Raw genomic sequence first — 57,671 nt, 5'->3', positions numbered from 1 at the left:
GCAAGCAGAAGATGATACTCCGAAGGCCAGATTACAATGGACGGAAAGTCACGACAGCCATGCAGCCGATGCAGGCCGAGTTAACCGGATCCTACATCGGCACATGACAATTTGGGCATCAGTCTTCGCTGGCGGCAACCTGTGCCAGCACCTGCCCCCTACCCCGCGCCCGAAGAATCATCGGGACAACCAGCGCAATGGCGGCGAGCGCCAGCAGGATTGCTGCGATCGGAGACGTGACCAGCACCGTCGGATCGCCCTGGCTGATCGACAAGGCGCGGCGCAGCTGCTGCTCGGCCATCGGGCCGAGGATCAGACCGACGATGACGGGCGCGATCGGATAACCGAAGACGCGCATGACATAGCCGAGCACACCGAAGGTCAGAAGCAGACCGAGTTCGAACACCGACGGATTGGCGCCGATCGTGCCAAGTGTCGCAAACACCAGAATGCCGGCATAGAGCCAGGGCTTGGGAACCGTCAGGAGGCGGACCCAGAGACCGATCAGCGGCAGGTTCAGGACCAGCAGCATGAAGTTGGCGATCAGCAGCGAGGCAATCAGACCCCAGACGAGTTGTGGATTTGTCGCGAACAGCAGCGGACCGGGCTGCAGGCCGAACTGCTGGAAACCCGCAAGCATGATCGCAGCAGTCGCCGTTGTCGGCAGGCCGAGCGTCAACAGCGGAACCAGCGTTCCGGCAGCAGAGGCATTGTTGGCCGCTTCTGGCCCGGCGACGCCCTCGATCGCACCCTTGCCGAACTCTTCCGGATGCTTCGAGAACTGCTTTTCCGCCGAATAGGACAGAAAGCTCGACACGTCCGCACCACCGGCAGGCATGGCGCCGATCGGGAAACCGATCGCCGTACCGCGAAGCCAGGGCTTCCAGGAGCGGCTCCAATCGGACTTGTTCATCCAGAGCGAGCCACGCACGGCTTCGACCTTTTCCGGAGCCCGGGCTCCCTGGGCAGCCACGTAGAGCGTCTCGCCGATGGCGAACATCGCAACCGCAAGCGTGGTGACTTCGAGCCCATCGAGCAGATCCGGCACGCCGAAACTCAGTCGTGTCTGGCCGGTCAGCTGATCGATGCCGACGATCGAGAAGGCGAGGCCGACAAAGAGGGCGGTCAGACCACGCAGCGTCGAGTCCCCGAAGGCTGCGGAGACGGTGACGAAAGCGAGCATCATCAGCGCGAAATACTCACGCGGACCGAAGGACAGGGCGAACTTCACGACATAGGGCGCAATGAAGGCAAGCGCGATGGTTGCCAGAAGGCCCGCAACGAAGGAGCCGATTGCGGCCGTGGCAAGGGCCGGCCCGCCACGCCCGGCACGGGCCATCTTGTTGCCTTCGAGTGCGGTCACGATCGATGCGCTCTCGCCTGGCGTGTTGAGCAGGATCGACGTCGTCGAGCCGCCATACATGCCGCCGTAATAGATGCCGGCAAACATGATCAGCGAACCGGCAGGATCGAGCTGGTAGGTCACCGGCAGCAGGAGTGCGACGGTGAGCGCGGGACCGATGCCCGGCAGGACGCCGACGAGCGTGCCGAGCGTGACACCGATCAGCGCGTAGAACAGGTTGATCGGCTGAGCGGCGATCGCCAGCCCCTGGAGAAGGAAATCAAACGTATTCACGGGGTTCCCCTCAGAAGAACAGCCGTTCGAGTGGACCCGCCGGCAAGGACAGTTGCAGGAAGCGCGCGAAGAGGATCCACACGACGAACGAGAGAGCTATGCCGGCCGGCAGCGAGATCCAGAACTGCCTTTTGCCGAAGCCGGCCGCGGTCAGAGCGAACAGGACACCTGTCGCAAGCGAGAAACCCAGCGTTTTCAGGAGCAGCATCTGCGCTGCGAGCCCGGCCACGATGAAAAGCACAGGCGGTAGCTCCTGATGCTCGCGCTCCGGAAAATCGCGGCGCATCGCAGCGAACACCGTCCAGATGCCAAGGCCGATCAAACCGATGGCAATGCCCTTCGGCACCGTCGCAGGACCGATACCGGAATAGCTGTTACCGCCTTGCAGACGGGCGACATCGTAGAAGATCAGGCCCGCCACGGCGACCAGCACCGCGGCGATGACCAGCGCCGCCCAATCTGGGCGACGCGTACGATGTCCGGAAGAACGATCTTCCGTGCTCATTTCACCAGACCGATGTCTTTGAGAATGGTCTCGGTGGCAGCGATGTCCTTGGCGAGCTGCTCTTCAAAGGCGGCGCCGGCAAGGTAGGTGTCCTGCCAGTTCTTGGTCTTCAGCGTTTCCTGCCAGCCAGCCGACTTCGCGAGCTTTTCGATATCAGCCGCGACGGCGGCCTTCTGCTCGTCGGTCAGGCCAGGAGCGGCCGCGACCATACGCCAGTTTTGCAGCACGACATCGAGACCGCTTTCCTTGAGCGTCGGAGCATCGGCACCTTCGATACGCTCCGCACTGGAAACAGCGAGCAGACGAAGCGTACCGGCCTCTACCTGCGCCTGGAATTCGCCATAGCTGGAGATGCCGACAGTCACCTGACTGCCGAGGATGGCAGCAAGCGCTTCACCGCCGCCAGAATAGGCGATGTAGTTGATCTTGGTCGGGTCGACGCCGGCAGCCTTGGCGATCAGGCCAGCACCGATGTGGTCGGTACCACCAGCCGAGCCGCCAGCCCAGGACACGGAACCTGGATCAGCCTTCAGCTTCTCAACGAGCTGGCCGATGTTCTCGATTTCCGAATTGGCGGGAACGACGATCGCTTCATACTCGCCCGTCAGGCGGGCGATCGGCGTAACATCCGCCAGCGTCACCGGCGACTGGTTGGTCAGGATCGCACCGACCATGACATAGCCACCGACGATCAGGGCGTTCGGATTGCCCTTCTGCTGGCTGGCGAATTGGGCAAGACCGATGGTGCCGCCGGCGCCCGGTACGTTCACAACCTGAACATTGCCGGAAATGCCTTCAGCCTGCATCACCTGCTGCAGCGAACGGGCCGTCTGGTCCCAGCCGCCGCCAGGCGCAGCCGGAGCGATGATCGTGTAGTCGGCAGCCGCGGCCGGAAGGGCGAGAGCGCCTGCAAGGAACGAAGCCAGGAAAAAGTGTTTCAAGATAGTCCTCCACCATCAATGCGGTCATTGCCGCTTGCGAATGATCTGTGGGGAGAGCGCGGTTGCGCAGCATGCGGACGACGCCGCTTCAGGCCGTGACCTGCTCCTCCCAGTCCCATCTGGTCCCGCCTCCACGGGAAGATGTGAAAATAGACCTAGCAGCGAAACCTGTCACGCACCTGTCATCGCGCTGGACCTTGACTGACGGCATCGAAGTGGTTGTCGGCGGGAAAATGCGTGAGGACTGACTTACACTCAGGATACGCGGGCCTGATCGTTGAGATCGCGAACGAGCCTTTGATGACCACGCAATTCGGTCAGCACTTCACCGAACCGTACCAGGCCGCGCCCGGCCAGCATGTCCTTCAGCTTGATGAAAACGTCAGCAGTCGCAATCGCATCGCCGAGTGCCGTGTGGCGATCTTTCTCGTCGATATGCACACCGAGCCTGTCGGCGAGCGCATCGAGCGTATGTGTTTCAGCGCGACCGAAGGCGGCGGCCGACACCAGGACCGTATCCAGGATCGGGTTCATGAAGCGCAGCCCGACTTCCTTCTCCCGTCGCGTGAGAAACTCCATATCGAACGGCGCATTGTGTGCCACGAGCACAGCCCCTTCCGCAAAGCGGTGAAACTGCCGCACGGCCTCCTGAACGCTCACCGCATCTGCGACCATCGCGTCCGTCAGGCCATGGATTGCAGATGCGGACAGCGGTATCGGCCGCCCCGGATTGACGAGCAAGTCGAACACCTCGTTCTTGACGCGCTTTCCATTGACGATGCGGACAGCCGCGATCTGGACGATCTCGTCGCCCTGTTCCGGCAGCAAGCCCGTCGTTTCCGTATCGAAGACCACATAGGTCAGGCCATCGAGCCGGGCGTCACTGAGCTTCTCGTAGTGCAGGCGCGACAGCAGATCGAAGTCGTAGACGACATGCCGCGACATGTCCGCTCCAACCGGTCGCAGCCGCTCGATTGGCCGCAGCCGGGTCGAGATCGACGGCGCGTCGTCATCGGCCCCAACGACCAGAACGATGCCGTGGGTCCTGAGTATCGTCTCACAGGTCACGCCGCCGTCGAAGACCGGCTCTTCCAACCAGTGATCCACGCTCTCGGGCGACACGGCGCCGCCCTTCCAGGACAAGGTCAGATCGGCAGCCCCTTGGGCTTCGCTGATTGTGAGATGAAACTGGGCAGCAGCAGTCGCCGTGCTAACACGGGAAACAAGGTGTCCAAGGAGACTGACGATATCGAAGGCATTGCAGCGGACGGCAATTTCGGCGACCTCGACGTCGAGCGTGAGCTTTTGGCCTTCGAGGTCGCGGCGGAGTTGGCCGGCGAGCTCCCGCACATCCGTCGGCGCCATTGGCCAACCATCGGACCGACAGCTTTCAAAGCGGGCCTCGAGATCCGCGAGCGTCGCATCCAACGCCTGCAGCTGCGCCGAAACAGGGGCATCGGCTCCCGTACCGGGGCCATCCGAGACAAGTGCATGGCGCAGATCCGAGACGATGGGCCGGACCTGCAGGAACACGTCACCAAGGAGAGCGTCACGCCGGGCATAGGCCGCAACTTCGGTCGTCACATCGCGCAGGGTCATGACATAGGCCGCCGGATCACCGCCATTGTCGCTGGCGAGCCTCATGCGCCCGGCAAGCCGGCGCCGACCGCAGGGGCTGAGACAGATGAACTCGACCACCGCATCTGGATCCGAGCTCTCCAGAAGCCGGTGATGCGCGTCGCGGATCGGCCCTTCACTCAGATAGTCGAAGATGTTGCGATCGAGGCAAACAGGGCGCTGCGAGCCCGCAAGCATCTGTTGCGCCACTCCGTTGTAGAAGACGAGATGATGTCTACCCGTACAGAGGAGAACGGCGGGTGGCACGTCGGCGAGCAGCTGTTCGAGCTTGTTCTTGTCGGACGACAGGCGCGTGGTTTCGCGCTGCACCTGTTCCGCGAGCGCGCCTCGCGTCTGTGCAAGGGTCGCCGCGGTTGCGGAGGCGGCATCGGCAAGATCACCGAGATAGCGTGCCTCTTCTGCCTGGAAGTCATTGGCCACATCGGCATGCGCCCGGGCACGCATGGCCGATGCGACCTTGTCGATCGGGCGGGCGAGATGCGTGTCGAAGAGAAACCAGACCCAGGTGATCAGAGCGAGGATCAGAAAGCCGGCAGCGATAGCACTCTGCATGAACGCGTTCAGCATGTCCGGGCTACCCTCGCGGTGGTAACCGAACCACAGACCGACAGCCAAGGCCGCCACGGCACCGGCAGCCAACGCCACGAAGAACAGCAGGATACGTCCGCGCAGGCTGATCCTGGTCATTTTTCCCTCACCCTGCCGAACACGCGATCTTCAACGCAGCATCATCAGGCGCGACCTTGCTCCACTCGGCACCCTGAAGGCTGCCGTCATCGGCAATATTGATATCCGGGGTAATCAGATCCGCCCGCTGTGCATTCTGGCAGTCATAGACCACCTTGACCGGCGTCACCGGTTGCCAGCGAGAGACGAGCAGGACGTCGACCATAACGAGGCCCGGCTGGTTCGGATGCCGCTTCGCCCCCCTCACATCAAGCGCGATGAATCGGGTGGTCACAGGCTCGATATAGGACCAGGGGCGCCAAAACGCCGTCTGCTCGTTTTTCCAGGAGACCGCGATGCCGGGCAAGGCAATGTTCATACGATCAAACCAGCTGTATTCGCTCCAGATCGAATAACTCAACATACCAAGGCCAGCCATGGCAGGGACGATCCACTTTGGCAGCAAGCCCCGGCTCATCCAGCGCAGCAGCATCGCCACACCGGCCAGAGCAACACCGGTCACCACCGCGGCGATCAACTCAAACAGCATTCTTCATTCCTTCAGACGGGCGCTCTTCCGCCATTGGCGAGCGCCGATTGCATGGTTCTGACGACGACGAAGGCATCACGAAGATGCGAGCGCTCGAAATCGCCGAAATCGTAGGGTGCCAGAAAGTTGTCGGGCTTGCGACCGTCGCGTACCTGCCGAACCTGATTGCGCAGGCGCATGTCGGCGATGAGATCGTAAGCTGCAATCAGATCCCGGGCTCCGGCACCGGAAATGATCCCTGCCTCCTCCGCTGCAAGCAATCGCGCCCGCGTATTCACGGGCGAGAGCCTGCCCATCAGAGCATAGACCCGCCCGAGATCGACAACCGGCACCACCCCGTTGTGCTTCATGTCGATCTGGTTGCGATGTTCACCGCTGCGGATCGTGGCAAAACCTCTGAGAAGTCCAAGCGGCGGCGCGTGCTTCAACGAGTTGCTGATCATGTGGGCGGTGAAGATCGAATTGCGGCCCGCCTCCTCGAGCGTTTCCGCTTGCAGGTCCTGATAAAGGGACGATGCACCACAGATCGGCCGCAGATCGAACATCACGCTGGCCAGCATCTGTGCGGTCGGATCGGGCCTGTAGATCCAGTCACGGAAATAGCTCCGCCAGACCGAGACCGGCTGGCACCAGCGCGGATTGGTCGCCATCATGTCGCCCGGACAGTAGAAATATCCGCAGATGTCGAGACCGCGGCTGACTTTGGCAGCCAGTTGCTGGAACCACGGCATTTCCTCGGGCTCGACGCCGTCTTCGATGAAGATGCAATTATCCTGATCGCTGACGCCACTCTGCTCCTGCCGCCCCTGACTTCCGCAGGCGAGCCAAACATAGGGAACGGGCGGCGGTCCAAGCTCCCGCTCTGCCAGCATGATGAGCCGGCGGGTGACGCTATCGGCAATATCTGTAATCAGCCGCGTGACCACCTCATGGGCATTGTTGCTGCCGACGAGCTGGACCAGCAGTTGCGGGATGCGCGTGGTAATCGCACGCATCGCCTCCGGCGTTTCTGCCGTTGCGATGTCCCGGATCAGTTGCGCCGAGCTGATCGCATGAAAGCGGATGAGATCGGTCTGCGTGATCATTCCCACCAGCCGATCGCCCTCGACCACGGGCAGATGGCCGACACGCCGCTCGAGCATCAGATGCAGGATATCGGAACCCAGCGCCTCTCCGGGCAATCCGACCGGGTCGGCAGTCATGACGGCAGAAACCGGGGTCGCGTCAGGGTCGAGCCCCTCCGCAAGCACGCGCCCCGCAAGGTCTCGGGTGGTGAGGATACCAAGGAAGCGCCCGCCATCCACGACGCCGAGGCTCGAGACATGCCGCTCCCGCATGAGGGCGGCAGCCGAGCGCACCGTATCGGTCGGCGCGCAGACGATAGGAGGTCGCGACATCAACTCGCTGACCTTCTGGATCGCCATGTCGCCGCGCCGGCTATCGGCAAATCGGCCGCGCGTGAAGAAGCGGGCGAATACCGCCTGTTCCTGCATCAGGCGGCGGAATTCGTCCTTCGGCAGCATCAGCAGAGTGCAGTCGCTACGAGCCGTTGCCGTCGTCGCCGCGAAGCCATCGGCCAGAAGACCGCGTTCACCGAAGGAGTTGCGAGGCGCAAGCTCGGAGACCACTGTATTGGTGGCATCCATGATTTCCACGGCCCCGTCCATGATGAGGAAGATGCCGGGCAGCTGAGAGCCGCGGTGATAGATTTCGGCACCAGCCGAAAAGGAAAACTCTTGGAAGCGGGTCGAGACCCGTTCGATCTCGTCTCTCGGGAGACTGTCGTAAGGGTGGACCGTCTCGAGAAATGCCAGCACGTCGGATTGTGCCTGGATCATCGGATTTGCCCTCATGTGGCACGAAGGTGCCCTGGCTGTTTGAGGGACAGGAGGGGCGATCTGCTCGCCCCTCCCGGTTGATCGGTATCAGTGACCGGTCGCCTGACCCGCACCGCGCGGGACACGGATGGATTCGACGAGGTCCTGCACATGCTTCGGCGGAGCCTGGGTCATCATCGACACGATATAGGCCGTGGCGAAGTTGAGCAGCGCACCGATCGGGCCGAATGCCGTCGGCGGGATGCCGAACAGGTAGTTGGCCGGAACGTTTTCGAGCATGTTGGTACCTGCAATGAAGAACCAGCCCAGATAGGTGAACAGGTACAAGCAGGTAACCACGAGGCCGACGATCATGCCGAGGGTGGCGCCGACGGAGTTGATGCGCTTCGAGAAGATGCCCATCATCAGAGCCGGGAAGATCGTTGCAGCCGCAAGACCGAAGGCAAGAGCAACGGTCTGGGCAGCAAAGCCTGGCGGGTTGAGGCCCAGCAGGGTTGCGACCAGAATTGCGCCTGCCATAGCAATACGTGCCGCCATGAGCTCTCCCTTTTCCGAAATATCCGGCTTCAGGAAGTCCTTGATTAGATCGTGGCTGATCGCAGACGAGATGGCGAGCAGAAGGCCGGCGGCGGTCGACAGAGCGGCTGCGAGACCACCGGCAGCGATCAGAGCGATAACCCAGCCCGGCAGCTGTGCAATTTCCGGGTTGGCGAGAACGAGGATGTCGTTGTTGATCGTCAGTTCGTTGCCTGCCCAACCACGCTGCGTGGCGGTTTCGGTGAAGCCGGCGGCAGCATCGTTGTAATACTGGATGCGGCCATCGCCATTCTTGTCTTCGAACTTCAGGAGACCCGTAACTTCCCAATTGCGCATCCAGTCCGGACGCTCATCGTAAAGGACGGCTTCCTGCTCAGTGCCAGCCGGGAAGATGGTATTGATGATGTTGAGGCGGGCCATAGCGCCGACAGCCGGAGCCGTCAGATAGAGAAGCGCGATGAAGACGAGCGCCCAACCGGCAGACCAACGCGCATCAGAGACCTTCGGAACGGTGAAGAAGCGGATGATGACGTGCGGCAGACCGGCAGTACCGATCATCAGCGACAGCGTGAACAGGGTCATGTTCAGCATGGAGCCTTGAGCGGTATAGGCGTTGAAGCCGAGGTCGGTGACGACCTGGTCAAGCTTCTGCAGCAGAGGCAGTGCAGATTCCGTGTGCGTGCCAAAGAGGCCGAACCACGGGATCGGGTTGCCGGTCAGCTGCAGCGAGATGAAGATCGCCGGAATGGTATAGGCGATGATCAGAACGATGTACTGAGCGACCTGCGTGTAGGTGATGCCCTTCATGCCGCCGAGAACGGCGTAGCAGAACACCACGGCAGACGCGATCCAGAGACCGGTCGAGACGTTGACTTCCAGGAAGCGCGAGAACGCGACGCCGGCACCGGTCATCTGACCGATAACGTAGGTGACCGAGATGATGATCAGGCAGACGACAGCCGTCAGGCGCGCGCCCTGGCTGTAGAAGCGGTCACCGATGAACTGCGGCACGGTGTATTTGCCGAATTTGCGCAGGTAGGGAGCGAGCAGGAGTGCGAGCAACACGTAGCCGCCGGTCCAGCCCATGAGGTAGGTGGAGTTGCCGTAGCCCACGGTGGCGATGAGGCCAGCCATGGAGATGAAGGAAGCTGCCGACATCCAGTCGGCCGCCGTTGCCATGCCGTTCAGGACCGGGTTGACGCCGCGGTTGGCGGCGTAGAACTCGGCCGTAGTTCCGGCACGAGCCCAGATGGCGATACCGACGTAAAGCGCAAAGGACGCGCCTACGATCAACAGATTGAGTGTATACTGATCCATTGTGGGTCCGCCTTACTGCTCGTCGACGCCGAATTCGCGGTCGATCTTGTTCATGTACACCGAGTAGCCGAAGATCAGCGCGATGAAGACGACGATCGAGCCTTGCTGGGCGAACCAGAAGCCGAGGTCGGTTCCGCCGATGGCGATGCCGGACAAAGCCGGACGAAGCAGGATACCGAATCCGTAGGATACGATGGCCCAGATCGCCAAGCAGATGTAGATGATGCGAACGTTTGCTGCCCAGTAAGCGTTAGACGAAGATTTATCCGTCACGAGTACTCCTCCCTTTCCTCGATGAGACGTCCCCGGGACGTCTCTTGCCTCCACGTCGATTCCGCCAATCCTTGTCCCAAGGCGGAATAGACAATTGTCTAGGAGTAACGAATCCCCCGGAGGTCGTACATTCTCCGTTAGTCGCACGAGGCACTGTATTGCCGGAGACTTTGCTGCATTGCAGCAAGAATTGTGACGGAAACACATCAATAGATCGGCGACCTAGAGCCTCCGCGTCATTGCACCAGACAAGGCGGGCCAGCCTCAAGAAAAGCCAGCACCAAGGAACAACCTACCACAACGGAATCATGAGGTTGAGGAGGAACGGACCAGACGCTGCAGGCGTGGGCGGATGCGCAGAAAACGCCGATAGGCGGCTTCGAAAACAGGCGTCACCGGCTTCCATCCGGCCAGGAGACCGAGCGGTCGCAACATGGGAATGGCCCGCCACATCGCCGCAAATGCCGCCGCACCCGACAGAAGTTTTCCTCCTTCTTCTGCATGGAAGCGGGACAGAAGCTCTGCTCGATCGAGCGGACAGCTGCCTTGAGGGTCGAACGCATCGATGAAGTTGATCGCACCGCGACTGTCGAGACGGCGCATCAAGGCGATCTCTCGCTGGCAGAGAGGACAACTGCTGTCGAACCAGACGGTCACCTGCGCGGACATGGTCGCCTTTCACGGGAAGAGTTTCGTCTCCCATAACTGGGGCCAAAGCTGCCTTCCGGCAATGCGGCGTCGCGCCGCTGCCTCATTGCTGTCGCCGGTCGCCTTTGACCCGGAACTTGAAAGCGGCAAGCCGCGCGAGCGCAATTTGGCATCGGCGCGAGCGGAATATGATGCTTTTCGGACCCCGCGACTTTGCCTTATCGAACGAGGGGAACAAAGACGCAGAGGCGGACGGCAATGACCAGACCATTCTTCTGGAACGAACTGACGACGACGGATTTTGCAGAGCTATCGCCGGAAACGACGATCGCCATCCTGCCGATCGCCTCGACCGAGCAGCACGGACCTCACCTGCCCATTGCGACCGACGTGTCCATCGCAAACGGCATGCTGGCGGAATTGCAGACCCAGCGACCTGATGATCTCGACTTCCTCGTGCTTCCCACCCAGGAAATCGGCAAGGCCAACGAGCATGTCTACGGGCCCGGCAGCCTGTCCTTCGGCCCGGAGATCCTGATCCCGGCCTGGACGGCCATCGGCAGCAAGGTCGCCGAAGCCGGCATTCGCAAGCTCGTCATCGTCAATTCCCATGGCGGCAATGTCGATGTCATGAGCATTGTCGGCCGCGAACTGCGGGTCCGACACCAGATGGTCGTCGTCTCGACCCAATGGGGCCGTTTCGGAAACCCGGAGGGTATGATCTCCGAGCATGAGAGCCGCTACGGCATCCATGGCGGTGAGGTCGAGACCTCGCTGATGCTGCATTTCCGGCCGGAACTGGTGCGTATGGACAAGGCACAGAACTTTATCTCGAAAGCCGAGGAGATGCGCGCAAGCTCGAAATATCTGACGCCCCTGCCGCCGCATTCGCTCGCCTGGATCGCCCATGACCTGAACCCGCACGGCGTGGTCGGCGACGCCTCGAAGGGCACTGCCGAAAAAGGTGCCGCGATCTGCCGCCATCAGGTCGCGGGCTTCATCGAACTCTTGCGCGACGTTGCCGCCTATCCGCTCTCGAACCTCTACACGCCCAGCTGACCGGACACTCGCCCCTCAGCTCTGGCCGCGAATGGTCTCGGGGATATGCCCCCGCGCCTTGAGGTCCTGAACCAGCGCCAGAAGCTCCTGCATCAGATATTCGACGAAGAGGCTTGTCGCGGAATCGAGTGGCGCCCTTGCACGGGCGAAAAGCTTCATCGGCTGATGACGGATATGAGCCTCGGTCAGCGGCCGGAAGATCAGCTCGCCGCGTCGGCATTCGGCAACCGCGTCGAGCGGATTGAGCATGGTGAGCCCCGTGCCCGCCTTGACCAACTGCTTCATCAGTTCCGAGGAATTCGTCTCGACAACTGGCTCGACGAGCAGTGGCAGCGGTGCCAGCGCTAGATCGATGATATTGCGCAAACTGGTACCCGACTGCGCCAGGATCAAAGGCTCCTGAACCACCTCGACGAGATCGATCGGCCCCTCATCGCGCGCCAGCCGATGGCCGGGCGGCAGCACGACGCCGACAGGCACATCGATATTCGCGAGGGTGCGAATACCGGGGGTCGCCGGGATGTTGAAGCCGAGACCTAGATCGACCTCGCCGGTGAGCACCGGATTGATCGTCGTTGAGCCCCCATCGTTACGAAGTTTGATCTGGATGCGGGGATGCTCGGCAACGAACCCAGCAAGGATTGCCGGCAGTGGTCCGGAGGCAAGACCGACCGTCGTCACCAGCGACACCTTTCCGGCCTGCGGCGTCTTCAAGCCGCGGATCCGGCCCTCGAGCCGCTCGTAACTCTTCAAAACGTCGCGGATGTGTTCGACACACAGCTCTCCGGCGGCGGTCAGCCTCAGCCCTTTCGGCAAACGCTCGAAAAGGGGCGCGCCCAGTTCCTCCTCCAGCGCCAGGATCTGGCGATTGACTGCAGATGATGCGACATTGAGGCGCTGGGCCGCCTTCCGGATCGAGCCGCAACGGACGATTTCGTTGATGTAGACGAGCTTTCTGGAGTGCAGCACGAGGCCTCCGCTGCGTAAAAATTAGTCATGCCGCATCACTATGCATCAATCTCGAGAGCAGTGCAAAAAAAGCATCGATGCGGACGAAATTTGATGCTTTTCAAGACGCAATGCGACCGATCAAATGACCGAAAAGGGAGCCCGAAAACGGGTCCTGCAACGAACAGGGGAACGATCAATGCGCGACATGCTCACCAAGACCAGCCTCTTTGCCCTGATGGGCCTTGCGGCCTCGCTCGGCTCCACCTCGGCGGCTCTTGCCCTCGACGAAGTGACCTATGGTACAAACTGGCTGGCCCAGGCCGAACATGGCGGCTTCTATCAGGCAGTCGCCGATGGCACCTATGAGAGATACGGCCTGAAGGTCACTGTCGTACAGGGTGGCCCGCAGGCCGCCAACCGCGCGCTATTGATCGCTGGCAAGGTCGATTTCTACATGGGCAGCCCGCTCGGCGAGATGGACGCCGTCAAGGAAGGCATCCCGCTGATCGACGTGGCGGCCATCTTCCAGAAGGACCCCCAGGTCCTGCTCGCCCATCCCGACCAGGGCATCGAGACTTTCGCCGACCTCGCCAAGCTCGATAGCATCTTCATGGGCAAGGACGGCTACGTCACCTATTATGAATGGATGAAGAAGAACTTCGAGGGTTTCACCGACGAGAAGTACAAGCCCTACACCTTCAACCCCGCTCCCTTCATCGCGGATCCGAGGTCCGCCCAGCAGGGTTACCTGACGTCAGAACCCTATGAGATCGAGAAGCAGGCCGGCTGGGCACCGAAGGTCTTCCTGCTCGCCGACAACGGCTACAATCCCTATTCGACGATGATCACGACCACGACGACCATGGTCGAGAGCAAGCCCGATCTCGTCCAGCGCTTCGTCGATGCCTCGATCGAGGGTTGGTACAACTACCTCTACGGCGACAACAAGGCCGCCAACGACCTCATCAAGAGGGACAATCCGGAAATGACGGATGGTCAGATCGAGTATTCGATCGCCAAGATGAAGGAATACGGCATCGTCGAATCCGCAGAAGCGATGGACAAGGGCATCGGCTGCATGACCGACGACAAGTACAAGTCCTTCTTCGACGCCATGGTCCAGATCGGTGTCCAGCCTGCCGACCTCGACTATAAGAAGGCCTACACCACCCAGTTCGTCTGTAAGGGCGTGGGTTTGGCGCTGAAGAAGTGATGCGACACAGGGCAGAGGCGTTACCCCCCTCTGCCCTGCCGGGCATCTCCCCCACACGGGGGGAGACCGGCTGAGCGGCAGGCCTATCGCCCGCTTTTGGAGTGCCGAACAACGCGGCAAACGCGCCGCTCCGCTCTCCCCCCTTGTGGGGGAGATGTCACGCAGTGACAGAGGGGGGTACCCCACCTCGCAACGTCAACCTTGCCGCAACCCTAGGCCGCAACACCAGAATGCAACGCGGATGTAACGCGAGACAGAATGACCAGTTCGCCAGCCACCGAAGACCCCATCACCCCGCCCCCTCCCGAACAGCGCCGGGCGCTCGTGGTGATGAAGGACGTATCCAAGGTCTTTTCCAGCGGCACGGTAGCGCTGACCGACATGTCGCTCACCGTCAACGGCGGCGAATTCGTCTCGCTGCTCGGCCCCTCAGGCTGCGGCAAGTCGACAGCGCTCCGGATCATCGCGGGCTTGGGCGACACCACGACGGGCACGATCGACTGGCCAAGCTCCCGCATCAACTCCAAGGGCCTGCCCGACGGCGACATCTCCTTCGTTTTCCAGGAGCCGACGCTGATGCCCTGGGCTACCGTCTTCGGCAATGTCTACCTGCCGCTCAAGCTGCGCGGCATCTCCAAGTCTGCCGCCAGGGCCGATATCCTCGCCGCCCTCGACCGCGTCGGGCTCAAGGACTTCGCGGACGCCTATCCGCGCGAACTCTCCGGCGGCATGAAGATGCGCGTCTCCATCGCCCGCGCGCTGGTCACCAAACCGAAGCTTCTTCTGATGGACGAGCCCTTCGCGGCGCTCGACGAAATCACCCGGCAGAAGCTGAACGACGATGTGCTCAAGCTCTGGAAGGAGACCGGCATTACCGTCATTTTCGTCACCCACTCCGTCTTCGAAAGCGCCTACCTCTCGAGCCGCATCGTCGTGATGAAGGCGCGCCCCGGTCGCGTGCACGCCGACTTCCCGCTGCAGACCAGCCTCGAACGCGACACCTTCTACCGAACCTCTGAAGAGTATCGGCAAGCCTGCGAAACCGTGTCCAAGACACTGAGCGAAGCCATGGGCGGGGAGCATCACTGATGACCGGACCGACCGAAACTATCGCAAAGATCCTCGTTCCCATTCTGGTCGTCTGTCTGCTGATCGTGTTCTGGCAGGTCGGCGTCTGGGTCTCGGGTGTGCCGCAATACATCCTGCCCGGCCCGATCGCGGTATCCGGCGCTCTCTTCAAGGACTGGGGTACGTTGTCGCCAGCCCTCTGGGTCACCACCAAGATCACCCTGATGTCGCTGGGCCTCGCACTTCTCGGCGGCGTCGGCATCGCCGTTGCCCTCGTGCAGTCGAAGTGGATCGAGATCGCCTTCTACCCGATCACTGTCATCCTGCAGGTGACCCCGATTGTTGCGATTGCCCCGCTAATCCTGATCTATTCACCCTCGACACAGGTGGCGCTCCTGATCTGCGCCTTCCTCGTCGCCTTCTTCCCGATCCTCTCCAACATGGTGCAGGGCCTGAAAAGCGTCGACCACAACCTGCTCAACCTTTTCGAACTCTACGGCGCCTCGCGCTGGCAGACCCTGCTTTACCTCAAACTACCGGCCTCGCTCCCCTATTTCATGACGGGCTTGCGCATCGGTGGTGGCCTCGCACTGATCGCCGCCGTCGTCGCAGAATTCGCAGCAGGCTCGGCCGGCGCCGGCTCGGGCCTTGCCTTCCGCCTGCTCGAAGCCCAGTTTCGTCTCAACATTCCCCGTCTCTTCGCCGCCCTTTTCCTGCTCTCCTGCCTCGGCGTGGTCATCTTCGCCATCACCTCCTTCATCTCCTGGCTGGCACTGCATCGCTGGCATGAGAGCAGCCTGAAACGAGAAAATTGATGTCGAGCCCAATCACCGCCCTCCCCGCTGCCAAACGCTTCGTCCTTGCCAATGCGACGCTGCCGCAGATCTGCGTCAACGGTATCGAGGCCCCCGCCTGCGAGGGCCTGATCAGCGCCGACATCGTAGTTGCCGACGGCAAGATCGAGGCGATCCTGAAGCCCGGCGACGCCCCATCAGGCCTGCCCTCAACGGATCTCCGCCACGGCATGGTCTGGCCAACCTTCGTCGACATGCACACCCATCTCGACAAGGGCCATATCTGGGATCGCAAGCCCAACCCGTCTGGCGACTTCATCCGCGCGCTTGAAGCGGTCCAGGCCGACCGCGAGGCCCGCTGGTCAGCGTCCGACGTCAAGGCCCGTATGGAATTCTCCCTGCGTACGGCTTACGCCCACGGCACCAGCCTCATCCGCACACACCTTGATAGCTTGTCACCCCAGCACCGCATCTCCTTCGAGGTCTTCGCGGAAGTCCGCGACGCCTGGGCGGGCAAGGTCGACCTGCAGGCCGCCGCCCTCTTTCCCTTCGACCAGATCACCGACGAGGCCTTTTTCAAGGATCTGGTCGAAGTCATCGTCGCCCACAAAGGCCTGCTCGGCGGCGTCACCTATCTGATGCCGGAACTCGACGAAAAGCTCGACATCCTCTTCCGCACAGCCTCCGAAAACGGCCTCGACATCGACCTGCATGTCGACGAGACACAGGACAAGGAAACCCTGACGCTGAAGACCATTGCGGAAGCCAAAATCCGCAATGGCTTCGAAGGATCCGTCACTGTCGGCCATTGCTGCTCGCTCGCGCGTCAGGACGAGGATCTGGCGAAACGCACCATCGATCTGGTGGCTGAGGCCGGCCTCTCCGTCGTCTCGCTGCCGATGTGCAACATGTATCTGCAGGACCGTCACCCGGCCCGCACGCCCCGCCAGCGCGGCGTAACCCTCTTCCATGAACTCACGGCAGCAGGCGTCGCGACCGCCGTCTCCTCCGACAACACCCGCGACCCCTTCTATGCCTATGGTGATCTCGATCCGGTCGAGGTGTTCCGCGAGGCGGTGCGCATCATCCATCTCGACCACCCGCTCGACACCGCCGCAAGGGTCGTCACCCGCACGCCGGCCGACATCCTGAAACGCCCGGACCACGGCCGCATTGCGGTTGGCGCCAAGGCCGATCTCGTTCTCTTCAGCGCCCGCCGCTGGAGCGAATTCCTTTCCCGTCCGCAGGCTGACCGCATCGTGATGCGGAATGGCATGGGCATCGACCGCAGCCTGCCGGATTACCGCGAACTTGACCCGTTGCTTGGAGTTTAGACATGGCCGACTACGCGAGGATCAAACAGGAACTGGACGGCATCGCCGTCGAAGACAATCCGGCGCTCGTCAAACAGAAAAGCCGCGACTTCTACTGGTATTCGCCGATCCTGAAGGAAGAACTCGACAATGTCGTCGGTGACCTCGTCGTTTCGCCGACAACGGAAGAAGAGGTCATCCGGACGCTCAAGGTCGCCTATGCCCATGGCGTGCCCGTCACCCCGCGCGGCGGCGGCACCGGCAATTACGGCCAGGCCATGCCGCTCTCGGGCGGCATCGTTCTGAACCTGATCAACATGAACAAGGTGAAGGAGATCCTGCCCGGTCGCGTCATCTGCGAACCAGGCGTCATCATCTCAGAACTCGACAAGCAGACCAAGGAACATTCCGGCCAGGAACTGCGCTTCCACCCATCGACGAAGCAGACCGCCAGCGTCGCCGGCTTTATCGCCGGCGGCTCCGGCGGCGTCGGCTCGATCACCTGGGGCGGCTTGCGCGACCTCGGCAACATCCTGCGCCTGCGCGTCGTCACCATGGAAGCCGAGCCGCGCGTGCTTGAACTCTCCGCCTGGGATCTGCAGAAGGTCTCGCACGCCTATGGCACCAACGGCATCATCACCGAAGTCGAGATGCCGCTGGCACCTGCTTACGACTGGGTGGACGTCATCGTCGGCTATGACGACTTCATGGACGCGGTGAAATTTGCCGATGCGCTCGCCCACAAGAACGGCATCCTCCTGAAGGAAGTCGCCCCGATCGCAGCCCCGATCCCTTACGACTATTTCACGCGCCACAAGCCCTGGCTGAAGGAAGGCCAGTCGGTGGTCGTGCTGATGGTGGCACCCCATTCCATGGAGCCCTTCCTGGCGCTCGCCGACAAGATGAAGGGCGACGTCCGTTTTCGCTCCGATCAGGTCGAAAGCATGAAGGGCATCCCGCATGCCTATGAGCTGACCTGGAATCACACTACACTCCGGGCGCTCAAGCTCGATACCAATATCACCTATCTCCAGGTCCAGTATCCCGGCCCCGACCATGTCGAGAAGGTCCGGATCATGACAGAACTCTTCCCGGACGAGGTCATCGGCCATCTCGAATTCATCAAATTCGATGGCCAGATCCAGTGCGCCGGCCTGCCGCTGGTGGGCTACACGACCAAGGAGCGGCTGGAGGAGATCATCCGCATCCACGAAGAAAACGGCTGCCCGATCTTCAACCCACATCGCTACACGCTGGAAGAAGGCGGCATGAAGCAGACCGACCAGGTCCAGCTCGCCTTCAAGAAGGAAACCGATCCGAAGGGATTGCTGAACCCCGGCAAGATGATCGCCTGGGAGAACCCGGATTTCGATTTCTCGGCAGGCAAGAACTACCTCTTCCCAGGGCTGGAGGTGTTTGCGGAGGCTGGAGAATAGCGGCTCGACGGTTTGCCTTGGTGCTCTTGATACCCCCCTCTGCCCTGCCGGGCATCTCCCCCACACGGGGGGAGAGCGGGATACGGCCGACGCCTTGCACAAACGCCACCGTTGAAGATGCGGCTACGGTATTTAGACATGACAAACTTGGAGCAGGATTTCGTCATTCGCAACGATTGAGGGAATGAAGCCGGCGCGCCCATCCACTCTCCCCCCGTGTGGGGGAGATGTCCGGCAGGACAGAGGGGGTACCCCGTGCGCAACGACAAACAACAACAAGGAACTACCCTACCGCCACCAAACCCCATTCCGAAGGTACTCCCGGCCGACCCTCTTCGGCCCATGCGACATCAGACATGGCATCCCTCATCCCTCGGCATCAGGCGGCGAAGGATCGGGATGCTGGGACAAACGGCGCGGAAGTTTTCAACTGGACCCCGACTGCGCAAGCAACGGGCAACGACTTGGAGCTTTTCACATGCGCGTACTCGTTCTTCACTCCCACCCCCTGGACGAGAGCTTCGGCCGGGCGCTTTACAAGCTCACCTGCGAGAGCCTGGAAAAGGCCGGACACGAAGTCGACGGCTGCAATCTCTACGAGGAAGGCTTCGACCCGGTGCTGTCAGCCCATGACCGCCGCGTCTATCACGATATCCCCGACAATCTGACGTTGGTGAAACCCTATGTCGACCGCCTGCTGAAGGCGGAAGCGCTGGTGATCGTCACCCCGGTCTGGAATTTCGGCTTCCCGGCCATGCTCAAGGGCTATTTCGACCGGGTCTGGCTGCCTGGTGTGTCCTTCGACCTCGTGGACGGCAAGCTCACCCCGACGCTACGCCACATCCGCAAACTTGCTGCCGTCATGACCTATGGCGCAACGCCGATGCGCGCCTTTCTCGCCGGCAATCCGCCGAAGAAGATTGTCACCCGCGTCCTTCGCGCCCAGATCAAGCTCGGCGCGCCGGTCAAGTATCTGGCCCACTACGACATGAACAATTGCACGGAAGAAACCCGTGCAGCCTTCATGGCCAAGGTGCGCCGCGAGATGGAAAATTTCTGAGAGAAAGGCTTGCGGTCAGACCACCTTGGCCGCTGTCACCTCGACTTCAACGAGGAATTCCGGCCGCGTGAAGCCGCCCACCACCAGCAGTGTCGAAACCGGCTTCGGATCGAGCGTATAGCGATCGCGCACCGCCATATAGGCGGGAAAGTCCTCCCGCCGCGTCACAAAGCCGGAGATCCGGATCACATCCGCGAAGGTCATCCCAGCCTCTTCCAGAATGGCCTTGATCGCCTCAAAGCAAAGCTCGGCCTGGCCGGTCACATCAGGCGGGATCGTGTCGTCTGGACGGATGCCAAGCTGACCTGAAGTGACGAGCAGGCTCGCACCTGGCGGCACCAGCAGACCGTGATTGTAGTGTCCGAAAGGACGGCGGACGGAGGGGGGATTGAAGACCTTTTTCATGTGTCCGAGCCTAGCGCGGCGAGCCCGTGTGCGAAAGCGCAAAGCGCGCATCGACTCGCCTTTTGTCCTTGGCGATTGAGGCCTGTCGGCTAACGAATGCGCAGCCCCGAAGCATCGAAGAGAAAGCTGGTCTTCGCAGAAATCCCCACCGCGATCTCGTCGCCATAGCGCGCCCCATGACGCCGCTCTTCCTGCTCGATGATGATCTGCTCGCCGGGCACCGTATGGGCGTAAACATAGCTGGTATTGCCGAGATGTTCGACAACATCGACATGCGCCACCATCCGCGTATCCCCGCTGCCATCAGGCAGGAAATGCTCTGGCCGCACCCCGACCGTCACGGCATCGCCGACCTTTGGCGGGGTCGCGCAGGCAATCGTCAACTGCGTATCCGGCCGCGCAGTGAGGGCGACAGTGACCTGCCCACCCTCCGCCTGAGCGACGACCGTGGCCGGCAGAAAATTCATTCGCGGCGAGCCGATGAACCCGGCCACGAACATGTTGTCGGGATCGTCGTAAAGGGCGAGCGGCGCTCCGACCTGCTCGACAATGCCGCCACGCATGACGACGATCTTGTCGGCCAGCGTCATAGCCTCGACCTGGTCATGCGTGACATAGACGATGGTGGCGTTGAGCTCCTTGTGCAGCCGTGCGATCTCGACACGCATGTGCACGCGCAGTTCCGCGTCGAGGTTCGAAAGCGGCTCGTCGAACAGGAAAACGTCTGGCTGGCGCACGATGGCACGGCCGATCGCGACACGCTGCCGTTGGCCGCCCGACAAGGCCTTGGGCTTGCGGTCCATCAGCGCGTCGAGTTCGAGGATCTTCGCCGCCGCATTGACCCGTCGCTCGATCTCGTCCTTCGCCATGCCGGCAAAGCGCAACGCGAACCCCATGTTCTCCCGCACGGTCATATGCGGGTAGAGCGCATAGGTCTGGAACACCATGGCAATGCCACGCTTCGACGGATCGACATCGTTCATCACGCTGCCGCCGATCTCAAGCGTGCCTGCGGAAATGTCCTCAAGCCCCGCGATCATCCGCAGCAGCGTGGACTTGCCGCAGCCGGACGGACCGACGAAGACGACGAATTCCCCCGAGGAAACCTCGAGATTCACCCCCTTGATGACCTCAAGCGAGCCGTAGGACTTGCGGATATCGGTGAGCCGGACCTCTGCCATGTAAGCCTCGCTCAGGTGACGTTGAAGGTCATGCGCTTGGTCCCGAAGGGACGGCAAGTCGCCGACAGCGTCAAGTGACCGGTTTCGTTTCCGGCTTCGACATAAACGCCAACCGCGCCACCCTTGAAGGAGAGAAGCGAGGGGCCGACGATCCGGCCCGGGCCTTCGAGCGACACCTCGACCGGATCATCGAAGAAGCCCAGGACATTGCCGCCCTGATCGAGCGCACGCAGGATGACGCGAACCGTGTCCTTCTCGCCAGATCGAAGCTCAGTGTCGTCAGCCGCGATGTCCAGAGTTGTCGGCAGCGGATCGGCTGGCAGATGACGGCGAACCACTTCCTCGCCGTTGATAAAGCCGACCAGTTCGCCATCCCGCCAGGTCATGCCCCATTCGCCGAATTCCTCCGGCGTGACCATGCTGTGGTCGAGAATGCAGGGCGGATGCGGGAGGTGCGGATAGGTCTTAGTATCCGGCTCGATCCGCTTGACGATATGGCCCATGCGGATTTCGACATAGTCGCAATTGGTGAGCACGATCAGCGGCAGCACGCCACCGATATTGCGCTCGCCACGCGCCCAGAAGCTGACCGGCTGCATTACCACTTTGTCAGCTGGGTCGCCCTGCGAGGCATAGGCGTAAGCCGCGAATTTCGGCTCGCGATACATGTCGGTGACGCCGTGATAGCAGATGCGATCGCCGGAGCCGAAATCCTTGTGGGTGTTGTAGTCGAACATGCACCAGCCGGTGGACCCCGAGATCGACGGGTCGCCGGCGGCGGCATTGAGGATCGCCAGATGCCGGCCGACATGCTCCGCCTGCCGCTGCTCCTGGTCGAAACGCTTGGTCGGATACATGTGACCGCCATATTCGGTGATCATGTAGGGCACCTTGCGGTCGAGCCCGGTGACCTCGCGCTGATCGCGCAGCACCAGCCGCTCGCGATTATGGCCCGGCAGTTCCTCCATGCCGAGGATGAAGTCGTTCATCGTATAGACGTCTTCGAGCAATTCGCTGTCGGTGATGTAGCGCACGCCGCCTGTCTGGCGGGTGGTGTCGAGCGAGCGTGCCATGGCATTCGTCTCGACATAGAAATCGTGAGAATCTTGGCTCTCGTTGATACGCACACCCCAGATGATGATCGACGGATGGTTCCAATCGCGCTCGATCATCCGGCGCACGTTCTGAACGCTCTCCGCCTTCCAGGCATCACCGCCGATATGCTGCCAGCCGGGGATCTCTTCGAAGACCAGCAGGCCGATCTCGTCGCAACGATCGAGGAAGTATTTCGACTGCGGATAATGCGAGGTGCGGGCGATGTTGCAGGCGAGGTCGAACTTCAGGATGTCGGCATCCTTCTCCTGACCGCGCCGGCCCATGGCATAGCCGAGATGCGGCCAGGCCTGGTGACGGTTGAGGCCGCGCAGCTTGACCACGCGCCCATTCAGCTTGAAGCCCTCGATCGTGTATTCGGCAGAGCGGAAGCCGAAACGGCTGGTCACGGCGTCGGCACCGGCTGCTGTCTCCAGCGCCACCGTGAGGTGATAGAGGGCGGGATTGTCGATGTCCCAGAGCGTGATGCCCTGTAAGCTGGAAAAGCCGAGCGAAACCTCTGCGCCAGAGACTGTCGCCTCGGTCCGCGCGATCTCCTGACCTGCAGCATCGTTCAGAACAGCCGTGACCTTGCCGGACAGCGCCTGATCCGTCGGATTGGAAATCCAGACCTTCGCCGTCACCTGCTTGGTTTGATCAAGCACATTCGGTGTCTCGATCTTGACGTTGGCGATCGAAACCGGCGCCGTCACCTTCAGCCAGACGTCACGATAGATGCCGGCATAGGTGAGATAATCGATCACGCCGCCAAAGGGCGGGATCTCGGGGTTCTCTGAGCCGTCGATCTTGACCGTCAGCAGGTTGTCGCCGGCCTTCAGATGCGGAGTGAGCCGGGCTTCGAACGGCGTGTAACCATCCTTGTGCGCGGTGATCTCCACACCGTTGAGATAGACGACGCTATCCGCCATCGCGGCATCGAAAACCAGAGAGACTTCGCCGCCTTCGAAACGCGGGTCCCAGGCAATGACCTTCTGATAGGTAAAGGCCTTCTGATAGCTCTTCTCGTCGAAATAATTGTAGGGCAGCTCGACCGCCGTATGGGGAAGCTGGACCGTCTCGCCCGGCTGGGACGCCGAGGCAAAAGCCGGCTCGAAGCCTGCGCGGAAGGTCCAGTCCCGGTTGAAAGTCTCGATAATGCGCATTTCAAAGTCCTATTTCACGGAGCCGAGCATGCCCTGCACGAACTGGCGCTGCATGGCGAAGAAGACGAGAAGGGTTGGAAGGGTGGCAAGAATGGTGCCGATCATCACCGTGCCGTATTCGGGCGAATAGGCGGAGGCGAGCGACGAGACCACCAGCGTGATCGTCTTCATGTCGTTCGACTGCAGCACGATCAGCGGCCAGAGATAGTTGTTCCAGTTGAGCATGAAGACGATGACGAAGGCCGCCGCATAGGTCGAGCGCATCACCGGGACATAAATATAGAAGAAGATCTGCCACTCCTTCAGACCATCGACCTTGGCCGCATCGCGAAGCTCGGTCGGGAAGGCCTTCGAGGCCTGGCGGAAGTAGAAGATGATGAAGGCCGACGCGATCATCGGCAGCATGATGGCGGCATGGGTGTTCAGCAGCCCCGCCTTGCCCATCAGCATGAAGAGCGGGATCATCAGCGCCGCGAACGGCACCATCAACGTCAGCAGGATCACGGTATAGACCCGCTCCCGAAGTTTGGAGCGGAACATCTCGAACCCATAACCGGCAAGCGACGAGACGAGCAGCGTCAGCGCCGTTCCCACAAGCGCGATCTTAACCGAATTCCAAAAGACCAGCGGCACATCCACCTGCGCGAAGAACGACGCAATGTTGTCGAAGAGTGCCGTGCCGAAGGTGACTTTGCCCCGGATGATCTGGCTCGTCGTATTCGTCGCCCCGATCACCATCCAGATGAAGGGAAAGATCGAGAGAAAGGCGGCAAGCGACAGCACACTATACTGCACGATGTCGGGCAGGCGGCGACGAAGTGTTGCCATCATCGACGTTCCCTCGCGGCATAGAATTGCAGGAAGGAGAGCACCGCCACCATCAGCACGATGACATAGGAGACGGTTGCCGCATAACCGAAACTCGGCATGTAACGGAAGGTCAGATTGTAGATGTAGAGCGACAGCGTCAGGGTCGAATTGGCCGGCCCGCCCGTGCCTTCGGTGAAGTTATAGACCTCGTCGAAGAGCTGCAGCGTGCCGATCGTCGAGGTGATGGTGGTGAACAGGATCACCGGTTTCAGCATCGGCACGGTGAGAAACGCAAAGCGGCCCCAGGACGGCACGCCGTCGATCTTCGCCGCCTCATAGATCGAGCGATCGATATTCTGCAGCGCCGCCAGGTAGAAGATCATGTTGTAGCCGGTCCAGCGCCAGGTGATGGCGATGATGATCAGCACCTTCGCCCAAAAGGGATCGGTCAGCCAGCCGATCGGCTCGCCGATGATGCCGATGGCAAGCAGCGTGTTGTTCACCACGCCATCGAGCGAAAACATGCTCTTGAACAGGATAGAATAGGCGACCAGCGAAGACACGCAGGGCAAGAAGATCATCGTCCGGAAGAGGCCAGAATAGCGTAGCTTCGGATTGTTCAGCATGGCGGCCAGGATCAGCGCCATGGTGATCATGATCGGCACCTGCACGATGAAGAAGATGACGGTGTTTTGCAGAGCCTGCCAGAAGACGGGATCGATCCAGAGACGCACGAGGTTACCCGTGCCTGAGAACTTCAGCATCATTCCTCGTCCCGAATACAAGGAGAGAATGAGCGAGCGGGCAATTGGGTAGAGCATGAATAGCGAGATCAACGCGATGGCCGGCGCCACGAACAGCCATCCGTTCACGTCGTAATAGCGCTTCAAGCTGGATCTTGATGTGGTGGCCATACGGTATCCCCGAACCCGATCAGTGGTCACTGTACCTTGTTATGCGAAGGGAAGCCGCGCGGCGTTTCCGCCGCACGTCTCCGGGAGGACGGGGGCCAAACCCGAAGGCAGAGCCCCCGTGGGATGGGTTTACTGGATTTGAGTGGCGGCCTGATCTTCGATTGCCTTCAGGACTTCATCCACCGGTGTGCCCTTCACGAGCGCCGGGAAGTTCGCCGTGACAGCCGTATCCAGCTCGTTGGTGAAGATGCCGTAATTCACAGCCGGCACCTGTTCGAGCCAGTCGGCAAAGTTCTGCCAGACTGTCTGGCCGCTGAAGAAATCATCCGGTTTCTGATAGGCTTCGCCGGTGCGGGCTGCGAGCAGCGAGCCCACGGCGCCGCGCTCGGTCAGGATCTTCTGGTAGAAGTCGAGATCTTTGGCGTAGATCTCATTGAGGAAGTCGATCGCCTCATCCTTCTCGGCGGAAGCTTCCAGTACATACCAGCTCGATCCACCAAGGTTCGATGCAGCCGTCGCACCCTCGATATCGAGTTTGGGGATCGCCGTCAGCGCCCATTTTCCGGCCTGGTCGGCCTGCGACTTGACCGTTCCGGTGATCCAAACACCCATCAGCACCGAGGCAACATCGCCCGATGTCAGCGCGCTGATGCCGTCATTCCAACCGCTGGTCGGCTTGGCGACACCCTCGTTGACGATCCGGGCCTGGGTTTCGAGTGCGGCCTTCAGGGCGGCATTGCCGGTGATGTTGAGGCTGCCGTCCTCATTGAAATACCACTGGCCGCCGGACTGCATCATGATGCGGATCAGGCCGCCGTCATTGCTATCGAGCGCCATCATCTCATGGCCGGTCTTGGCCTTCACGTCCTTGCCGATCTCGATGAAGCGGTCCCAGGTCAGATTCTCCATATCGGAGGCCTTGTAGCCTGCCTGCTCCAGATAATCGGTGCGATAGTAGAGACCGGTGACGCCGGAATCGAAGGGCACGCCATAGACCTCGCCCTCAAGCGTCATCAGGTCGACCTTGTATTTGGCAAAGCCCGAATAATCGATCTTGTCAGTCAGCGCGGCAAAGGAGCCGGGGAAGGACTGGAGATATTTCTGCGCGCCGTAATCCTCGATGAGAACGATATCCGGCAGCGTGTCGGTCATGCCGGATGCCAGACCCGTCTGCAGTTTCTGTTCGACATCCGCCTTGGCGAAGTCGACGATGTTGAAGGTCGTATCGGGGTTCTTTGCGGTATAGCGCGCAGCCGCTTCCTTCATGATTGCGACGTTGAAGTTCGGGTCCCAGCACCAGATGGTGACTTCACCGGCAATGGCAGCGGTGCTGCAGAGAAGTGCGGCGCCAGCAACGGTGGCCGAAATCGAGCGCTTGAACGCGCGAGAATAATCCATGTCTTCCTCCCATTGTATCGTTGAACGCGGCAGCTCCATCCCCTGCCTGACGGTCACTATTCCTGAAAATCGGAAGACAGCCAAGAAAATTTTTACTAAATATTTTGTGCACTGCGGTAAGTCACGAGGATCTCGCAACCTTTCCACGAAGACTTAAGTGAGCACTGGCTTTCTCGCGCTGCCGCGCCAGACCATTTCGGTTGGCAGGGTGACGTGCTTGGAATAGTCGCGCCCGTTCAGCCGCTCGACCAGGAGATCAACGGCCACTTCACCAATCAGCTCGCCGGGAATGCGCATGGTCGAGAGCGGCGGGTTGAGAAACTGTGCAACAGGAATGTCGTTGAAGGCTACCACCGCGACATCATCCGGTATGGACATCCCAGCCTCTTGGATGGCCCTGTAGGTACCGATCGCCATATTGTCGTTTGCGGCAACGATGGCATCGGGAGGCGTATCGAGCGCCAGCAGCGATTTCGCCTGCTGGTAGCCGGTCTCAAGCCTAAGGTTCTGCCCAAAGCGCTCGCTTTGCCCAAGCGCCATGAGCTCGGGCCGGTAGCTCCCGCGCGCCTCATGCCATTCAATGAAGGCCTTGCAGCGCTGCTCCCCATGCATCAGCGCATCATTGTCCATAAGCTCATAGCCGCCGACAAAACCGATCCGCCGGTATCCAGCCTGATCAAGGCTGTCCAAAATTGTCGTGGTCGCCTCACCCAGATCCGCACGAACACAGTCGAATTGCGGCATGCGCGGATTGTAGTCGGCCATGATCAGATGCGGACAGACCTTGGCCATCGCCTCGATCTCGGCCTTGGGATGATGCCCGACCACGATCGCTGCGGAGATACCCGTCAACAGCGCAAGATCGACGGGCACATCGGGATTGAACACCCTTGCGATCTCAATCTTGTACTCGCGGCAGCGGGCCTCGATGCCGAGCCGCACACCGACATAATAGGGATCGACAAGCTCCTCCTGCGGCGCCAGGAAGTGAACGATGGCGACATGCGCCGCCACGTCCGCATGGCTGGCCATCGGAATATTGAGCGGAGGAAGATGAGCGCTCTTGCGCGCCCGTGGCGTCGCATAGTTCAGCGCTTCGGCCGTTTCGATGATCGCCTGCCGCTTGGCCTCGGAGACCGACAGCGTCTGGTCGTAGTTCAAGACACGGGAAACGGTCCCCGACGAAACGCCGACAGCCTTCGCGATTTCCTTGATCGTCACCACGGCGGCCTGTCCCTCCTCCACCTGTTTCCCAAGGAAATTGGTAAACCTCAGGAAAATATTTACTAGGCCACTGCGGAGATCGATACAAGCACTTCCTTGAAGACAGACCGACCCATGCAGAGCGCCGTCCTGACGAGACACGACGACGTGGATTGCCGGGAAACCTGATCCGCCGTGGCGCCTTATCCTTGCGCCTCGCTGACAAAGGCTTCGATCTCGGCGAGACTGTCGAGACGGGTCACGTCAAAATCGGCGGCAGCCAGATCGATCCCGAAAGTCTCCTCAAGCAGCATCATGAGATGCGTGGCTGCGAGAGAATCCAGCCTTCCGCTGAAGAAGAGCGAATCCGTATCCAGAAGCGGCTGCCTGTCGCCGCGCTCTTCGAGCAGTCCCTGAACACGAGCACGGATGGATGCAATCTTGTCGGTGGTCATGGCAGGTTAAACTCCAAACAGGCCAAACAGGAAGTGGAAGCGATCCGACAGCTGGCCTTCGAGCCAGACGCTGTCGAAGATTTTCAGAAAGCAGAAGAACAGCGCCACATTGATCCGGGGCAGAACCTCGTGACGCCAGAAACCATCCGCCGGCGAGGTCTTGCGGCCCCAGATCTGCGAGATGATCAGGCCCGCCGAGAGCAGACCGACATAAAAAGCCAGCGTCGCAAAACGATCGAGCTCGTCGAACGGCGTCCCGTCTGCGAAGACATGGGAGACGAAGATCAGATGGTAGAGGAAGTTGCCGAACCCGGCCGCACAGAAGGTGGCGAACGCGATCCGCAAGCGGGGCGATGTCTTGAACCAGCGCATGAAGGCCGGATAGAAGAAGAAATCGACCAGAACCTCCTTGAAGTAATAGTAGTAGCGGTTCCAGAACTCGGCGATCGAGCGGGATGCCAGCGGGTTCACCGTATTGCGCGGGATGTTGTAGCCCATCATGCGCGCCACGGCGACGATGGCATGGCCCCAGGCGGCAATGATCAGCAGATCCACACCGTAATTGACGATCAAACCTGCCCATTGGAGGCCAAGGGGCATGGCCGCAGTATCCTCCGGATTGAGGATCATGAAGCCGAGTTTCGGCACGCCCAGCATCTCATGAAACAGTGTCATGGCCGCAAGCGCGGTCCAGCTGAGAATGGCCGTCCACACGGCGAGTTTCAGTGCCTTTAAGCGCGTTACGGCGAGGGCTTCGTCATCCTTTGCCTCGAAACGCTTGAGGAAGGACAGACCCTTGCCGAACGGCGCGACATCACCGCCCCAGACCGGACGCATGTAGAGCGCCCGCACGCCGTCCGGTGCTGCAGCCTTGGCCTTCAGGTCGACGGCAGCATAGGCGAGGAACCAGAAGCAGGATGCCCAAACAGCGAGGAAAGCCCAGAGCATGGCATGACCGTAGTCCCCCGGCGGCACAAAGGCGGCAAAGGCTAGCACCGCAAGGAAGCCGACAAGCTGCACCAGCACCGGACGGCGGGACCAGATGCCGCTGCTCATGCGCTGGCCTGCGATCATCAGCTGCGCAAAACCGAGGAAAAGAACCACACCGGCCACCTGGAGGGCGAGCGGAGGCACGGACACGCCGTTCCCGACCGCTGCGGCCAAGTCGACAACAAGCGTGTTCATGTCGGCGGTTCGGAAGGGTCGCAGCAACAGGAAGATCAGGCTCGACGTGATCAGAATGGTGAGCCGGCGCCCTGGCCAGCGCGCGGCAGCAAGAAGGGTCAATCCGATCAGCGCAAGTGCCGACAGACTGATCTGCAGGCTTACGGCAAGAGCCGCGAGGAAGAGCGCATGGATCAGCAGCAGCCCCCGGATGGTCCCGGCAAAGCTGCGCGCTGCCGGGTTGGCGTCGATCGTCAACCAGGCACGCCGCCACTGCATGAGGCGGCTGAACGGGCGGAGCGGCTCCTGCTCGAAAACGATGCTCAAGACGCACCCCCTTCGAGGATGTCACGCAATGCGCGCCGATCCACCTTGCCGTTGACGTTGACGGGTAGCCTATCCTTGAGATGAATGGCTTCCGGGACCATGTAGCGTGGCAGCGACCGCAACATCTTCGTCTGGATCGATTGAGCCGTTTCATCGCTGCCGGCGACGAAGCCGACCAGCCCGGTGGCAGCACCATCGACATGGGGCCAGGCCACGACCGCAACGACCGTGCTGTCAGCCGCCAGCCGCAGATGCGCCTCGACTTCTTCCAGCTCGATCCGGTTACCCTTGACCTTGACCTGGTTATCCGTCCGGCCGAGATGATGGTAGACGCCCTCGGCATCGCACAGACCGAGGTCCCCCGTCAGGTACCAGCGCTCACCATTCATGTCGCGGAAACGGTCCGCCGTCTGTTCCGGCGACGCAAAATAGCCAATGCCGACCTGCGGCCCGCCCAGCGCGATTTCTCCCGGCACACCCGGAGCCACCGGCTGCAGGTCAGGACCGAGGATTGCGATCCTGCCGTCGCTGAAGGGTGTGCCGATCGCCACCACCCCGCGCCCTGGCGTAAGCGGCATCTCGGCACCCACGCTTTGCCTGAGCATGACGACGGTGCATTCCGTTGGCCCATAGATATTCTCGATGGCGCTGTTTGGCGCGGCAACCTTCCAGGCCTCGACCGTCACGCCCGGCAGCGGCTCGCCGCAAAAGACGGACAGGCGGATCGTCTCGAACAGTCCGGGCTTCAACGAACCGGCCGTACGCATCATGTTGACGATCGTCGGCACCGACATCCAGGCCGTGATGCCATGGCTGCGAATGAAATGCTGCGGTGCCGATAGCTCGAGCGCCGACATCACATGCAGTGCGGCGCCCGATTCCAGTGCCAGGAACAGATTATGCACACTGAGGTCGAAGGTGAGGTCATGCGCTTCGGCAACCCGGTCTTCTGTCCCGAGCATCGTCCACGGGCGTGCCTGCACCAGATAGGACGCAAGAGAGGCGGTCGAGATCACCACACCCTTTGGAAGCCCGGTCGTGCCGGAGGTGAAGATGATATAGGCCTCATGATCCGGCCCCACCATCTCGGGTTCGCCGAGCGACGGATCGGTCAGGGCGTCGAGCGGCGTGATCGCAGCATCCACCGTTGCCGGCATATCGGCCCGCTCAGGGCCGATGATAATGGAAGGGGCCGCAGCCAGGACCTCCGGCGTCAGCAAGCCTATCCCATTGCGGTCAACGATCAGCGCATCAAGCTGGAGCAGGCTCAGCAGCGTGACCAGCCTCTCCGGCGGCCATTTCTGATTGAGCGGCACATAGGTCGCACCCGCCATGCAGGCGCCGAGAATGCCAACATAACCCTCGAGGTTTCGGGTGGCGAAAATCCCGACGCGCCGTTGTCTCAACCGCGGCGCCAGATGGCCGGCGAGGCGAGCAACCTTTTGCGCCAAGACTTCATACGTAAACTCGCGCCGCGCAACGACCAGGGCAGTCGCACTGGGATGAGCATGCGCGCATTGCCAGAAGGGAGCGGCAATGTTGAAGTTTTCATGCGTTGTTTTCACTGGAACACCGTTCAAGATTAAGCCCGTGTCACTGATATCTTTTATCGTGCTGGCGCTGATCGTTACCCGTCCGCGCACCACTAGAAGTCGGCGGCAATCATCAGGGCCGAGGCTGCTGCGGCTGAGCCGACGGCCATCGAGAACCAGGGTCGTTTCTGCGCCACCTCGATCGTGAAAAGATTAAGCGGAAATAGGTGCTGGTGTGGCTGTGGTGTCGCGCCCTGACGGGGTGCCGGAAGATACCACTCGTCATCGAACCATTGCCAATCATCCGCCCAGGTCCAGCAATCATGCCGCTTGTAGACAGAGGCCACCTCTTCCGCGAATGCTTTGTTGGTCGGCAGACGGATCGGCTGTCCTGGAGATGTCTGGAAATACCGCATCGCCAGAGGCAGCGATCGGTTGGTGCAATAATTCGACATCCAGAGATTGAAGCCGATCTCATCCCTCAGCCCTTGGAGCACGCGGAAGAGCTGGACATGATCCTCATGTCCGTATTCGCCCCAGGGATTATGGGTGAAAACATTCATGCCCGGACGCAGGCGCTCACGCAGCAAGGTTCGTATCTTCACGAAGTTGTTCTGATAGGCCGTCAGCACACTATATTCGGCCACGCGCCGCTCACCCATGCCGACCTTGCCAAGCGCGAGGCGCGACATGCGCGTCAGTTCCCGTCGCTGGCTTTCGAAGCTGAGGACGAGACCATCCGGGCTTTCTCGCGGGTCATCCCAGTTTGCGCAGCCGGCCGCACCGGATTCCGCGACATTGAGGCAACTGACGCCAGCACGCGGAAAATCGGCAAGAGCGGCAGCCCGCTTTTCGCCGAGCCCCGGCTGGGCCCAGAAATCCCTGTAGACGACGATCACCTCGTCGACCTCATGAAGAATGGCATTGAACCACAGCAGTTCATCGTCCGGATGCGCTGCAACGATGACCGAATTCTCGAGGAATGCTGGGCGCGCGTTCATCCACTGTCCTCCCCGGATGTCTGGCGGCGGGCAAAAGGTGTCGTGGTCGTGGCGGCAGAAGCCTCGCGCCACCGCTCGCGCCAACGCATCGCAGTAAGCGCAATTGCGCCTCGCACGGTCGGCGTATGCGTCAATACATGAAGAGGCGTGGCCACCGTGCCGAAATCTGCCTTGAAGGGCTCATCGCCAATGGTGAAGTCGAAGATCTCGCCACCGGCCTCAACCCAGTCGCCGATCATCCCATCATAGAGCAGCAGGCCCGGCGAATGGCGCCCATGGGTCTGGTAATCGCAGCCGATCAGCAGGTAGTGGAGCCGTCCGCCAAACGCGAGACAGAAGGTATAACCGATCGCGTCGCCGCCGAGTTCGAGCGCATAGACGCGGGCAAAACCTGCCTGCTCCCCGGATTGCGCAACGGCGCTGTAGAAGGCTCGCGCTGCGGGCGCGGCAATCACGTCCTGCTCGAAACGGCCCTCGCGCAGCTGAGCCAGCCGTTCCATCGCGCGGGCGATCGCGTGCTCTCCGTGAACGACAACAAACTTTGCGCCTTCCGTCTTGAAGAATCGCTTGCGTTTGCGGGCAAGATAGCGCGCGAAACTGTCGGTCAGCGCCTCTTCTCGCCAATGCTCCACCGGCGCCAGGAGTGCCGTAGCATGCGCCGAAAAGCCGAGTGTCTTCGTGCTCCCCGGCACGAACGCCTGCCAGAGGGCCAGATGCTCATCGCGGATCGGTTTTACCCGCAAGATGTCATGCGATGGCAAGGCAGCGGCGACACAGGCGCGAACCGCATTATGATCATGCTGCCTCTCCCACCAGACGGAATCGACCACCGGCGCCGCATAGTCACTGACGCCGAGATCCGCACTTTCAAGGATCGTCACGCCGGAGAGCTTCCGGGTAATCATCGGCAGGACGAAACAGGGAGGCTCGCCAGGCCCCGGCCGTCCCACAAGTGTTACGCCTTGCGCGCCCCGTGACGGGGCAAGATGCTTGTGCAAGGCCTGGAGCCAAAGCGGATGTTGAAAGGCGGTGGCTTTCGAGCGCGCATGCAGCGCCGCATAGTCGGCGGACTGGAAGAAGGCTTCCGTCACGGCCTCGACGACGTACGCCGTCGCCGCACCGGTCTCGGCGTGGCCTTTTTCAGTCGAACGTGGCGAGCTCGCAATAACCATGCTCCGATCCATACCAAACAGCGTCGAAAAGCAGATTAACGGCAAGCGAACGTTCGGAATTATCGTGAATCTTAAGTAAAATGCGCTGCTCTTTGCAAAGCAACGGGACGACGTAGCATGACAGGACACGGCCGGAAGCGAATGATCAGGCAAACGCTCTTCGAGACACTGGTGCGGCGCCCAAGTGATAGCTGAAGAGACACCATACTCGAAGACGAGACGAGCGCTCCTCTCCGCTAGTCTTGGCCCACGATATAATCGCGACTTGCCGGGGCCCGCAATTCTGCGTACTCCGATCACCAGAACGGATGCGGGAATACCGGAATGGCTGCCAGTATCAGGACGATCGCGAATGTTGCCGAAACGTCGGTATCATCAGTCTCGCGCGTCCTTAACAACAGTGGCTATGTCTCGCCAGAGGTGCGCCAGCGCGTTGAAGCCGCGATCAGGGACCTCAACTATGCGCCAAGCAAGGGCGCTCGCATGCTACGCGGCGAAGCAAGCCGGATGATCGGCCTCATGCTGCCCTCCATCGATGTCCCCTTCTTCGGCATTCTTGCAAACACCATCGAGCGCGAACTTTTCGAACGCGGCTACCACACCCTGATCTGCAGTTCGGCTGAAAACGAAGAGCACGAGGCCCGCTATGTCGCGATGCTGCGCGCGCAAAGGGTGGAGGGCGTCATCGTCGCCAGCGCCTATGGCGGCACCGCGCATCTCCAGCCGCTGGTCAGTTCCGGGATCCCGGTGATCGCCATCGACCGAGAACTCGTCGGCATATCCGACGATACCGTGATGGCCAACCATGTCGAAGGCGGACGCATGATGACTCGTCACCTCCTGGATCTCGGCCATGTCAGGATTGCGGTCGTCGGGGCGCCGGGACATAGTCAGCCGATCCGGCTTCGTATGGAAGGCATCAGGGCCGTGCTACGCGAACATGGACTTGCACCGGCCATCGAGGCGATCGGCGAGGAGCACAGCTTCGCCGCCACCTACGCGCTGGCACAATCCGTTCTACAAGATCACACCGACATCACCGCGATCATCGGCACCACGGACATCGCGGCCATTGCGGCGATCCACGCCGTCCGCGACACCGGGCGCAGCGTACCGGATGATTGCTCTGTCATTGGCTTCGACGACTTGCCGGAGGCAGCCTATGTTCTGCCACGGCTGACGACGGTCGCACAGCCGATCCGCGCGGTCGCGCTCGAGGCGACCCGCAAGCTCGAAGAACGTCTGCAGGATCACAGGCAGGATCTGGAACGCCGGCCAGCCTCGCTCACGCGCATGCCCGTTGACCTCATCATCCGGGAATCGACCGGGCCGGCCCCTGCAGACAGCTGACTGCAGGCGTTCAGATTTCGGCGATCAGGACCGACATGTCGGGTATGCCATCAGTCGCGGTCGCGCCGCCCAGACAATGAACTGCTGCGCGATGGGCGACGGCGGAAATGGTCTCGATCGGCCAGCCCTCGTGCAGGCCGTAGAGAACCGCCGCGCAGAAGGCATCTCCGGCCCCGACGGGGCTGACGATGGCCGCCGGATCGACGGCAAGTGCAGGAGTGACAACCGGAGCCTTGTCGGGCGAAAGCCAGATGGAGAGTTCTGGTGCATGAATGACGACGCCTCGCGCCACGCCCCCATTCAGAAGCCGCTGACCGGCCTCTTCCACAGCCGACGGCAACAGAGCGCCCGACTTGTCGCGGACGACTACACCCGTTGCGCGTCCGGCTTCTGTCTCGTTGACGATCACATAATCACAATGGGGCAGTGCAACGGCGACCTGATCGGCAAAGGCGGGGTCCTCGCTGGAGACGAAATCGACGCAGGTCATCAGCCCCGCCTCGCGTGCCGCCTCCAAGAGCCGGGCCGCCCCGGACGTGCCGCTTGCATCCTTCCGGTCGAGAGCCGGCAAAAGCATGAGATAGCCGAGATAGAAGATCCTGTGCCCACTGGCTGCAAAGGCAGCAGGGTCGATGAGATCGACCGTCAGCAGGTCGTTGGAGCCACCGTGATAGAAGAAGGTGCGGCTTTGACCCGGTACGTTCATGACATGGGTATGTGCCGTCGCCTGGCCATCAAGGATACGAAGGCCTGAGACATCGATGCCGAGGGCCGCATGACGATCCCGGACATAGACGCCGTCCCGATCGTCCCCCACCGCACCCGCCACCGAAAGCCGCCCCTTGAACCCAAGCGAAGCGAGGTCGGTCACCACATTGGCCGCACCGCCGCCGACGCCCATGTCCTGGTGCAAAATATGCGCGAGACTGCCCTGTTCCGGCCAGTAGGACAGGGTGTGAATACGATCGACAATGAAGTTGCCGACGCAGACGATACCACCTGCCGTTCCGGCCTCTTGTCTGGTTCGAACCTCCTCCCCGGCTCTCATCAGACCGTCCCCTCGTTCCAGAGCGGCCTGAGCGGCGGCTCATCCTCCTCGATCTCGGCGAAACGCCCGATGGGTTCGAGGAAATAGTTGTCGGTCCTGTCGTCATTGACTTGGCTGACCTCGCCGACCAGCACCGGGCCTTTGTCTTTCGCGCCATAGAAGCGGTGGTAAAGACCCGTGGGAATGGTGACGCTCTGGCCAGGACCAAGGACAAGTGGCTCCCAGGTCTGGAGACGCTGCTCGATGCCGTCGACAAGGACAGAGACGTCGGAGCCGGTGACATTGCCCGTTGCATCATCCGCACGGAATTCGATGACCAGATCGCCGCCCGCCCGGTTGATAATGTCTTCCTGCTTGGCCTTGTGCAGGTGGGCCGGGGTCACCTGGCCTTCCTGGATGAAAAGCAGCTTCTCCGCATAGCTGCGTTCCCCTTCCATGCCGAGGATGCCGTTACGCAGGCAAAAGAGCACGAGCCCCTGTTCGGCAAAACGGCCGGAGCCAAAGTCGGTAACGTCCCAGCCGAGCTGCCGGCTGGCCAGATAGCGCGATGCCTCGGGATTGGCCGCGAATTCGGCGGCACTCCACTGCCCCCAGACCGGCAGAGACCAGCGCCAGGTCTCGAGCATTCCGATGGCAAACCGCAGGGCTTCGTTGATCTCGGAGCGTCTCATGGTACCGCCTCAATCGTAGTCGACAGAAACGACCCGGTTTTCCAGACCGGATTGAAGTGCCGCCGTCAGGACGGCGTGGTGAGCTGCCGCTTCCGCGGGGCTTGCACAGGGGAAGCCGTTCGCCGTGCCACCCGCCAGTTCGTCGACGAAGGCCGCCCACATCTGCTGGATCGCGTCGGCGAAGCCGAATTCGAAAATCTTGCCGGTGATGGCGGGGAAAACCGAGCCATAGCCGAGGTCTTCCGTGTTCCAGGACTGCGTGCTGCCCTGGTAATCCATCCACTGCCACTGGCGCGGATGCTTGGTCGAGAAGAAGGCACTCTTCTTCATGCCGAGAATGCGGATGTACCAGGTGTTGGATTCGCCCGGTGCGATACGCCAGGTCTTGAGCACCAGAGGGAAATCCTGGTCGGCGGTGCGCACGCGGCTGCTGATCGTCGCATTGTCCCAGGTGGTGCAAGGCACTCTGTTGCCCTTGCCATCCGGGCGCTCGGTGATCCGCTTGACGAGGTTGGCATGCAACGTTTCCGGCCGCCAGCTGAGCCGCAATGGAACATGCAGCACATGCATGCCCAGATCCCCCATGCAGCCATAGGCACCGTTGACATGCTCCATGCGCTTCCAGTTGATCGGCTTGTTGGGATCGATGTCGGAAGAATGCAGAAAGCCGGCTTCGACCTCGAGAATGTCGCCCATCTCACCGCTTGCCGCCATGGCAATGACCTTCTGCGCGCCGGGGAAGTAAGGCATTTCCGACGAGCAGCGAACGATGAGTTCCGGATGCTGGCCAAGCGTCGCCATGATCGCCCTGTTCTGCGCCAGATCCATACCGAAGGGCTTTTCACCCAGCAGATGTTTTCCGGCCTTGATAATGTCCGTGTAGAACTCGGCATGCAGCACATGAGGTACGGCGCAGTAAATGGCGTCGACCTCAGGATTGGCGAGAAGTTCGCGGTAGTCCGTGGTTGCCTGTCGAACGGAGGGAACGTGGGTCTGAAACCACGCCATCAGCTCCGTATTGGTGTCACAGACGGCAACGATCTCTGGCCTAGCCTTGGCGTCAGTCAGATGCATCCAGCGGGCTGCGGCGCTGGCAAATTCGCGACCCATCAGGCCGCAGCCGATGACGCCGAAACGAAAGGTCTTCATGATGCTCCTCCTCCCGTCACGCAATCTCAGGCGAGATGACGCGACGCTTCCTCCGCCGTTGCGCCGTCGTGAACGATGGCCATCAGCGCCCGCGTCATGCCGCCCGGATTGGCATGCTGGATGACATTGCGGCCATAGACGATCCCGCGCGCGCCTTGCTCCATCAACACCCTGGTGCGAGCGAGGATTTCCTCATCGGAGACCCGGCCACCGCCACGCACGAGGACGGGCAGCCCTTGAGCGATCTCGATCACCCGATGATATTCGGTGACGTCGTCGCAGGGGTCTGCCTTGATGATGTCGGCTCCGAGTTCCGCGGCCTGCCGGACCAGCGGCAGGATCTTGTCGATTGCGCCGTCAACCATATAGGCGCCCTTGGAATTGTCCTGCATGACCAGCGGCTCGACCATCAGCGGCATGCCGTAGATCTCGCATTCGCGCTTCAGGCTGTTCACGTTGCGCACGCAGGCCCGATAGACCTCGGGCTGGTTGGGCAGCATCAGCAGATTGACCACGACGCAGGCTGCATCGAGCGCGATCGCTTGCTCGACCGGACGATCGATCACCTCGGAGAACAGAGCACTCGGCAGCGGATTGCCATAGATGTTCGCAATATCGGTACGCAGCACGAGGGCTGGACGAGCCTTGCCCGGGATCGACTGCAGCATGGGCGCTGTGCCCGGCGGCAGCTGGATGGCGTCAGGGCCTGCCGCAGCGATGACGTCGATGGCTTGGCGCATGTTCTCGATACCGGCGAGAAACGTGCGTTCATTGAACATGCCGTGATCGATGGCCACGTCGAAGCAGTTTCCAGACGTGCCGAAGAGGCGGTTCAACCGCGCCTGTTTCATCGTTATCTCCTCCCAATGTGGTAACGTTTCCACACAGGCTAGTAGCGCACCCCACGGGTGTCAACGGAAATGATGGGAACGGTCCTATCAACGAGGCAAGCACAAAGATGCCGCCCCGGAAAACCGAGGCGGCTTCAATCAGCCGACAATGTCATCAATCGCTTTGAGACGTTCGCGGGGCCGCGTCACCACAGCCCCACAAAGATGCTCACGCCTTGGCGAGAGCGCCCCCGTCCGGTCCCGCCACTCTTTGCGCATGGGGCCAGGCGGAATGATCGAGATCGAGATCGGGAAACGCCGTCGGTTCAAAGACTGGCCGCGCCACACCGGCCTTCAGCTGCGCGCGGAAATCGTCGAGGATCCGCAAGGCGACGGGGAAGAGCATCAGGATCACGGTGAGGTTGACCACCGCGAGCACGCCCATCAGCGGATCGGAGAAGAAGAAGACCGCCGTCGCACCCGGAGCCGTTGCGCCCAGGAATACGACGATGACGATGGCAAACCGCAGAACATGCAAGGCACCCGGCCGAGCGGTCATGACCTTCAGGGCCGTCTCACCGAGATAGTAGTTGTAGATGATCGAACTGAAGGCAAAGAGCAGGATGGCGAAAGTCAGGAAATACTGCGACCACGTGCCGACCTGGCTGACCAGCGATTGCTGGGTAAGCACGATGCCGTCGATGCCTTCCACGCCCGGCTGATAGACGGGGCTGAGCAGGATGATGAAGGCCGTGCAGGTGCAGATCACGATGGTGTCGATGAACACCGAGAAGGACTGGGTAATGCCCTGGCTGATCGGGTGGCGGACATCAGCCGTCGCCGCCACGTTCGGGGTGGATCCGAGACCCGCCTCGTTGGAAAACAACCCGCGGCGAAGCCCCTGGGCCAGGGCAGCGCCGAAGCCGCCGCCGACAACCTCTTCCAGGCCAAAGGCATTGGCAACGATCGACCAGATGACGCCCGGAATCTCGGTGATGTTGGACAGGATGACCAGCAGTGTCAGGCCGATATAGATGAAGGCCATGATCGGAATGATGACGTCAGCGACCTTCGCGATACGGCGGATGCCGCCATAGACGATAAAGCCGGTGATGATCGCAAGACCAATGCCACTCCAGACGCGATCGACGCCGAGGCTGTCATAGACGGCACCGGCAAAGGTATTGCCCTGAAAGGCGTTGAAACCAAAAGCGAATGCCAGCATCAGGCAGACGGCGTAAACCACGGCCAGCCATTTGTGCTTCGCACCGAGCCCATAGATGATGTAGCCAGCCGGCCCGCCCTGATAGGTGCCGTCACCGTTGGAACGCTTGTAAAGCTGGGCAAGCGTCGATTCGACCAGGCTCGTCGCCATGCCGATGATTGCGATCGCCCACATCCAGAAGACGGCGCCCGGCCCGCCGAGCGTGATCGCGACCGCGACGCCTGCGATGTTACCACCACCGACGCGCCCGCCGACGGACACGAGCAGGGCCTCGCGTGCGCTGATCGCATTCGGATCGCCGGTCTGGTTCTTGGCGAAGAGAACGCGAAACATGCGCTTGAAGAACCTGATCTGCACGAACCCGGTCATCACCGTGATGAACACGCCGAAGACAACGAGCATGGGAATGAGCGCCCATCCCCATGTGAGATCCTCGACCAGTCCGAAAAAGCCGGTGATGATATCCATGCGTTTACTCCTCAAAGACCATAATAAAGATAGATAGCGTAGCAGGACGCCAAGCCCACTATGATGTTCATCGGCAAGCCGATCTTGACGAAATCACTGAAACGATAGTTCCCGGCGCCATAAACCAGCGTGTTCGTCTGATAGCCAATCGGCGTCGCAAAGCTTGCACTTGCACCGAACATGACGGCCACCACCAGGGCCCTCGGATCGATACCGAGTTGCTGACCGAGGCCGATGACGATCGGCGTCAGGATGACGGCTACTGCATTGTTGGTCACGCATTCGGTGAGCGTCGACGACAATGTATAGACCAGAAGCAGAAGAACGAAGGGCGAGACCGTCGACATCAAGGGCATGGCCGTATCCACAACGAGTGCCACGGCTCCGGTTTCTTGCAATCCCTGCCCGACGATCAGCATCGCGAAAATCAGGATCAGAATGCCGCCATCGATCGAGCCCCAGGCTTCGTCTGCGTCGATGCAGCGCAAGATGAGAATGGCGGGAACTGCGATCATCGCCAGAGTGCCGATGTCCATGACATTGAATGCAGCGAGAAGCACGACGAGGCCGAGGGCAAGCAAGGCCAAAGGCGCCTTGGTGGGCCTGAAGGCGCGGGCGGTGGAACGGGTGACGGAAATCAGCTCGTTCTGCTGCGACAGTTCGTCGAGCGCCTCCGCAGTCCCCTCAATGAGCAGCTTGTCTGCCGGCCGAAGGCGGACATTGGCGAGGTCCGGACCGGGCACATGCCGGTGTCGATGGGCACCGATGATGCGCACGCCGAAGCGGCGGCCGAGCGTCAGGCTGGAAAGACGCGTCCGATACCCGTAGCGCCCGGGTGCGACGACCGCCTCGACCACGATGACGTCGCCCTTCGGGGCTGCTCCGCGTCGTTGACCGACGCGCAAACCGTCCTTTTCATTCAGGGTCAGGAGGTCGGCCGACTTGGCAAGGATGATCAGACCATCGCCCTTTTTGAGAGTCATGGTCTCGATATCCTTGCGGATCACCTCGCCATTGGTATGCAACCCGACGATGCGCAGCCCAGGCTGCTTGAATTCCGCAATTTCGCCGACCGGCTTTTCGGTGAAGGGACCATCCGCAAGCACCGTGATTTCCGAAAGAAACTCGGCGTCATCCTGATCGTCCAGTTCGCCGCCTTCCTCACGGCGATCCGGCAAAAGAAACCTGCCAAGCACCATCATCGTGAGCCCGCCAGTAATTGCAGCAGCCAGACCAATCGGTGTGATCTCGAAAAGCGAGAAAGGCTCAAGCCCCTGTCCCCGGGCGACGCCATCGACGAGCAGGTTGGTCGACGTGCCGATCAGCGTCAAGGTTCCACCCAGAATGGCGGCATAGGACACGGGGATCAGCAGCCGTGTCGCAGCGATGTCGAGCGAGACGGCAAGGCGGATCACGATGGGAATGAGAACAAGCACCACCGGCGTGTTGTTCATGAAGGCCGACGCAACCAGCGCCGTCAGCAGGAACACGGCAAGCGCCAACCGAGGCCGCTTTTTCGACCGTTCCAGAACCATTGCCGCCACGCGTTCCAAAACACCGGTACGCACAAGGGCGCCCGTCAGCACGAACATGGCGCCGATCGTCAGCGGCGCAGAGTTTGAGAAAACGCCCATTGCCTTGTCGGTCGGAACGAAGCCGAGCACGATGAAGACCGCAGCACCTGCGGATGCAATCACCTCGGCGGGATACTTCTCCCAGACGAACAGCCCAAACAGAACGATCACCAGACCCAGAGCGATCTGAGCCTCGTAGCCCGAGAAGAATTGCATCATCTTTTTTCGTTAAGCCCCCGACTGATCGCGTGAAGAAACGCGCGACACGCGATCTGGCTCCACCGGCTCGCAAAAATGTCGAGGGAGCGGGAGCTCACTACACTCTGCATGCGGCGCGCGCAAACCATAGCCCGACCTCCTGTTATGCCCGCCACTGTCCGACATCGACTGAGACGGCAACGCCGACCTCGTAAAGGACTGCCGACTGTACCGTCCTAATTATCCGATCGTGCCTGCCCGCGCCAGCATATAGGCCTCAGCGAATGCCATATGCTCGGCCGCGATCGCGCGCGCATCCTCTGTCCGTCCATCCTTCAGCGCTGCCATGAGCCGGTACTGGTAGGAGAGCCCCTCCTCCCGCGAGCTGGGCGCAGGATCAGCATAGATCTGCCTGGCCAGTGGCAGATCGCGCAACAGATTGTGCATCAGACCACAGAGAAACCCGAGCAACGGGTTGGGACAGAACTGAGCCAGCTGCGAGTGGAAATCGAGTTCCGCAACGCGTTGGCGATACTGTTCGTCCGGGTCGACCGGCGGGTGATCATAGAGCCGGATCGTTCGCTCGAGCAAAGCCAGTTGCTGGGCCGATACCCTGCCTGAGAGCGAGGCGGCGACTTCAGGCTCCAGCGCCTTGCGGATCGCATAGATGTTGGAGAGGGTCGGCGGATTGAAGAAGAAGTGGGTGGACAACAACTCCATGGCGTGGCGAGCGGAGGGAGCCGCGACGAAGGCACCGCCCCCGGGGCCGCTACGCGTGAAGATCAGGCCTTGTGTTTCCAGAGCCTTCATCGCCTCCCGCACCGTGCCCTTGGCAGCCTTGAAGCGGTCCATCAGATCGCGCTCCTGCGGCAGACGATCGCCTGGCTGAAGCCCTTGCAAACGGATGAAATCCTTCATCAGATCGGCAATGGCATCGGGTCGGCGCTTCGTCTTTCCGGCAGGGGTAAACAACCGCTTGCCGTCTTCGCTGCTCGTCTTCGCCCTCTCCTCGGTATCGGTCATCGCACGTCATTCTCTCCTGATACGGGGCGCACTGGCCACGAGCCGCCTTGTATAAGCGTGTTCAGGATCGGCAAAAAGCCTTGCCGCGGGTGCCAGCTCGACAATCTCACCGAAATACATGACGGCCACGCGGTCACAGATTGCCTCGACAACGGCAAGGTCATGACTGATGAAGAGATAGGACAAGTCGAACCGCGTTTTCAGATCGCTGAGAAGCAACAGGACCTGCGCCTGCACGCCGACGTCGAGCGCGCTCACCGGCTCGTCGAAGACTAGGATCTCCGCTTCCGCCGCAAGAGCGCGCGCGATCGCAATCCGTTGCGCCTGCCCCCCGGAGAATTCGTGCGGATAGCGCGTAAGCGTGTTTTCCGGCATCTGCACCGCGTCCAGCAGTTCCTTCATCCGTTCGCGGCGTCTGTGCGCCTCGTAGCCACACAGAAGCTTGAGCGGCGTGTCGAGAATGCTTCCGATCGTCTTGCGCGGGTTCAGCGAGGCAACCGGGTCCTGAAAGACATACTGGATCGTCTTGCCAAAGGCCCGCGGCCCCTCGCGCCGCAGCGCCTCCGCATCCTTGCCCCCGATCAGCATGCTCCCGGAGGTCGGCGTCTCGAGCCCGACCAGCATACGGGCAAGCGTGCTTTTTCCCGATCCGCTTTCCCCGACGACGGCAAGTGTTTCGCCGCGCATCAGATCCAGCGACACCGACTTCACGGCCTTGACCTCGTGTTTCGCCTTGCCGAACAGGCTGCGCCCGCCGCCGAACGACTTGGTCAGATCACGAACCTGGATCGCAGACTTCGTCATGACGCCTCCGTTTGCTGCTTCGGGAAGAGCCCGGCGACGCGCTTGAGGAACTGCGCCCCAGTCCCGAGCTCGGGCACGCAGGCGATCAGCCGCTTTGTGTAATCATGCTGCGGGTTGGCGAGCACCGCGCGCGTTTCTCCCGTCTCGACGATCTCGCCGTCCTTCATCACGGCGACGCGGTCACAGATCTCCGACACGACGCCGAAATCGTGTGTGATGAAGAGAAGTGCCATCCCGCGTTCGCGCTGCAGATCGCGCAAGAGCTCCAGAATGCGGGCCTGCACGGTCACGTCGAGAGCGGTCGTCGGCTCATCGGCAATGATCACATCAGGATCGTTGGCGAGCGCCATGGCAATGCCGATACGCTGGCGCTGACCGCCCGAAAGCTGATGCGGATAGTGTTTCGCCCTTTCCCGCGCCTCCGGTATTCCAACCTTTTCGAGGAGCGCAATCGCCCGTTCACGGCGCTCATTTGCACCGAGCGACTGATGCGCGGCGATCGCTTCCTCGACTTGCCGTCCGACCGGATACATGGGGTGCAGTGTCGTCAGCGGATCCTGAAACACATAGGAGACGCGGCTGCCACGCAAGGAGATCAGTCGTGTCTGCGGCATCGCCAGCACGTCTTCATTGCCCACATAGATCGCACCGCTCTGGATGATGCCCGGTGGGGACGCCACCAGCCCCATCACCGACAGCGCCGTAACGCTCTTCCCCGACCCGCTTTCACCGATCAGCCCGAGGCATTCCCCGCGCTTCACATGTAGGGAAATCCCACGCACCGCCGGAATGATGTCGTTTCCGCTGCGGAAACCGGTCTCCAGACCTTCGATGGAAAGAGCGGCGTCCCGGGCAGAGTTCTCCGGAACGCTTCGATCGGTCGCAATTTCCGTGACAGGCCCCGGACGCGCGAGCGCGCCCGAGCGCAGCCGCGGATCGAGAACGTCTCGTATGCCGTCACCCAGAACATTCAGGCTGATGACGATGAGAAAGATCATCACGCCCGGCACGATCGAGACATGCGGAGCGGTGAAGAGCTGCGCCCGTCCCTCGCCTAGCATCGATCCGAGATCGGCTTGCGGTGGCTGTGCGCCGAGACCGAGGAAGCTGAGGCCTGCCGTCTCCAGGATCATCCAGCCGGCTGTCGTCGACATCGTAATGACAATGACCGGCGCCACGTTTGGTAGCACCTCGGTGAACATGACGGACAGATGCCCCTTGCCGGACAGGCGCGCAGCATCGACAAATTCGCGATGGGCGTATCCGAGCGTCACGCCGCGCACATTACGCGCGAAAAAAGGGATGTTGACGATGGCAATGGCATAGAGCGCGTTCATCAGGCCCGGCCCCAGGGCAGCGACGATAGCCAGCGCCAAAAGGATGTAGGGAAAGGCCATCAGCATGTCGATGCCACGCATGATGGCATTGTCGGTGCGTCCACCCACATAGCCCGCGACAATGCCGATCACCGACCCGATCAGCGCGGCGATCAGCGTCGCCGTGAAGCCGACCATGACGGACAGACGCGCGCCCCACAAAAGCCGGCTCAGGATATCGCGGCCGAGCTGATCGGTGCCGAGGAGATGTCCGGCCGTCAGAACAGGCTTCAGCCGATCTGCGGGCGCGGTGGCATCGGGATCTGGCAGAGGCAGGATCGGCACGAGCAGGATCAAGAGAGCAATCAACCCGATAAGCACGAGCCCCGCTGCGGCGAGACGATTGTTGAGTAGAAGTCGCCAAGACGTGATCCGCCCCGAAGCGACCTTGGGCTGGGTGACAGCAGAAACGGTACTCACGTGCGGATCCTCGGGTCGAGCATGGATTGGAGAACATCGGCGACGAGGTTGAAGAGCACGTAGCTCGCGGCAACGACGAGCACACCACCCTGGACCAGCAGGATGTCACGGCTCGAAATGGCCTTTACCAGCATGGCGCCGACGCCCGGCCACTGGAACACAGTCTCGATATAGACGGCGCCACCGAGCACGAAGCCGGATTGGATGCCGATCACTGGAATGATGCTGACCAGTGCCGACCGAAACGCGTGACCATAAATGACCCGCCTTTCCGAAAGTCCCTTGGCACGGGCTGTGCGGACAAAGTCCTGCCGCAGCACTTCGAGCATGGCGCCCCGCGTAAGTCGCGCGATCACGCCTGCCGCAACCACCGACAGCGTGACGGCGGGCAACACCAGATGGAGCAGAAGGTCTTTCAGGTCCCCTCCCCCATAGACAGCATACATGCCCGAGGCCGGAAGCATCCGCCACTTGACGGCGAAGAGGTAGATGAGAAGCAGACCCAGCCAGAAGGAGGGCATGGAGATTCCGGCCAGCACGAAAAAAGTGATCGCACGGTCCGCCCATCCGAACTGCCGAACAGCCGAAACGACGCCGGCGAAAAGGCCGATGACCGTGCACAGTAGGAGAGAGACGCCGGCAAGGATGAGGGTCGCGCCGAAACGCTCGAGGACCTCGTCCAGCACGGGTCGGTTCAGGGCATAGGAGCGGCCGAAATCACCCTGCAGCACATTGCCGATCCAGACCAGGTATTGCTGAAACAGAGGCTGATCGAGACCGAGGTCGCGATTGATCCGCTCGACATTTTCAGGCGTTGCATAGGCGCCAAGAATGGCGGTCGCCGTATCCCCGGGAATGAGGGCCATCACCAGGAAGACGATGATCGACAGGCCGAACAGCACGGGCACGACCGCGATCAGACGTTTGAGAATATAGGCCGACATCGCAACCTCCGGGAACGTTCAAGGCTGACGCCGGCGAGCGGATTACCCGCTGGCGTCAGTCGCAGGAGGATTACTGCTTCGTCACACCGTGCAGGTTGAGAAGGAATGAGGGCTGAAGCTTGAAGCCCTGGACATTAGCGGTCGTGACCGCGTTCTGCTTCCAGTTGGCGACGAACAGCCAGGGGGCATCGTCATGCACGATCTCCTGGACCTGGGCGTAAAGCTTGCCGCGCTCAGCCTGATCCGTCGATGTGCGTGCCTTCTCCAGCAAGGCGTCAACCTCGGGGTTTGAATAGTAGCCCGAGTTGAAGCCACCCTTATCCGGCATCGCATCACTGCGCAGCGTAAGATAGGGAACGGTGTCGGGATCATTTGTCATCCACGCCATTTCAGCCATGTCAGCCTGACCGTCGAGACCCTGGTTGACGCGGCCGAGGAAGGTATTCCACTCGTAGGTCTCGATCTTCACGTTGAAGCCGACGGCCTGCAGATCGGCCTGGATGGCCGCGCCCATCGTTACCGGATCAAGCATGCCCGAGCCGCCTTCAGTGACATAGAACGTGAGTTCCGGCGTCTCGACACCTGCCTCGGCCAGCAAGGCCTTGGCCTTTTCGGGGTCGTAGGCGTAGGGATCGACCGAGCTTTCCACCCAGTTGAAGGCAGGCGGAATGGGGCCAGCGGCCACGGTCGCCGTGCCCTGGAGCACATCGTTGACCAGCGTCTCCTTGTTGACGGCATAGTTGGCGGCCTGGCGAACGCGCTTGTCGGCGAACGGACCGCTCTTCGTATTCAGGATACCGAACCAGACATGCGGACCCGCCTGTTCGGCAACGGAGAACGCAGCATCCTGCTGGAAGGTGGTGAGATTGTCCGGCGGCACCTCGACCATCACGTCGATGCCTCCGGCTAGCATCTCCGCCACACGAGTGTTTGCATCTGTCACGGGTCGAAAGACGACGGCCTCAAGAGCGGCAGCCTCACCCCAGTAGTCCGTGTTACGCTCGACGACCACACGCTGGTTCGACAGCCATTCGGCAAACTTGAAGGGTCCGGTGCCCGAGGGGTTTCGGCCATAGTCGGCGCCATGCTGTTCCACAGCCGCCGGAGAAACGATCAGCCCTGTGGGATACGCAAGATTGGACAGGAAGGGTGCAAACGCCTCGCTCAGCTTGAATTCGACCGTCTGGCCGTCAATCACGTTGACGGACTCGACGGAGGCAAAGTTGAACGACAGGGGAAAAGGCCCAGTGTTGTAGAAGGGATGGTCCTCTTTCAACATGCGGTCAAAGTTGAACTTCACCGCGTCGGCGGTGAAATCAGAACCGTCATGGAACTTCACGCCCTGACGCAGCTTGAAAGTATAGGTCTTGCCATCTTCTGAGATGTCCCAGCTCTCCGCGAGCGCCGGCTCAATCTCCAGCGTCCCGTCCTTGAAGCGCACAAGGCCCTCATAGACATTCACCAGAATGCGGAAATCATTGGTGGCGGTGACCGTGTGCGGATCGAGAGATTTCGGCTCGGCAATCTGCCCGACGACGAGAACATTGGGAGGGGTCTGCGCGCCCGCCGGCTGGGCGGCGATCATGGCGGCACTCAAGGCGGCAGCGGCGAATGCGCTCCGGAATAGCCTCTTCATGGGGAAATCCTTTCGATTTGGCATCTTGTATGCGCGCTATTAATTCACATAGATAACCCGATTGCAATAATTTATCATGATAGATATCAACCGCAGGCTTTCTCGTGGAAATGCCAATGCAGCGAGCACCGGCACCATCACGCGTCGGATTTCGTCAGTGGACGGGATTTTCGGCTAAAGCCTTTATGCGGTCGGCCGCGGCTGCACGAGGATCGCGCGGAAATCGTTGACGTTGGTCAGAGTTGGGCCGGTGACAACCTGCGCGTCCAACGCCGCGAAGAACGAATGGGCGTCGTTACGTTGCAGAGCGTCGCTCGGGTCGCAATGCAGTTCGGCAGCCTTTTTCAAAAGTTCGGGACCGATGACGGCGCCGGCGACTTCGGCTGCACCATCGACACCATCCGTATCGCAAGCGAGCGCGTGGATACCTCCAGCGCCGTCCAGAGCCAATGCAAGCGCCAGACAGAACTCGGCATTGGGCCCGCCAATGCCATCGCCGCGCCGTGTAACCGTAAGCTCGCCGCCGGAGAGGAGCAGGACCGGCGCATCCCCCGCACGCAGGGAATGCTGCACAGCCAGCGCCTCCCTTGCCTGGGCCTCGGCGACATCCCTCGCCTCACCTTCCAGGGCATCACCAAGAACGCGCACGTCGCAATCGACCTCTCGGGCCAGCGCCGCAGCCGCCTCTAGCGATTGCCGGGGTGCGGCGTAGATGACGTTCTGCACCCGGGCAAGGCGCGGATCGTCGGGCCTGACGACCCCGGAGCCGCGCTCCAATGCCTCACGGACCCGGCCCGGCAGCGCGACCTTCCATTGGTCGACGACCGCAAGAGCGTCATCCGTGCTCGACGGATCGCCAACCGTCGGACCGGAGCCGATAAAGGCCGGATCGTCACCCGGCACATCCGAGATCATCAAGGCGAGGACCTGAGCCGGCCAGGCTGCGGCGGCCAATTGTCCACCTTTTACTCGGCTGAGATGTTTTCGAACCGTGTTCATCCGGTCGATCGGCGCGCCTGACGCGAGCAGCGCCTGATTGACCGCCTGCTTCTCGGCAAGCGAAACGCCCGGCACCGGCTGAACCAAGAGCGCCGAGGCTCCGCCCGAGATCAGCGCCAGAACGAAATCGCCTTCGCCGGCACTTTCAACAAGAGCCAGCAGACGCGCCGTCGCCTTGAGGCCCGCCTCGTCTGGAACCGGATGGGCCGCCTCGACGATCTCGATGCCATGACATGGCCGGCCATATCCATAGCGCGTGATGACGAGACCTTCGCAGGGACCCCAGACCGCCTCGACCGCTTCCGCCATCCGAGCGCTCGCCTTGCCGGCGCCGACAACGATCACCCGCCCCTTCGGCTTTTCAGGCAGACAATCCTTGAGCGACCGCATCGGATCCGCCACCTCGACAGCACGGTCGAGCAGCTGCCGCAGGAAGACTTCCGGTCGTTCGATCATGCATTTGGCCCTCTCGAAGCCTTTCCGACGCAGCAATGCCGCCACGTTGACATCGCCGGCTGCCGGCGTACCACTAGGCGCGCCGGTTCTGAGACTGCGATTTTACCGCCAAACTCTGTCTTGTCGCAACGCTCCGTCTGTCACAGACCACGCTACAAGACGGAGAAGGCCTTAGCTGATCAGAACTCCCCTCTTCCGGATTCTTCGAGAGGCAGGACCACCATCTGCGATCCGACTGGAACACGGGCGTGGAGATCGATGATGTCCTGGTTGAGCAGGCGAATGCATCCAGACGATACGGATTGACCGATCGACCACGCCTCGTTGGTCCCATGGATCCGGTAGAGCGTGTCCCGCCCGTTCTGGTAGAGATAGAGGGCGCGCGCTCCGAGCGGATTGTCGATGCCGCCCGGCAGACCCTGTGCGAGCGGACCGTAGCGATCCGGCTCGCGAGCAATCATGTTCTGCGTCGGCACCCAACCCGGCCAGCGGGCCTTGCGCTTGATATCGCCTACGCCCTGGAATTCGAGACCGGCCTTGGCGACACCAATGCCGTAGCGCATCGCCTTGTCGCCCTCCATGACGAGATAGAGGAAGCGAGCATGCGGATCGACCACGATCGTGCCGGGCAGATAGGATGTGCGATAATTGACGACCTGGCGGATATTGCGGGGATCCATCTTCGACACATCGACCGCGGGAATGATCTGTCCACCGTCCTGCACTTCGGCATACATCGCCTGCAGCGCAGGATCGACCGGAGGCGCAGCCGGTTGGCGTGGCACGCCAGTCGTTTGCGAGCAGGCGGTCAGCAGCAGTGCGAGGCCCGCTGCCGCGCATAGGCTTTTCAGGATCCGGACTGCCGGCGTCACGTCAAAAAAACTCATCTACTTATCGGTCCTTGTCTGCGGGGCGATTTGGCGATGGCGATATGAAACGCCTCGCACGAAATCCCACCGCATTGGGTTTCGGCTGCGCGCCCCTTTCAGAGCCGCATTTCCGGCAAGCCTTAAGCTGGCCGGACGAGGCGATAAAACGACATTTTCTCACGGAGGCGTGATGACAATGTTTGCGGCTGAGAGAATGGAGACTGAGGAGGCGACAATCGGAAGTGATGGACGCAATGTCATCGTGCAGCAATGCCATTCACCAGGCCGTCCGACCTGGTGAATGGCGCTTAATAGGCACGCCTGAAAATACGTGGCCGGCATCGATGCCCACGCGTCCCTAGATGGTTCGAGCTCAAAAACCGGGGGGCAGATGTCCGATCAGCTTGTCCAGCGTAACCGGATAGTCGCGGACGCGAGCACCCGTGGCGTTGTAGATGGCGTTCGCGATCGCCGCCGATACACCGCACAAGCCCAGTTCGCCGACACCCTTGGCCTTCATCGGTGAAGACATCGGATCCGTTTCGTCGAGGAAGATCACCTCTTGGCTCGGAATGTCCGCATGCACGGGAACTTCATATCCGGCGAGATCGTGATTGACGAAAAAGCCTCGGCTCGTATCGACGATAAGCTCTTCCGAAAGCGCAGCCCCAATGCCCATGGTCATCGCGCCAATGACTTGGCTCCGGGCAGTGATCGGGTTAAGGATGCGGCCGGCCGCACACACGGCCAACATGCGCCGAACGCGGCACTCCCCGGTGACGACATCCACACCCACCTCGACGAAGTGCGCGCCGAAGGTTGATTGCTGATGGGTCTTGGAGAGGTCACCCCATTCGATCGTGTCCTCGCCGACAAGACCATCCGGACCGACGGCATCCGCCAGAGGGATTGCGTGACTGCCCGAGCGAACCTGACCGTTTTCGAATCGAACATCCTGAGCATTGAAACCGAGTTTTTGGATAACGGCCTCGCGCAGCTTGACGCAGGCGGCATAAACGCCAGCCGTAGAACAATTGCCACCGAACTGACCGCCGGAGCCGGCGGATATCGGAAAGCTGGAATCGCCGAGCCGGACGTCGACGTCCTCCAGTGTCACGCCCATCATTTCGGCAGCGGTCTGCGCGATGATGGTGTAGCTGCCCGTACCGATGTCAGTCATGTCGGTCTCGACGGTAATCCGGCCATTGCTTTCGAGCCGAACCCGGGCACCGGACTCGACCAGCAGATTGTCGCGATAGGCTGCAGCGACGCCGGTTCCGACAAGCCAGTTACCGTCACGTCGGGCTCCCGGCTGGCCTCGATCGCTCCATCCGAAGCGTTCCGCACCGAGGCGCAGGCAGCCGATCAGGTCGCGTTTCGAGAAGGGACGATCTGGGTTTTCCGGATCGACCTGCGTGTCGTTGATGATCCGGAAGTCGACGGGATCGATGCCGAGCTTTTCCGCCATCTCGTCCATGGCAATCTCGAGTGCCATGAGGCCCGGCGCTTCGCCCGGCGCGCGCATCGCATTACCCTCGGGCAGGTCGAGCGAGGCCAGGCGCATGGCGGTCATGCGGTTTTCGCCCGCATAAAGAAGTCGCGTCTGGTTAACAGCCGTTTCGAGACTTCCCTCCGGCAGGTTGCCGGACCAGCTCTGATGCGCGATCGCCTCGATCTTGCCGTCGGTGTCGGCACCGATCCGGATGCGCTGGATCGTCGCCGGTCGGTGGGTGGTGTTGTTCATGATCAACGGCCTCGGCAGGGAAACCTTGACCGCGCACCGGGCAGCCTTAGCACCCAGCGCGGCAAGCACCGCATCCGCCCTGAGAAACAGCTTGCCGCCGAAGCCTCCGCCGATGAAGGGTGACATCAGCCGGATCTTCTCCTTGTCCAGGCCAAGGAAGGTCGCAAGATCCGTCCGCCACCAGTCGATCATCTGGCTCGAGGTCCAGATCTTCAGTTCATCGCCGTCCCAGACCGCCATCGAGGCATGCGGCTCCATCGCCGCATGCGACTGGTCTGGTGTGCTGTACTCGGCATCGAGCGTCACAGACGCGCGAGCATAGGCATGATCGAAGTCGCCAACGGCCGTATCGGGCTTCTCATCTTCCGAAGGCTTTTCTGCCGTTTTCTTGGCCTCGGCCAGATCGAAAGCCCCTTCCTCGGGCTCGTAGGATACGTCGATCAGTGAAGCAGCCGCCCGCGCTTGTTCGAATGTCTCTGCAACGACAAGGGCGATTGCCTGATGATAATGCTGCACGACATCTCCGCCAAAGAGCGTCGCCGTATTGTGCTCACCCTTCTCGCGGCTCCCGACATCAAGTGTGGTGACCACCGCAAGAACGCCGGGCGCCTGCCGGGCGCTCTCGCTGTCGATGGAGAGGATACGCCCCTTGGCAATGCCGGCGGCCACCGGATAGCCATAGGCGATCTCAAAGCCGAGATCCCAGTGCTCATAGGCATAGGTGGCGCGACCCGTCGTCTTGAGCTCGCCGTCGATTCGCCGCGTGGGTCGGCCGACCACCGTCAGATTGTCGATGGGATTAGTCGTTTCTGGCCTGTCGAACTTCATGAGCTTTTATCCTTGGCTTGCGCAATGACAGCGCTCAGCAAGCGCTCCACGAGAGCGAGCTTGAAACGGTTCTGATCCGTCGGTCGGGCGTCAGCGAGCAAGACTGCTGCCGATGCTCGAGCACCGTTCGGCAGTTCTGCCTCCGCATCTTCGATCCGCCACGGCTTGTGTGCGACGCCCCCGAGAGCGACCCGCCCGGCCCCGTCCGGCTGGATAACTACAGCGACAGAGACGAGCGCGAAGGCATAGGATGCGCGGTCGCGAACCTTGCGATAGATCTGGGTGCCGCTGATCGGCGGCGGCAGACAGACTGCCGTGATGATCTCGCTTTGTTCAAGGACCGTTTCGATATGCGGCGTGTCTCCCGGCAGACGGTGAAAGTCGGCCAGCGGAATGGCCCGGCGGCTGCCATCGGCCTTCACCGTCTCGACGACGGCATCGAGCACGCGCATCGCAACAGCCATGTCGCTGGGATGGGTCGCGATGCAGGCGTCACTCACCCCGAGGACCGCATGCTGCCGACTGAAACCGCCGATGGCCGAACATCCGCTCCCCGGCTGCCGCTTGTTGCAGGGTTGATTGGTGTCGTAGAAGTAGGGACAGCGGGTCCGCTGCAGCAGATTTCCGCCGGTCGTGGCGCGATTGCGCAATTGTCCGGACGCTCCGGAAAGCAGCGCTCGTGCCAGCAGCGGATAGTCTCGACGGACAATCTCATGGGCGGCCAGATCGGTATTGCGCACCAGGGCGCCAACCCGCAGGCCTCCTTCGGCCGTCGGTTCGATCTTGTTGAGCTCGAGCCCGTTGACATCGATCAGATGGGTCGGCGTCTCGATTTGGAGCTTCATCAGATCAAGAAGATTGGTACCGCCTGCAATAAACTTTGCATGCGGATTTGACGCGGCAATTTGCGCTGCCGCTTCGGCCGAGGCCGCGCGTTCATAGGTGAAGGCTTTCATGAGCGTGTTTCCGCGACCTCGGTAATGGCATCGACGATGTTGGGATAGGCACCGCAGCGACAGATGTTTCCGCTCATCCGCTCGCGGATCTCTTCGGCAGTTGGCCGCGCCTTGTTTATCAGATCGTCGGTCACGTGGCTGGGGATGTCGGCCGCGATCTCTTCGAGCATCGCGACGGAGGAACAGATCTGGCCGGGCGTGCAGTAGCCACACTGGAAACCGTCATGCTTGACGAAAGCGGCCTGCATCGGGTGCAGATCACCGGGTGCGCCCAGCCCCTCGATCGTGGTGACTTCAGCGCCCTCGTTCATGACGGCGAGTGTCAGGCACGAATTGACCCGACGTCCGTCGACGATGACGGTGCAGGCGCCGCACTGGCCATGATCGCAGCCCTTTTTCGTGCCCGTGAGCTGCAGGTTTTCTCGCAAGAAGTCGAGCAATGTGGTTCGGTTGTCGACGTCGATCTCGCGGAATGTCCGGTTCACCGTCAGGCGAACCTTGCTAGTCTCATTCATCAACTCACCTCGTTATCGCATGCCCACGGGAACGGTTCCGACCTATTCGCCGGCATGCGACCAATACGCCACAGCCCGCGCCAAGTTTGCAAAAGCCACCCGACACGAGTTTGTTCCAACCGATATCCGACCCTGCCGGGCGTTGGCTGTCTGCTTGCAAGAAAAGGCCTGGACAGAGGCTGGCAATCACTACTGTTTCTCGACCTCCGGGCTGGATGCGATTGCGCGAAACCCGGAGGCAAGGCTCGTCATCATCGAGCCGGGCCCACCCGAGAAACTTGTCGGAAGCGCCTTGTGGAGAGCAATTCCCTCCGTAAAAGCAAACCGGGTCGTGACCATACCGCCGACCTGGGTCTTCGGCGCCCTGCCGTCTGCCCTGCGCTTTGCGACGATCCTCGGAAAGGCGCTGCAACCGGCATGAAGCAACGCCCCTTACTTCTGTTCATGCTGCTGATTTCGTCTGCACTTGCGCTGACCATTCTGGGCTACAGCAGCCATGTTCCCCTGTCCCGGATGATGGCGGCGATCCTCGATCCTGCGCCGGACAGCTTAGGCGAGACCTATCTGCGCTACGCCCTTCTTCCCCGCATTTTTGTAGCGCTGTTTGCTGGCGCTGCCCTCTCTCTGTCCGGAGTGGTCTTCCAGCAGGTTCTGAAGAACCCTCTGGCGGAACCGAGCACGCTGGGACTTCTGTCCGGCGCTCAGCTTGCCATCACGCTCGCGGCACTCGCCGCACCGGGCATGGCGGTTTGGTCCATCGAACTATCCGCTGTCACCGGAGCCCTCGCCACGCTTGGGCTTGTCATGCTGCTCGCATCAAGAGGTGGCTTTTCCCCCGTCACCATGCTCCTTGCCGGCATGATTATCAGTTTCTTTGCCGGAACCGCATCGGTCGTCCTTGCGCTCTTCAATCATGAATATCTGCGCTCCGTCTTCATCTGGGGCAGCGGCTCGCTCGTTCAGAACGACTTTTCCAATGCCGTGGCACTGGCGCTTTGGCGGCCTGAATCCCGATGCTTGTGCTTTTGAAAGAACATGACCGTGACGGTGCTGCAGGCTGAAGCCCGAACGCCCAACTCCAGCCCGCGCCACCGCCCGCACTGCGCCCTGCTCATCGCGATCGTCGTGATGGGCGCAATCGCCGTCTTTTCTCTGACCGAGCATCTGTTCATCGACAACCTCCCAACGGCGGAGCTGGCTTCGGGTCGATGGCCGCTGGTCCTTGCGGCAGCCTCGGCCGGGGCCATGCTGGCTCTGGCCGGCACGATCATGCAGTCGGTCACGGCCAATCCGCTCGCGAGCCCCGAAGGCCTTAGGGTGAGCGCGGGCGCCGCTCCACGACGGTCCCGGACCTCGCTGCTGTCGTTGTCTGCCATCCTCACAGCTGCCGCTACCTTGGTCGTCGGCCCTTTGAGCTTTGTCGGACTGATCGCGCCCCATATCGCGGCGATGACCACGCCTCCAAAGCCGCTGGACCGGGCATTGTGTGCGGCCGCCGCCGGGGGGCCTTGATGACCGCGGCTGACTGGCACGGTCGCAGCATTCACTTCCCCTAAGAAATCCCCGCAGGCGTCCTCGCGGCCTTCGTCGGTGGACCGTACTTCCAGTGGCTCCTTTACCGGAGGCACCCATCAACAGCCTTAGCACCCCGGCGGATCTGCTCTCGCGATGAGCGGCCCGCTCGCGCCGATCCGGGACAGACTGCACCATGGACCGGAAATCCGCAGGGTGGTGCCATCAGCACAGGTGCTGGAAACCGATGCCTTTGCTTGTCTCCATGAGAGCTACGCACCTCGTTTTGCCGTCAAACCCGATGGCTGTCTGGTTCCCCTATGGTCGCAGAAATAGCTGGCGACCGCGATCATCCCCGTCATGGCCCTATCCGTGATCGGGGGAAAAGCCGTTCATGCCGACATCGAGAACACCGCGACCGTGGTCGATGACGACAGCGAGCTGGTAGCCTTGCGTCTCCCCACCGCTTTCACGACAGAAGATGCCGAACCATACAGCCTCCCTACTGGTCTCCACGCACCTGACCCCGCTCGTTGATGCCTTGGCAAGGCGGAGCGGCCTGTCGAGAAAAGTCTTCTGGGGCAACGCAGCGCATTACCTCGAGTGGATTGTCCGGCAACTTTCCGGGAAAAAACCCAGACTTCAATCTACCTGCCCGGCTGACGGATGCCATTCGCTATGTCGAGGAGAATAGACTGCGCGTGCGTCGCCGGAAAGTCTGAGAGATCGCATTCCGGGTATCGAGGATTGCGGCAGTCTCTGCCCAGATGGAGTAAAAAGTTCAGGTCTTGAACGGACAGAGATCGACCTTCTGTCTTTCCGACGTCGCCGAGCGGCCCATTCTTGCACCGCTGACGCTCGATATCCCGATGGATGGCCATGTTCTCGGGCTGATCAGGCACAACGGCTCCGGCAAGTCGACGCTTCTGAAACTGCTGCCACGTCAGCAAGCGCCAACGAGCGGCAGCATCACCCTGGACGGACGAACGCTCGACGCCTGGGACGACCAAGCGCTGGCACACAAAGCTGCCTATCTGGCGCAGCACCTGCCCTCGGCTGTCGGAATGACCGTCCGCGAACTCGTATCGCTTGGACGATATCCCTGGCACGGGCCCCTCGGTCGGTTCGGCGAGATGGACAGGCAAAAGACCGACGAGGCGATGGCATTGACCGGTGTCACGCCCCTCGCCGACCGCCTCGTCGACACGCTCTCCGGCGGTGAAAGACAACGCGCCTGGCTCACCATGCAGGTGGCGATACGGAATGCCTGCTGCTCGACGAACCGATCTCGGCCCTCGACATCGCCCACCAGATCGAGGTGCTCTCACTGCTCCGCAATCTGTCTCAGGAGAGAGGTCTCGGTATCATCATCGTCCTTCACGACATCAACATGGCGTCCCGCTTCTGCGATAACATCACTGTTCTCCATTCCGGCCGCGTGATCAGACAGGGAGCGCCGGAGACGATCATGACGCCTGAAGCACTGCAGCGCATCTATGGTTTACCCATGGACGTCATAGCGCATGAACCAATCGGAAGACCTTTGGCGATTGCGCGATAGGCTGTGTTGAAGCTCGGTCACCGACAGCGCTCAATTCGCAATGAGCTGCCTTCCAGATTGTCCGTCGAACCCGATATTGAGCAGCAACGCAAAAAGCTCCTCGACGATTATGGCGAGGAGCTTTTTGATGCGATTTTCGAATGGTAGATTTAGGTTATACTGGTTGCGGGGGCAGGATTTGAACCTGCGGCCTTCAGGTTATGAGCCTGACGAGCTACCGGGCTGCTCCACCCCGCGCCAAGAGCGCAACTTTGT

At 61.2% G+C, this 57,671-nt stretch carries 52 protein-coding genes and 1 tRNA gene; 13 read left to right on the top strand and 40 right to left on the bottom strand.

The features are described from left to right. Nucleotides 1-118: 118 nt before the first annotated feature. The 9 genes from ACQKP1_RS21725 to ACQKP1_RS21685 all read right to left on the bottom strand — a co-directional run bounded on the left by ACQKP1_RS21725 (nucleotide 119) and on the right by ACQKP1_RS21685 (nucleotide 10,570). Complete coding sequence (locus tag ACQKP1_RS21725; protein ID WP_203018205.1) at nucleotides 119-1,636, bottom strand: tripartite tricarboxylate transporter permease; 1,518 nt, start codon at nucleotides 1,634-1,636, stop codon at nucleotides 119-121. 10 nt (nucleotides 1,637-1,646) lie between these two features. After that, a complete protein-coding gene (locus ACQKP1_RS21720) occupies nucleotides 1,647-2,141 on the bottom strand; it encodes a tripartite tricarboxylate transporter TctB family protein (protein WP_203018206.1) in 495 nt (164 codons plus the stop codon). Continuing rightward, on the bottom strand, nucleotides 2,138-3,082 hold the full coding sequence (locus tag ACQKP1_RS21715; protein ID WP_203018207.1) for a Bug family tripartite tricarboxylate transporter substrate binding protein: 945 nt from the start codon (nucleotides 3,080-3,082) through the stop codon (nucleotides 2,138-2,140). Before ACQKP1_RS21715 ends, ACQKP1_RS21720 begins: the two co-directional genes overlap by 4 nt. A gap of 255 nt (nucleotides 3,083-3,337) precedes the next feature. Further along, on the bottom strand, nucleotides 3,338-5,407 hold the full coding sequence (locus ACQKP1_RS21710) for an exonuclease domain-containing protein (protein ID WP_427276980.1): 2,070 nt from the start codon (nucleotides 5,405-5,407) through the stop codon (nucleotides 3,338-3,340). A 7-nt stretch (nucleotides 5,408-5,414) separates the two neighbouring features. After that, a complete protein-coding gene (locus ACQKP1_RS21705; RefSeq protein WP_427276979.1) occupies nucleotides 5,415-5,936 on the bottom strand; it encodes a hypothetical protein in 522 nt (173 codons plus the stop codon). An 11-nt stretch (nucleotides 5,937-5,947) separates the two neighbouring features. Then, nucleotides 5,948-7,774: a DUF294 nucleotidyltransferase-like domain-containing protein gene (locus tag ACQKP1_RS21700; protein WP_427276978.1), complete on the bottom strand. Its 1,827-nt coding sequence runs from the start codon at nucleotides 7,772-7,774 to the stop codon at nucleotides 5,948-5,950. 87 nt (nucleotides 7,775-7,861) lie between these two features. Then, complete coding sequence (locus ACQKP1_RS21695; RefSeq protein ID WP_427276977.1) at nucleotides 7,862-9,628, bottom strand: sodium:solute symporter family protein; 1,767 nt, start codon at nucleotides 9,626-9,628, stop codon at nucleotides 7,862-7,864. Nucleotides 9,629-9,640: 12 nt separating this feature from the next. Continuing rightward, entirely contained in the window at nucleotides 9,641-9,901 is a 261-nt protein-coding gene (locus ACQKP1_RS21690) for a DUF4212 domain-containing protein (protein ID WP_427276976.1), read from the bottom strand. Between the two features lie 306 nt (nucleotides 9,902-10,207). Beyond that, a complete protein-coding gene (locus tag ACQKP1_RS21685) occupies nucleotides 10,208-10,570 on the bottom strand; it encodes a thiol-disulfide oxidoreductase DCC family protein (RefSeq protein WP_427276975.1) in 363 nt (120 codons plus the stop codon). Between the two features lie 237 nt (nucleotides 10,571-10,807). Between ACQKP1_RS21685 and ACQKP1_RS21680 the strand changes: the two genes are divergently transcribed. Continuing rightward, complete coding sequence (locus ACQKP1_RS21680) at nucleotides 10,808-11,608, top strand: creatininase family protein (protein WP_427276974.1); 801 nt, start codon at nucleotides 10,808-10,810, stop codon at nucleotides 11,606-11,608. A gap of 15 nt (nucleotides 11,609-11,623) precedes the next feature. Here the strand turns inward: ACQKP1_RS21680 and ACQKP1_RS21675 are convergent, their stop codons facing one another. Beyond that, complete coding sequence (locus ACQKP1_RS21675) at nucleotides 11,624-12,577, bottom strand: LysR family transcriptional regulator (RefSeq protein ID WP_427276973.1); 954 nt, start codon at nucleotides 12,575-12,577, stop codon at nucleotides 11,624-11,626. A gap of 178 nt (nucleotides 12,578-12,755) precedes the next feature. Here ACQKP1_RS21675 and ACQKP1_RS21670 point away from each other — a divergent pair, with 178 nt between their 5' ends. From ACQKP1_RS21670 to ACQKP1_RS21645, 6 genes are all read left to right on the top strand, one after another. Next, nucleotides 12,756-13,772, top strand: coding sequence for an ABC transporter substrate-binding protein (locus ACQKP1_RS21670; protein WP_427276972.1), 1,017 nt, complete (start codon nucleotides 12,756-12,758; stop codon nucleotides 13,770-13,772). Between the two features lie 258 nt (nucleotides 13,773-14,030). Further along, nucleotides 14,031-14,861 (top strand): ABC transporter ATP-binding protein, encoded by an 831-nt coding sequence (locus ACQKP1_RS21665; protein WP_427276971.1) that lies wholly within the window; start codon nucleotides 14,031-14,033, stop codon nucleotides 14,859-14,861. Further along, on the top strand, nucleotides 14,861-15,655 hold the full coding sequence (locus ACQKP1_RS21660) for an ABC transporter permease (protein ID WP_427276970.1): 795 nt from the start codon (nucleotides 14,861-14,863) through the stop codon (nucleotides 15,653-15,655). The genes ACQKP1_RS21665 and ACQKP1_RS21660 overlap by 1 nt, the downstream gene beginning before the upstream one ends. Next, complete coding sequence (locus ACQKP1_RS21655; RefSeq protein WP_427276969.1) at nucleotides 15,655-16,968, top strand: cytosine deaminase; 1,314 nt, start codon at nucleotides 15,655-15,657, stop codon at nucleotides 16,966-16,968. Before ACQKP1_RS21660 ends, ACQKP1_RS21655 begins: the two co-directional genes overlap by 1 nt. A 2-nt stretch (nucleotides 16,969-16,970) precedes the next feature. Further along, nucleotides 16,971-18,383 (top strand): FAD-binding oxidoreductase, encoded by a 1,413-nt coding sequence (locus tag ACQKP1_RS21650; RefSeq protein WP_427276968.1) that lies wholly within the window; start codon nucleotides 16,971-16,973, stop codon nucleotides 18,381-18,383. Between the two features lie 478 nt (nucleotides 18,384-18,861). Then, entirely contained in the window at nucleotides 18,862-19,443 is a 582-nt protein-coding gene (locus tag ACQKP1_RS21645; protein ID WP_427276967.1) for an NAD(P)H-dependent oxidoreductase, read from the top strand. A 15-nt stretch (nucleotides 19,444-19,458) separates the two neighbouring features. Here the strand turns inward: ACQKP1_RS21645 and ACQKP1_RS21640 are convergent, their stop codons facing one another. From ACQKP1_RS21640 to ACQKP1_RS21585, 12 genes are all read right to left on the bottom strand, one after another. Then, nucleotides 19,459-19,848 (bottom strand): RidA family protein, encoded by a 390-nt coding sequence (locus ACQKP1_RS21640; RefSeq protein ID WP_203018236.1) that lies wholly within the window; start codon nucleotides 19,846-19,848, stop codon nucleotides 19,459-19,461. Between the two features lie 89 nt (nucleotides 19,849-19,937). Next, nucleotides 19,938-21,029 (bottom strand): ABC transporter ATP-binding protein, encoded by a 1,092-nt coding sequence (locus ACQKP1_RS21635; RefSeq protein WP_203018238.1) that lies wholly within the window; start codon nucleotides 21,027-21,029, stop codon nucleotides 19,938-19,940. 11 nt (nucleotides 21,030-21,040) lie between these two features. Then, on the bottom strand, nucleotides 21,041-23,284 hold the full coding sequence (locus ACQKP1_RS21630) for a glycoside hydrolase family 2 TIM barrel-domain containing protein (protein WP_427276966.1): 2,244 nt from the start codon (nucleotides 23,282-23,284) through the stop codon (nucleotides 21,041-21,043). Between the two features lie 9 nt (nucleotides 23,285-23,293). After that, the gene (locus ACQKP1_RS21625) at nucleotides 23,294-24,115 is read right to left on the bottom strand and encodes a carbohydrate ABC transporter permease (RefSeq protein WP_427276965.1); all 822 of its coding nucleotides are present in this window, start codon (nucleotides 24,113-24,115) and stop codon (nucleotides 23,294-23,296) included. Further along, complete coding sequence (locus ACQKP1_RS21620; protein WP_427276964.1) at nucleotides 24,112-25,008, bottom strand: carbohydrate ABC transporter permease; 897 nt, start codon at nucleotides 25,006-25,008, stop codon at nucleotides 24,112-24,114. Before ACQKP1_RS21620 ends, ACQKP1_RS21625 begins: the two co-directional genes overlap by 4 nt. Nucleotides 25,009-25,137: 129 nt before the next feature. Continuing rightward, nucleotides 25,138-26,406, bottom strand: a complete 1,269-nt coding sequence (locus ACQKP1_RS21615; RefSeq protein WP_427276963.1) for an ABC transporter substrate-binding protein — start codon at nucleotides 26,404-26,406, stop codon at nucleotides 25,138-25,140. A gap of 153 nt (nucleotides 26,407-26,559) precedes the next feature. Then, a complete protein-coding gene (locus ACQKP1_RS21610) occupies nucleotides 26,560-27,630 on the bottom strand; it encodes a LacI family DNA-binding transcriptional regulator (protein ID WP_427277053.1) in 1,071 nt (356 codons plus the stop codon). Between the two features lie 182 nt (nucleotides 27,631-27,812). Then, complete coding sequence (locus tag ACQKP1_RS21605) at nucleotides 27,813-28,064, bottom strand: acyl carrier protein (protein ID WP_076397731.1); 252 nt, start codon at nucleotides 28,062-28,064, stop codon at nucleotides 27,813-27,815. Between the two features lie 6 nt (nucleotides 28,065-28,070). Next, complete coding sequence (locus tag ACQKP1_RS21600) at nucleotides 28,071-29,555, bottom strand: hypothetical protein (protein WP_427276962.1); 1,485 nt, start codon at nucleotides 29,553-29,555, stop codon at nucleotides 28,071-28,073. Beyond that, nucleotides 29,552-31,120: an AMP-binding protein gene (locus ACQKP1_RS21595; RefSeq protein ID WP_427276961.1), complete on the bottom strand. Its 1,569-nt coding sequence runs from the start codon at nucleotides 31,118-31,120 to the stop codon at nucleotides 29,552-29,554. Before ACQKP1_RS21595 ends, ACQKP1_RS21600 begins: the two co-directional genes overlap by 4 nt. Before the next feature lie 80 nt (nucleotides 31,121-31,200). Then, nucleotides 31,201-32,088, bottom strand: a complete 888-nt coding sequence (locus ACQKP1_RS21590) for a hypothetical protein (protein WP_427276960.1) — start codon at nucleotides 32,086-32,088, stop codon at nucleotides 31,201-31,203. After that, nucleotides 32,085-33,260 carry a GNAT family N-acetyltransferase gene (locus ACQKP1_RS21585; protein WP_427276959.1) on the bottom strand — a complete coding sequence of 392 codons (1,176 nt, stop codon included), beginning with the start codon at nucleotides 33,258-33,260 and terminating at the stop codon, nucleotides 32,085-32,087. Before ACQKP1_RS21585 ends, ACQKP1_RS21590 begins: the two co-directional genes overlap by 4 nt. A gap of 324 nt (nucleotides 33,261-33,584) precedes the next feature. Between ACQKP1_RS21585 and ACQKP1_RS21580 the strand changes: the two genes are divergently transcribed. Further along, a complete protein-coding gene (locus ACQKP1_RS21580; protein ID WP_427276958.1) occupies nucleotides 33,585-34,610 on the top strand; it encodes a LacI family DNA-binding transcriptional regulator in 1,026 nt (341 codons plus the stop codon). A gap of 10 nt (nucleotides 34,611-34,620) precedes the next feature. Here ACQKP1_RS21580 and ACQKP1_RS21575 read toward each other — a convergent pair whose 3' ends face one another. From ACQKP1_RS21575 to paoA, 16 genes are all read right to left on the bottom strand, one after another. After that, the gene (locus tag ACQKP1_RS21575; protein WP_427276957.1) at nucleotides 34,621-35,658 is read right to left on the bottom strand and encodes a carbohydrate kinase family protein; all 1,038 of its coding nucleotides are present in this window, start codon (nucleotides 35,656-35,658) and stop codon (nucleotides 34,621-34,623) included. Then, the gene (locus ACQKP1_RS21570; protein ID WP_427276956.1) at nucleotides 35,658-36,329 is read right to left on the bottom strand and encodes a D-lyxose/D-mannose family sugar isomerase; all 672 of its coding nucleotides are present in this window, start codon (nucleotides 36,327-36,329) and stop codon (nucleotides 35,658-35,660) included. Before ACQKP1_RS21570 ends, ACQKP1_RS21575 begins: the two co-directional genes overlap by 1 nt. A gap of 9 nt (nucleotides 36,330-36,338) precedes the next feature. Then, nucleotides 36,339-37,481, bottom strand: a complete 1,143-nt coding sequence (locus tag ACQKP1_RS21565) for a Gfo/Idh/MocA family protein (protein WP_427277052.1) — start codon at nucleotides 37,479-37,481, stop codon at nucleotides 36,339-36,341. 23 nt (nucleotides 37,482-37,504) lie between these two features. After that, nucleotides 37,505-38,329 carry a class I fructose-bisphosphate aldolase gene (locus ACQKP1_RS21560; RefSeq protein ID WP_203018262.1) on the bottom strand — a complete coding sequence of 275 codons (825 nt, stop codon included), beginning with the start codon at nucleotides 38,327-38,329 and terminating at the stop codon, nucleotides 37,505-37,507. Between the two features lie 208 nt (nucleotides 38,330-38,537). After that, a complete protein-coding gene (locus ACQKP1_RS21555) occupies nucleotides 38,538-40,001 on the bottom strand; it encodes an alanine/glycine:cation symporter family protein (RefSeq protein ID WP_427276955.1) in 1,464 nt (487 codons plus the stop codon). Between the two features lie 11 nt (nucleotides 40,002-40,012). After that, nucleotides 40,013-41,794 (bottom strand): SLC13 family permease, encoded by a 1,782-nt coding sequence (locus ACQKP1_RS21550; protein WP_427276954.1) that lies wholly within the window; start codon nucleotides 41,792-41,794, stop codon nucleotides 40,013-40,015. Nucleotides 41,795-42,013: 219 nt separating this feature from the next. Beyond that, complete coding sequence (locus ACQKP1_RS21545) at nucleotides 42,014-42,796, bottom strand: FadR/GntR family transcriptional regulator (protein ID WP_427276953.1); 783 nt, start codon at nucleotides 42,794-42,796, stop codon at nucleotides 42,014-42,016. A gap of 6 nt (nucleotides 42,797-42,802) precedes the next feature. Continuing rightward, the gene (locus ACQKP1_RS21540; RefSeq protein WP_427276952.1) at nucleotides 42,803-43,600 is read right to left on the bottom strand and encodes an ATP-binding cassette domain-containing protein; all 798 of its coding nucleotides are present in this window, start codon (nucleotides 43,598-43,600) and stop codon (nucleotides 42,803-42,805) included. Further along, entirely contained in the window at nucleotides 43,597-45,396 is a 1,800-nt protein-coding gene (locus ACQKP1_RS21535) for a dipeptide/oligopeptide/nickel ABC transporter permease/ATP-binding protein (protein ID WP_427276951.1), read from the bottom strand. Before ACQKP1_RS21535 ends, ACQKP1_RS21540 begins: the two co-directional genes overlap by 4 nt. Next, entirely contained in the window at nucleotides 45,393-46,340 is a 948-nt protein-coding gene (locus ACQKP1_RS21530) for an ABC transporter permease (protein ID WP_427276950.1), read from the bottom strand. The genes ACQKP1_RS21535 and ACQKP1_RS21530 overlap by 4 nt, the downstream gene beginning before the upstream one ends. Nucleotides 46,341-46,410: 70 nt before the next feature. Beyond that, complete coding sequence (locus ACQKP1_RS21525; protein WP_427276949.1) at nucleotides 46,411-47,976, bottom strand: ABC transporter substrate-binding protein; 1,566 nt, start codon at nucleotides 47,974-47,976, stop codon at nucleotides 46,411-46,413. Between the two features lie 183 nt (nucleotides 47,977-48,159). After that, nucleotides 48,160-49,431 carry a glycerate kinase type-2 family protein gene (locus ACQKP1_RS21520; RefSeq protein ID WP_427276948.1) on the bottom strand — a complete coding sequence of 424 codons (1,272 nt, stop codon included), beginning with the start codon at nucleotides 49,429-49,431 and terminating at the stop codon, nucleotides 48,160-48,162. Between the two features lie 179 nt (nucleotides 49,432-49,610). Continuing rightward, complete coding sequence (locus ACQKP1_RS21515; protein WP_427276947.1) at nucleotides 49,611-50,318, bottom strand: L,D-transpeptidase; 708 nt, start codon at nucleotides 50,316-50,318, stop codon at nucleotides 49,611-49,613. A 355-nt stretch (nucleotides 50,319-50,673) separates the two neighbouring features. Beyond that, a complete protein-coding gene (paoC, locus tag ACQKP1_RS21510; protein ID WP_427276946.1) occupies nucleotides 50,674-52,872 on the bottom strand; it encodes an aldehyde oxidoreductase molybdenum-binding subunit PaoC in 2,199 nt (732 codons plus the stop codon). After that, a complete protein-coding gene (locus ACQKP1_RS21505) occupies nucleotides 52,869-53,828 on the bottom strand; it encodes an FAD binding domain-containing protein (protein ID WP_427276945.1) in 960 nt (319 codons plus the stop codon). Before ACQKP1_RS21505 ends, paoC begins: the two co-directional genes overlap by 4 nt. Continuing rightward, complete coding sequence (gene paoA / locus ACQKP1_RS21500; RefSeq protein ID WP_203018285.1) at nucleotides 53,825-54,343, bottom strand: aldehyde dehydrogenase iron-sulfur subunit PaoA; 519 nt, start codon at nucleotides 54,341-54,343, stop codon at nucleotides 53,825-53,827. Before paoA ends, ACQKP1_RS21505 begins: the two co-directional genes overlap by 4 nt. 154 nt (nucleotides 54,344-54,497) lie before the next feature. Here paoA and ACQKP1_RS21495 point away from each other — a divergent pair, with 154 nt between their 5' ends. The 3 genes from ACQKP1_RS21495 to ACQKP1_RS21485 are packed head-to-tail and all read left to right on the top strand — an operon-like array spanning nucleotide 54,498 to nucleotide 55,855. Then, nucleotides 54,498-54,764, top strand: a complete 267-nt coding sequence (locus tag ACQKP1_RS21495; protein WP_203018287.1) for a hypothetical protein — start codon at nucleotides 54,498-54,500, stop codon at nucleotides 54,762-54,764. Continuing rightward, on the top strand, nucleotides 54,761-55,372 hold the full coding sequence (locus tag ACQKP1_RS21490; RefSeq protein WP_427276944.1) for an iron chelate uptake ABC transporter family permease subunit: 612 nt from the start codon (nucleotides 54,761-54,763) through the stop codon (nucleotides 55,370-55,372). Before ACQKP1_RS21495 ends, ACQKP1_RS21490 begins: the two co-directional genes overlap by 4 nt. A gap of 6 nt (nucleotides 55,373-55,378) precedes the next feature. After that, nucleotides 55,379-55,855, top strand: a complete 477-nt coding sequence (locus tag ACQKP1_RS21485) for an iron chelate uptake ABC transporter family permease subunit (RefSeq protein ID WP_427276943.1) — start codon at nucleotides 55,379-55,381, stop codon at nucleotides 55,853-55,855. Nucleotides 55,856-56,221: 366 nt separating this feature from the next. Here ACQKP1_RS21485 and ACQKP1_RS21480 read toward each other — a convergent pair whose 3' ends face one another. Beyond that, complete coding sequence (locus ACQKP1_RS21480; RefSeq protein ID WP_427277055.1) at nucleotides 56,222-56,371, bottom strand: hypothetical protein; 150 nt, start codon at nucleotides 56,369-56,371, stop codon at nucleotides 56,222-56,224. Between ACQKP1_RS21480 and ACQKP1_RS21475 the strand changes: the two genes are divergently transcribed. Both ACQKP1_RS21475 and ACQKP1_RS21470 read left to right on the top strand, forming a co-directional pair. Further along, on the top strand, nucleotides 56,337-56,549 hold the full coding sequence (locus ACQKP1_RS21475; protein WP_427276942.1) for an IucA/IucC family C-terminal-domain containing protein: 213 nt from the start codon (nucleotides 56,337-56,339) through the stop codon (nucleotides 56,547-56,549). The two genes, ACQKP1_RS21480 and ACQKP1_RS21475, sit on opposite strands and share 35 nt — an antisense overlap. A 94-nt stretch (nucleotides 56,550-56,643) precedes the next feature. Then, nucleotides 56,644-57,297, top strand: coding sequence for an ATP-binding cassette domain-containing protein (locus ACQKP1_RS21470; RefSeq protein ID WP_427276941.1), 654 nt, complete (start codon nucleotides 56,644-56,646; stop codon nucleotides 57,295-57,297). Between the two features lie 279 nt (nucleotides 57,298-57,576). Here the strand turns inward: ACQKP1_RS21470 and ACQKP1_RS21465 are convergent. Continuing rightward, nucleotides 57,577-57,653: transfer RNA gene (locus ACQKP1_RS21465), tRNA-Met, on the bottom strand. Nucleotides 57,654-57,671: the final 18 nt, after the last annotated feature.

The sequence above is a fragment of the Allorhizobium sp. NPDC080224 genome (assembly GCF_050281005.1).
Lineage (GTDB): Bacteria > Pseudomonadota > Alphaproteobacteria > Rhizobiales > Rhizobiaceae > Allorhizobium.
The sequence above is the reverse complement of the archived record's forward strand: the minus strand, read 5'-3'. Positions and strand labels throughout refer to the sequence as shown.

Excerpts from the sequence above, each read along its gene's own strand:
- ACQKP1_RS21720 (WP_203018206.1), bottom strand. The coding sequence starts at position 2,141 with ATGAGCACGGAAGATCGTTCTTCCGGACATCGTACGCGTCGCCCAGAT.
- ACQKP1_RS21710 (WP_427276980.1), bottom strand. The coding sequence starts at position 5,407 with ATGACCAGGATCAGCCTGCGCGGACGTATCCTGCTGTTCTTCGTGGCG.
- ACQKP1_RS21705 (WP_427276979.1), bottom strand. The coding sequence starts at position 5,936 with ATGCTGTTTGAGTTGATCGCCGCGGTGGTGACCGGTGTTGCTCTGGCC.
- ACQKP1_RS21700 (WP_427276978.1), bottom strand. The coding sequence starts at position 7,774 with ATGATCCAGGCACAATCCGACGTGCTGGCATTTCTCGAGACGGTCCAC.
- ACQKP1_RS21695 (WP_427276977.1), bottom strand. The coding sequence starts at position 9,628 with ATGGATCAGTATACACTCAATCTGTTGATCGTAGGCGCGTCCTTTGCG.
- ACQKP1_RS21685 (WP_427276975.1), bottom strand. The coding sequence starts at position 10,570 with ATGTCCGCGCAGGTGACCGTCTGGTTCGACAGCAGTTGTCCTCTCTGC.
- ACQKP1_RS21680 (WP_427276974.1), top strand. The coding sequence starts at position 10,808 with ATGACCAGACCATTCTTCTGGAACGAACTGACGACGACGGATTTTGCA.
- ACQKP1_RS21670 (WP_427276972.1), top strand. The coding sequence starts at position 12,756 with ATGCGCGACATGCTCACCAAGACCAGCCTCTTTGCCCTGATGGGCCTT.
- ACQKP1_RS21665 (WP_427276971.1), top strand. The coding sequence starts at position 14,031 with ATGACCAGTTCGCCAGCCACCGAAGACCCCATCACCCCGCCCCCTCCC.
- ACQKP1_RS21660 (WP_427276970.1), top strand. The coding sequence starts at position 14,861 with ATGACCGGACCGACCGAAACTATCGCAAAGATCCTCGTTCCCATTCTG.
- ACQKP1_RS21655 (WP_427276969.1), top strand. The coding sequence starts at position 15,655 with ATGTCGAGCCCAATCACCGCCCTCCCCGCTGCCAAACGCTTCGTCCTT.
- ACQKP1_RS21650 (WP_427276968.1), top strand. The coding sequence starts at position 16,971 with ATGGCCGACTACGCGAGGATCAAACAGGAACTGGACGGCATCGCCGTC.
- ACQKP1_RS21645 (WP_427276967.1), top strand. The coding sequence starts at position 18,862 with ATGCGCGTACTCGTTCTTCACTCCCACCCCCTGGACGAGAGCTTCGGC.
- ACQKP1_RS21640 (WP_203018236.1), bottom strand. The coding sequence starts at position 19,848 with ATGAAAAAGGTCTTCAATCCCCCCTCCGTCCGCCGTCCTTTCGGACAC.
- ACQKP1_RS21635 (WP_203018238.1), bottom strand. The coding sequence starts at position 21,029 with ATGGCAGAGGTCCGGCTCACCGATATCCGCAAGTCCTACGGCTCGCTT.
- ACQKP1_RS21630 (WP_427276966.1), bottom strand. The coding sequence starts at position 23,284 with ATGCGCATTATCGAGACTTTCAACCGGGACTGGACCTTCCGCGCAGGC.
- ACQKP1_RS21625 (WP_427276965.1), bottom strand. The coding sequence starts at position 24,115 with ATGATGGCAACACTTCGTCGCCGCCTGCCCGACATCGTGCAGTATAGT.
- ACQKP1_RS21620 (WP_427276964.1), bottom strand. The coding sequence starts at position 25,008 with ATGGCCACCACATCAAGATCCAGCTTGAAGCGCTATTACGACGTGAAC.
- ACQKP1_RS21615 (WP_427276963.1), bottom strand. The coding sequence starts at position 26,406 with ATGGATTATTCTCGCGCGTTCAAGCGCTCGATTTCGGCCACCGTTGCT.
- ACQKP1_RS21605 (WP_076397731.1), bottom strand. The coding sequence starts at position 28,064 with ATGACCACCGACAAGATTGCATCCATCCGTGCTCGTGTTCAGGGACTG.
- ACQKP1_RS21590 (WP_427276960.1), bottom strand. The coding sequence starts at position 32,088 with ATGAACGCGCGCCCAGCATTCCTCGAGAATTCGGTCATCGTTGCAGCG.
- ACQKP1_RS21585 (WP_427276959.1), bottom strand. The coding sequence starts at position 33,260 with ATGGTTATTGCGAGCTCGCCACGTTCGACTGAAAAAGGCCACGCCGAG.
- ACQKP1_RS21580 (WP_427276958.1), top strand. The coding sequence starts at position 33,585 with ATGGCTGCCAGTATCAGGACGATCGCGAATGTTGCCGAAACGTCGGTA.
- ACQKP1_RS21575 (WP_427276957.1), bottom strand. The coding sequence starts at position 35,658 with ATGAGAGCCGGGGAGGAGGTTCGAACCAGACAAGAGGCCGGAACGGCA.
- ACQKP1_RS21570 (WP_427276956.1), bottom strand. The coding sequence starts at position 36,329 with ATGAGACGCTCCGAGATCAACGAAGCCCTGCGGTTTGCCATCGGAATG.
- ACQKP1_RS21560 (WP_203018262.1), bottom strand. The coding sequence starts at position 38,329 with ATGAAACAGGCGCGGTTGAACCGCCTCTTCGGCACGTCTGGAAACTGC.
- ACQKP1_RS21555 (WP_427276955.1), bottom strand. The coding sequence starts at position 40,001 with ATGGATATCATCACCGGCTTTTTCGGACTGGTCGAGGATCTCACATGG.
- ACQKP1_RS21550 (WP_427276954.1), bottom strand. The coding sequence starts at position 41,794 with ATGATGCAATTCTTCTCGGGCTACGAGGCTCAGATCGCTCTGGGTCTG.
- ACQKP1_RS21545 (WP_427276953.1), bottom strand. The coding sequence starts at position 42,796 with ATGACCGATACCGAGGAGAGGGCGAAGACGAGCAGCGAAGACGGCAAG.
- ACQKP1_RS21540 (WP_427276952.1), bottom strand. The coding sequence starts at position 43,600 with ATGACGAAGTCTGCGATCCAGGTTCGTGATCTGACCAAGTCGTTCGGC.
- ACQKP1_RS21530 (WP_427276950.1), bottom strand. The coding sequence starts at position 46,340 with ATGTCGGCCTATATTCTCAAACGTCTGATCGCGGTCGTGCCCGTGCTG.
- ACQKP1_RS21525 (WP_427276949.1), bottom strand. The coding sequence starts at position 47,976 with ATGAAGAGGCTATTCCGGAGCGCATTCGCCGCTGCCGCCTTGAGTGCC.
- ACQKP1_RS21520 (WP_427276948.1), bottom strand. The coding sequence starts at position 49,431 with ATGATCGAACGACCGGAAGTCTTCCTGCGGCAGCTGCTCGACCGTGCT.
- ACQKP1_RS21515 (WP_427276947.1), bottom strand. The coding sequence starts at position 50,318 with ATGAGTTTTTTTGACGTGACGCCGGCAGTCCGGATCCTGAAAAGCCTA.
- paoC (WP_427276946.1), bottom strand. The coding sequence starts at position 52,872 with ATGAAGTTCGACAGGCCAGAAACGACTAATCCCATCGACAATCTGACG.
- ACQKP1_RS21505 (WP_427276945.1), bottom strand. The coding sequence starts at position 53,828 with ATGAAAGCCTTCACCTATGAACGCGCGGCCTCGGCCGAAGCGGCAGCG.
- paoA (WP_203018285.1), bottom strand. The coding sequence starts at position 54,343 with ATGAATGAGACTAGCAAGGTTCGCCTGACGGTGAACCGGACATTCCGC.
- ACQKP1_RS21490 (WP_427276944.1), top strand. The coding sequence starts at position 54,761 with ATGAAGCAACGCCCCTTACTTCTGTTCATGCTGCTGATTTCGTCTGCA.
- ACQKP1_RS21485 (WP_427276943.1), top strand. The coding sequence starts at position 55,379 with ATGACCGTGACGGTGCTGCAGGCTGAAGCCCGAACGCCCAACTCCAGC.
- ACQKP1_RS21475 (WP_427276942.1), top strand. The coding sequence starts at position 56,337 with ATGCCGAACCATACAGCCTCCCTACTGGTCTCCACGCACCTGACCCCG.